The sequence below is a fragment of the Niallia sp. FSL W8-0177 genome, assembly GCF_038006285.1.
In the GTDB taxonomy this organism is placed as follows: Bacteria; Bacillota; Bacilli; order Bacillales; family Cytobacillaceae; genus Niallia; species Niallia circulans_A.
The window spans coordinates 1,153,429-1,211,099 of the sequence record NZ_JBBOUX010000001.1; the positions used below are offsets into that span (position 1 = coordinate 1,153,429).

Here is a 57,671-nt window from a genome sequence, read left to right on the forward strand (position 1 = left end):
TGTCAATTACAGTTTTAGAAGGAAAGCGATTTGCCGAAATGGTAATCCAAGGAGCAAACCATTTGTCCTCTAATGCTAAATATGTAGATGCGTTAAATGTTTTTCCAGTGCCAGATGGAGATACAGGAACGAATATGAATTTATCGATGACTTCAGGTGCAAAGGAAGTTCAAAAGAATATTCAATCACATATCGGTAAAGTTGGAACCTCATTATCGCGAGGTTTATTAATGGGAGCCAGAGGGAATTCAGGGGTTATTCTTTCCCAATTGTTTCGAGGATTTTCCAAACATATTGAGCAAAAAGAGACAATAACTGGAAAAGAATTTGCTAATGCTTTACAATTCGGTGTGGAAACAGCATATAAAGCAGTAATGAAACCTGTAGAAGGGACGATTCTTACAGTTGCAAAAGATGCTGCAAAGAAAGCGGTTCAATCTGCCGAAAAAAATGATAATATCATTGTTATCATGGAGGATACAGTAAAAGAAGCAAAAGCTTCGTTAAACAGAACACCTGAACTACTGCCTGTGTTAAAAGAAGTAGGCGTTGTTGATAGTGGTGGGCAAGGACTAGTATTTGTATATGAAGGGTTTCTTGCGGAGCTAAAGGGTGAAAAACTTCCAGACGCCGTGCAAAATGTTGTTTCCATGAATGAATTGGTAAATGCTGAACATCATAAAAGTGTTCACAGTTATATCAATACAGAAGATATTGAATTCGGCTATTGTACAGAATTTATGGTTCGTTTAGAACAAGAAAAGTTAGGAAATAAGCCGTTTTCAGAAGATGACTTCAGACAAGCGTTAAGTAAATATGGAGATTCATTACTTGTTATTGCGGATGATGAAATTGTGAAAATTCATATTCACTCCAATCAGCCTGGTGAAGTATTAACATTTGGACAAAAATACGGTAATTTGGTAAAAATGAAGATTGAAAATATGCGTGAACAGCATAGTAGCTTAGTGGATGCAGCTGAAAAAGAGGAAGTAAACAATACTCATTCTGTGGAAGAACAAAAAGAGTATGGGGTTGTAACAGTTTCGATGGGAAGCGGAATTGCAGATCTTTTCAGAAGTATCGGTGCTCATTATGTTATTGAGGGCGGTCAAACAATGAATCCAAGCACGGAAGACATTGTTAATGCTGTGAGACGTATCAATGCGAAAAAGGTCTTTATTTTACCAAATAATAAAAATATTATTATGGCAGCAGAACAAGCAGCTGACGTATTAGAACAAGACGTTGTGGTTATCTCTTCTAAAACTGTTCCACAAGGAATGTCAGCATTACTCGCTTTTAATCCTTCTAGTGATTTAGAAACAAATGAGAAGAATATGAAAGCAGCGCTTGAACATGTGAAAACCGGCCAGATTACGTATGCAGTCAGAGATACGAGTATTGATGGCCTAGCGATTGAAACAGGCGACTTTATGGGACTTGCAGAAGGAAAAATTATTGTAAAAAGTAAAGATAAAAGAGAATCTGCAATGGAACTTTTAAAGTCAATGATCGATGAGGATACAGAAATTGTGACGATAATTAAGGGAGAAGAAGCGACAGAAGAAGAGGTTGAAACGCTTGTATCTTTTATTGAAGACAATTTTGAAGATGTGGAAGTAGAAGTCCATGACGGTAAACAACCACTGTATTCCTTTATTTTTTCTATTGAATAATAGTACTTTTAAAAGGGTGTGCCTGTATATATGGAGGCATGCCTTTTTTATTTTATAGAGAGTCGAAGGAATGGGGCGGTCCGTCTGTTATTTGTTCCCTTTTTCGGGAGGAGAAGAGAAAAAAGGGAACAGAGAGACGTCCTCTGAACCCGTATAGCGTCAATGACTATATATGTCAAAGAAAAAAGGAACGGATATACCGTAACAAAAGTTATGCAGGAAGGAAACTTTCGACATAATTCCCTTCAAATTTTCATACTTCCCTAATCAAAATTAGCTATTTTCTATCGAACAATAAGAATTAGAACCATATATTAATATAGTATGATATTATATAGTGTAATCATTTTAAACACAGTATTATGTTAAAGAAATATCAATTCCATTTTTGGCCATTAAGGAGAGACAAATCCATGAAATTTAAAAGCGTTTTTGATATTATTGGTCCAGTCATGATTGGTCCATCCAGTTCTCATACAGCTGGTGCTGCAAGGATTGGCAGAGTGGCGCGTAATCTTTTTGAAAGAGAACCAAAATGGATAAACATTCATTTTTATGGTTCATTTGCCGAAACATATAAAGGCCATGGAACAGATGTAGCGATAATTGGAGGGATTCTTGATTTTGATACCTTTGATGAGCGAATTAAAGAATCCTTAGAAATTGCAGAACAGCATGGAATCCAAGTTAAATTTCATATAGAAGAAGCGATCCCGGAACATCCTAATACAGCAAAAATTCATTTAGGGGACGACGACGGAGAAATGGAGCTTGTTGGTATTTCTATTGGCGGCGGGAAAATAGAAATTATCGAGTTAAATGGCTTTCAATTAAAGCTTTCTGGTCATCATCCTGCAATATTAGTTGTTCATAATGACCGATTTGGTGCCATTGCGAAAGTGGCTAATGTATTGGCTAAACACGAAATTAATATTGGTCATATGGAAGTTAGTCGTAAAGAAAAAGGAAAACTGGCTTTAATGACAATTGAGGTCGATCAAAATATAGAAGAAGCGATTTTAAAAGAGCTTGAACAGTTAGATTCAATTGAAAAAGTTACAACAATCGTGGAATAAAGGGAGGGGTAAATATGTTTCGTAATGTAGCAGAATTGGTAGAAATAGCAACAACTAGAAGTTTACCGATTTCCGAAATAATGATAGAACAAGAAATGCAAGTAACAGGAAAAACAAGACAAGAAATTATCGGTCAAATGGAAACGAATCTTCAAGTAATGGAGCAAGCGGTTGAAAGAGGGTTAAAGGGAGTTGTATCCCATTCTGGATTAACTGGTGGAGATGCGGTGCTTCTCCAAAACTATATTAAGAAAGGTCAATTTCTTTCCGGAGAGATTATTCTAGATGCGGTAAGTAAAGCTGTTGCAACAAATGAAGTAAATGCCGCTATGGGAATGATATGTGCAACACCGACAGCAGGGTCAGCAGGAGTGGTGCCTGGTACGTTATTTGCTGTACAAAATAAACTGAATCCTACAAGAAAGCAAATGATTGCATTTCTTTTCACATCTGGTGCATTTGGATTTGTTGTGGCAAATAATGCTTCCATCTCAGGTGCGGCAGGGGGATGTCAAGCAGAAGTTGGCTCGGCTGCCGGCATGGCTGCAGCAGCAATTGTAGAAATGGCAGGAGGAACACCAGAACAATCAGCACATGCTATGGCCATCACGTTAAAGAATATGCTCGGTCTTGTTTGTGATCCAGTTGCTGGATTAGTGGAAGTTCCTTGTGTAAAACGAAATGCAATGGGTGCAGCGAATGCGATGATTGCTGCTGATATGGCTTTGGCTGGTATTAAAAGTCGTATCCCCTGTGATGAAGTAATTGATAGTATGTATCGCATTGGTCAGGCAATGCCTACAGCGCTTAAAGAAACAGCACGGGGAGGGTTGGCAGCAACACCGACAGGTCGCAGGTTAGAAGCTGAAATCTTTGGTAGTGCAGCTGCCGCAAACAAGTGAGTGAGTCTTTACAACTATCCGTTGAACATATAAAAGGGGTTGGACCCGAAACAAAAAAACAGTTAGAAGAAATGAATATTCATAAGATTAATGATTTGCTAGAATATTTTCCTTATCGCTATGAGGATTATCGTCTGAAAAACCTCGAAGAAATAAAGCATGAAGAAAAAGTGACGGTAGAAGGGAAGGTTCATAGTGAACCATCCCTTATTTTTTATGGAAGAAAGAAATCTAGATTAACTATAAAGCTATTAGTCGAACAGTACTTAATTACGGTTGTGTTTTTTAATCAGCCCTATTTAAAAAGTAAATTAGCTGTGCAAGAATTGATTACGGTAACAGGGAAATGGGATCAGCACCGGCAGACCATAACAGCAAACCATTTGCAAATTGGCAGTAATCAAAAGGGGCATGTATTCGAACCAGTCTATGCTGTAAAAGGGAATATGACCGTAAAAAGTTTACGTAAATATATATCCTCTGCTTTAAATCAATATGGAGAATTAATCGAAGAGAATTTTCCCCCTTCGATGTTAACGAAGTATCGTTTGCTGCCTCGAAAGGAAGCACTCAAGATTATCCATTTTCCTGAAAAGAGAGAGGATCTAACGCAAGCTAGAAGACGTTTTGTGTATGAAGAATTTCTTTTGTTTCAATTAAAAATGAGCGCCTTAAGAAAATACGAAAGAGAACATTCTGGTGGCAAAAGCCAGCAATATTCCCTTGAAAAACTAACCACTTTCATTAAGGAGCTTCCTTTTCCGTTGACAAATGCTCAAAAAAGGGTAGTAAACGAAATTCTCACAGATATGAAAGCAGATGTGCGAATGAATCGTTTACTGCAAGGGGATGTAGGATCAGGGAAAACAATTGTTGCTGCGATTGTGTTATATGCTTCGATCCTTTCAGGCAACCAAGGTGCGCTAATGGCACCGACAGAAATCCTGGCAGAGCAGCACGCAGATTCGCTGCATCATATTTTTTCAGAATTTGGCGTAACATGTGGTTTGTTAACAAGCTCTGTTAAAGGTAAAAAAAGAAAAGAATTACTAGCCCAACTAAAAGAAGGGAAAATCGATATTTTAATAGGGACACATGCATTAATCCAAGATGATGTAGTATTCAAATCATTAGGATTAGTCATTACAGATGAACAGCACCGCTTTGGTGTGGAACAAAGAAGAGTACTGCGGGAGAAGGGGGAAAATCCAGATGTTCTGTTTATGACTGCGACCCCAATTCCACGAACGCTTGCCATCACGGTATTTGGTGAGATGGATGTCAGTATTATCGATGAAATGCCAGCAGGGCGAAAAAACATCGAAACATATTGGGTAAAGCATGATATGTTAACAAGAATCCTGCAGTTTATGGAAAAAGAACTCCAGCAAGGAAGACAAGCTTATGTAATTTGTCCGTTAATCGAGGAGTCCGAAAAACTGGATGTTCAAAATGCGATCGACGTGCATGCGATGTTATCTACCTTTTTCCAAGGCAGATACAATGTAGGGCTTATGCATGGAAAACTGCATCCAGAAGAGAAAGATAATATGATGAAACAGTTCAGTCAGAATGAGATCCAAGTGCTTGTAAGTACAACGGTTGTTGAAGTTGGAGTTAATGTACCAAATGCGACATTTATGCTCGTATATGATGCAGAACGATTTGGGTTATCACAGCTTCATCAGCTAAGAGGGAGAGTAGGGCGAGGGGATGCCCAGTCTTACTGTGTATTAATCGCAGATCCGAAAACAGATGTTGGCAAAGAACGAATGAAAATTATGACGGAAACAAGCGATGGGTTCGTGTTAAGTGAGAAGGATCTAGAATTAAGAGGACCAGGAGATTTCTTTGGGAAAAAACAAAGTGGTCTACCTGAATTCAAAATGGGTGATATGATACACGATTATCGCATCTTGGAAACAGCAAGAAATGACGCTGCTATCCTAATCGAGTCAACTGCATTCTGGCAAAATGACGACTACAAAGCGCTAAGAGATTCTCTCGAAGAAACAGGAGTCCTTAACGGAGAAAAGCTAGATTAATCACAATATATTTTCTAGTAAATAACAAGTTTAAGTATGTTGACATCTTTTTTATAGAGAGAGTTTAGGAATCATAAAGTAGCTTGAATAACCGCAGATAACATAAGAATAGTATAGCCCCTTATCGTACAGCTGGAAAAGATAGGGTAGGGAATTCAGGCTGAGGTTTATGTTTTTATTCACTAGCGGAGAACAAAACTTCGGCTTGCAATCCCATTGTATAAATTATATACTACTATTAGTACCTAGTCTTAATAGTGCGGTGGTGTGAATAAATGAAGAGGAACAAAAGAGAACGTCAAGAGCTTTTAGTGGAGACAATCAAGGAAACTCCATTTATTACAGACGAGGAATTGGCGGAAAAATTCTCTGTTAGTGTACAGACGATAAGACTAGATCGGTTAGAACTATCCATTCCAGAGCTTAGAGAGCGCATTAAAAATGTCGCCAAACAATCACTTGAAGACGAAGTGAAAGCATTGCCTATCGAAGAAGTCATTGGTGAAATAATCGATATGGAATTAGATAGTTCAGCTATATCTATCTTTGAAGTGAAAGAAGAGCATGTTTTTAAAAGAAATGGTATTGCAAGGGGTCATCATCTCTTTGCACAAGCGAATTCTCTTGCGGTAGCCCTAATTAACGATGAACTAGCACTAACGGCAAAAGCCAGTATTCATTTTACGAGATCGGTTAAATTAGGTGAACGAATTATTGCTAAAGCAAAAGTAAAGCATATAGATAGTATAACTGGCAGAACAACAGTAGAAGTGAATAGTTATGTGAACACAGAATTAGTTTTTAAAGGTGAATTTGACATGTACCGTGCCAAAAGATAAAGGAGTAATCAATATGATGAAAATTGCAATGGATGCAATGGGGGGAGACAATGCCCCAAAGGAAATAGTTATTGGTGCCCAAAAAGCAATTGAAACTTTTTCAGACCTAGAGATACTTCTTGTTGGGGACGAAAAACAGATTCAAGCTTCTCTAACCAATAAAGAACGAATCAACATTTTACATACAGAAGAGCAAATTTTAGCAACAGATGAACCAGTAAGAGCAGTACGCAGGAAAAAAACAGCTAGTATGGTCCTTGGTGCTACAGAAGTAAAAGAGGGAAGAGCAGATGCGTTCATATCAGCAGGAAATACAGGTGCCTTAATGGCAACTGGATTATTCGTTGTTGGTAGAATGGAGGGGATTGACCGCCCAGCATTAGCACCAACCTTGCCGACGATTGGTGGAGAAGGATTCCTTTTACTTGATGTTGGTGCAAATGTAGACGCTAAGCCAGAAAACTTAGTTCAATATGCCATGATGGGGAGCATCTATTCTGAAAAAGTAAGAGGAGTTGCTAAACCAAGAGTCGGCTTATTGAACATTGGAACAGAAGAGAAAAAGGGAAATGAGTTAACAAAGAAAACCTTTGAACTTCTCCAAAATACCAATATTCATTTTATCGGAAATGTGGAAGCACGTGATTTGCTTGAAGGAGTATGTGATGTTGCTGTGACAGACGGTTTTACAGGAAATATGATTTTAAAAACGGTTGAGGGAACAGCAATGTCGATGTTTAAAATGATTAAGGCCGAGTTAATGAGCAGCTTTACTTCTAAAATGGCTGCTGCTGTCTTGAAGCCTAATCTAAAGCAGATTAAAAATAAGTTAGATTATTCAGAGTATGGCGGAGCTGCCTTATTCGGTTTAAATGCCCCTGTAATTAAGGCCCATGGTTCGTCTGATAGTCAGGCGGTTTTTAGTGCAATCAGACAAACAAGAGAATTTGTGCAATCAGGGGTAGTCGCTCAAATTAAGGATGCAATGGAGAATAAATAGAGACAGATATAGTGAATTCCACTTCTAATGGGAAGAAAAGGAGAGTAAAAATAAATGAGTAAAATCGCTTTTGTTTTTCCAGGTCAAGGCTCACAAGTAGTTGGAATGGGAAAAGATTTATTTGAACAATTTGAACAGGCAGCAAATGTATTTAAAAAAGCGGATCAAAAATTAAACTTTTCTTTGACGGACTTAATTTTTGATGGACCAAAGGAAGAGCTTACGCTTACCCATAATACACAGCCAGCTTTACTTACAACAAGCATCGCCATTTTAGAACATTTTAAGCAGTTTAATATACAGCCAGATTTTGTTGCTGGTCATAGCTTAGGTGAGTATTCAGCGTTAGTAGCAGCAGGTGTGCTATCTTTTGAAGAGGCTGTATATGCGGTTCGCAAACGTGGAGAATATATGCAAGAAGCTGTTCCAGCAGGCGAAGGAGCAATGGCCGCTGTGCTTGGATTAGAAAGAGAGAAATTAACTGCGGTCACACACGAGATTTCAGATGCAGGTAATTCTGTACAGTTGGCTAATCTTAATTGTCCTGGACAAATTGTAATCTCAGGAACAACAAAGGGTGTTGAATTAGCGGGAGAAAGAGCGAAGGAAGCAGGTGCAAAGCGTGTAATTCCTCTGGAAGTAAGTGGTCCCTTCCATTCTGAGTTAATGAAACCAGCAGCGGAAAAATTTGCATCTATATTAGATGGATTGCAATTAACAGATGCAAAAATTCCTGTCATTGCTAATGTAACGGCAGCTCCAATTCAAGATCACGCAGAAATAAAAACAAAGCTGGTGGAGCAATTGTATTCATCTGTCCTTTGGGAAGATTCCGTTCGCAACATGCTTGATTTAGGGGTAGATACATTTATTGAAATTGGACCTGGTAAAGTTCTTTCCGGTTTAATCAAGAAAATTGATCGAAAAGCAAAAGTATATGCTGTAAATGATATAGAAACAAGTAGTAAAGTTGCAGAAGAATTAAAGGGGGATATGTAAGTGAAATTAGCTGGTAAAGTTGCTGTTGTCACTGGAGCATCTCGAGGAATTGGCAAATCGATTGCGCTTGAGTTAGCAAAGCAAGGTGCAGACGTTGTTGTTAACTATGCAGGAAGTGTAGAGCGTGCCAATGAAGTAGTGAAGGAGATCGAAGCTTTAGGAAGAAAAGCAATAAGCATTCAATGTGATGTATCAGATAGTGATGCTGTAAATGCGATGATGAAAGAAGTGTTAGAAGCGTTTGGCAGTCTGGATATTTTGGTGAATAATGCTGGAATTACAAGAGATAATTTGCTAATGCGTATGAAAGATTCAGAGTGGGACGATGTTATTAATACCAATCTTAAAGGTGTGTTCCTCTGCACGAAAGCAGTCACAAGACCAATGATGAAGCAAAGAAAAGGCAGAATAATTAACATCACCTCCATTGTTGGTGTGACAGGAAACCCTGGGCAAGCCAATTATGTTGCAGCAAAAGCAGGTGTGATTGGTTTAACAAAAACAACTGCGAAAGAACTTGCTCAGCGTAATATTACGGTAAATGCGATTGCTCCTGGATTTATTACAACAGATATGACGGATAAATTGACAGAAGAAGTGAAAAATGGCATGCTTACGCAAATTCCGTTAGGTCAATTTGGTAAACCAGAAGATATTGCTAATGCTGTTGTCTTTTTAGCTTCTGATGAGAGCAGCTATATCACAGGGCAAACATTGCATATTGATGGTGGAATGTATATGTAATCTTTCCTAAACAAAGGGAAAAATGCGAATAGTAAGAGAATAAACATCAGATAAAGTTCTCATTTATTATTTCGTTAAAATACTCTATAATGCATTTGAGGGGAGGTGAAATAAATGGCAGATGTATTAGAGCGTGTAACAAAAATCGTTGTAGATCGTCTTGGCGTAGAAGAATCAGAAGTAACTTTAGAGGCTTCTTTCAAAGATGATTTAGGGGCTGACTCTCTTGATGTAGTTGAACTTGTTATGGAATTAGAAGATGAGTTTGATATGGAAATTTCTGACGATGATGCTGAAAAGATTTCTACAGTTGGTGATGCTGTGAACTACATAAGTAATCGCTAATCAATGTTTAAAAGCTCCGTTATAACGGGGCTTTTAATTTTGTATGTTAGCGGTGATTTATGTATATTCTATGATTGTAGAAATATCAGGGAAATCCATTATGAAAATGGCTCTAAGAATAGATGACAATATCTGTTTGTTTGATGTATACTAATAACTAAATACCTATTATTATAGGCAAAATATTAGTTGTTGGACGGATAGATAGCGATTCGTGCAAATGAATAACAAATACAGCGTTTATTGACGCATAAAAGGATAGAAATAGTTTTTCTTATGTGAAGTGGGGTTAGCCCCCTAGTGGTAGCCCGATTTCTGTAATAGAAAAGGCTTGGAGAGAAAAAACTTTCCAAGTTTCTTTGCGTTTTTTATCTTTTTTACTTAAACTTGAAATGAATTGTAAACTTAGTGCTAAGGTGGATGCAAAATGCGAGGCAATCGAAAAGACAAAAGAACTGTTCGACCAAATGAGAAAAAAATGAAAGAACTCCAAGATAAATTGGGGATTCATTTTACGAATGAAAAACTATTAAAGCAAGCTTTTACCCATTCATCATATGTGAATGAGCATCGAAGAAAACCACATGAAGATAACGAAAGATTAGAATTTCTTGGGGATGCTGTTCTGGAATTAACGGTTTCTAAATTTCTTTTCAATAAATTCCCGATGATGAGCGAAGGTGAGCTGACTAAATTGCGAGCTGCAATCGTTTGTGAACCATCGCTTGTTTCCTTTGCTAATGAACTTTCCTTTGGTAAGTATGTGCTCTTAGGTAAAGGAGAGGAAATGACTGGGGGAAGAACTAGACCAGCGCTGCTTGCTGATGTATTTGAAGCGTTTATTGGTGCTTTATATTTAGACCAAGGATTAGACTCAGTGGTAGCATTTTTAGAGGAAGTTGTATTCCCGAAAATTAATAACGGTGCTTTTTCTCATGTGATGGATTTTAAAAGTCAACTACAAGAATATGTACAAAGAGATGCTGTTGGAACAATCGAGTATAAAATATTACTTGAAAAAGGACCTGCACACAATAGAGAGTTTATTTCACAAGTCTTTTTAAATAATCGAGAACTTGGAACAGGTATGGGGCGTTCCAAGAAAGAAGCAGAGCAGCAAGCTGCCCAAAAATCATTATTAATGCTAAAGGCGGAAAGTGAAAACTAAATGCTCAAGAAAACAAACGAAGAAAAACAACTAGAGGAAAACAAGGAAGAATCGGGGTGAGGTCATGTTCTTAAAACGGTTAGATGTTATCGGTTTTAAGTCATTTGCAGATCGGATTTCTGTCGATTTTGTGCCAGGTGTGACAGCAGTAGTAGGACCAAACGGAAGTGGGAAGAGTAATATTACGGATGCAATTCGTTGGGTACTTGGAGAACAATCTGCAAAGTCCTTGCGTGGAAGTAAGATGGAGGATGTTATCTTTTCAGGTAGTGACTCAAGAAAAGCGGTTAACTTTGCAGAAGTAACGTTAACTTTAGAAAATGAAGATCATTTCCTGCCATTGGATTTCCATGAAGTAAGTGTGACGAGGCGTGTATATCGATCAGGAGATAGTGAATTTTTAATTAATAAACAATCTTGTCGTCTAAAAGATATTATTGATTTATTTATGGACTCGGGGCTTGGGCGCGAGGCATTTTCGATTATCAGTCAGGGAAAAGTCGAAGAAATTTTAAATAGTAAGGCAGAAGATCGCCGGTCTATCTTTGAAGAAGCAGCAGGTGTATTGAAATATAAAACTCGTAAGAAAAAAGCAGAAGGCAAGCTTGTAGAAACACAAGATAATCTGAATCGTGTAAATGACATATTACATGAATTAGAAAGTCAGGTTGAGCCACTAAAGATTCAAAGCTCAATGGCTAAAGAATATCTACATCATCGTGAAAATCTTGAATCGATTGAAGTAGCCTTAATGGTTCATGATATCGAAGAAGCGCATGAGCGATTTGAAGCTATTTCAAAGCAATTAGAAACATATAAACAGGAAGAACTAAAACTATCCTCCATGCTGCAAAATAAGGAAGCGAAAATGGAGGAAGTGAAAAATGAAGTCGCCGCTTTAGATGAATCGATTGATGATCTTCAACAAGTACTTCTTTTAGTGAGTGAAGAATTAGAAAAATTAGAAGGTCGAAAAGAAGTATTAAAAGAGCGAAAAAAGAATGCAACACAAAATCGAGATCAGCTTGAAAAGAGCAAGGTGGAGCTACAAGAAAGAGTAGAAACCCTTGTGTTGCAAAAAGAAAAGCAACAAAAGCTTGTTCATGAATTGCAAGCAGAGTCGAAAGCGATTGAAGAAACTTTAAAAGCTAATGAAAAAAATCTTGCTCTTTTTAATGAAAACCTAGAAGAAAAAATTGAGATGCTAAAAAGCGACTATATTGAGATAGTGAGTAATCAAGCAGCGGCAAAAAATGAATTGAATTCGGTTATTCAGCAACTAGAAAATCATGAAAAAAGAACGTCGCAGCTTGATGAAGAAAATGCTAATTTTACAAATGAACGTATGCATATTCAAGAAAAAAAGACTAAGTTTATGGAGAAATTAAAGGAACTTTCTGATGAACTGGAGAAATGGTCTAAACAATGGCAGGAAAAGCAAAGTCATTTTCAAGGAATAGAAGCAAAGGTTCAACAAGTCGAGAAGGCACTATATCAATCATACCAATATGCACAGCAGGCGAAATCACGTAAAGAAATGCTTGAGGAATTAGAAGATGACTATTCTGGATTTTTCCACGGAGTAAAGGAAGTACTTAAAGCTAGAGGGAAATCCTTACAAGGGATCAGAGGTGCAGTTGCGGAATTAATGCAAGTGCCAAAAGAATATAGTGTGAGCTTAGAGATTGCATTAGGTGGATCGATGCAGCATATTGTGGTGGAAACAGAACAAAATGGACGGGAAGCAATCGCTTTTTTAAAGAAGAATGGGTTTGGACGAGCTACGTTTTTACCAATGAATGTGATTAAGGGAAAAACGCTTGCTGATTCCCAGCTCCGATTAATTCAAGAGCATCCATCCTTTATGGGGGTTGCGGCAGATTTGATTAATTATGACAGTCAATATCGGGAAATTATCCGCAGTTTATTAGGAAATGTTGTGATTACGAAGGATTTAAAGGGCGCCAATGAGATGGCAAAAATTCTTCAATATCGTTCCCGTTTTGTAACGTTAGAAGGGGAGATAGTTAATCCTGGTGGGTCGATGACTGGTGGAGCGATGAAGCAGAAACAAGCTTCGATCATCACTAGAAAAGGAGAATTAGAAGAGCTTAAGAAAAAGATTTTTGAAATGGATAAAACATCTTTAAAGCTTGAGGAACAGCTGAAAAAAGGAAAAGCAGCATTGCAAGCAGAAGAATCATCGATAGAAGAAGCGCGCTTAAAGGTGGAAGATCTTCGTTTCCAAATTCAAACATGGAAAGATGACTTAAAAGAGGTGGAATTCGAAGAAAGAGCAATGAATGATAAATTGTCTCTATATGACCGCAATAAGGCCGATTCGCATCAAGAGCAAGAGCTTCTGCAGCAAAGAAGAACTGCTTTGCAAGAAAAACTGGAACAGCAAAGTAAAAAGTTATCTGAATTGGATAAAGAGATTGCTTTAGTTACCGAGCAAAAAAATAAACAAACAGTTTCAAAAGAATCAGTCGTAAATACAATTAGTGATTTACGAATTCAATCGGCAGCTAAAAAGGAACAGCTCCGCCATGAAAAGGATAAGTTAGCAGCTATCATTCAAGAACATGAATCAACTGAAGAAAAGTGGGAGCTTGTCAAAGAGGACTTACGCTTGCTTTCTTCTGAAATGAGTAATTCTCATTCAGGGGAAGCGACATTAGAAGAAGCAGCAGAACAAAAATTGCAAGAAAAACAAGAAACGATCCAGCTTATTTCTTTACGCAGAGAGGAAAGATTGCAAAAACAAATGCGCTTAGAAGAGCTGGAGCTGGAAACAAAGGAGCAGCGCAGGCTTCATAGAGGGATTGTTCAGGCACTAAAGGATGAAGAAGTTAAATTAAACCGTGTAGACGTGGAATTGGATACACGATTAACGAATCTACGCGAGGAATACTTATTAACGTATGAAGGGGCTAAGCTTGATTATCCTTTAACATTAGAAGTCGAAGAAGCCCGAAAAAAGGTAAAGCTCATTAAATTAGCTATGGAAGAACTAGGAACTGTAAATCTTGGGGCCATAGAGGAATACGAGCGAATCTCGGAAAGATACGAATTCCTTCTCGAACAAAAAACAGATTTAGAAGAAGCGAAGGATACTCTTTATCAAGTAATCGATGAAATGGATGAGGAAATGAAAAATCGATTTGAGCAGACTTTCGAAGGGATTAAAGCTCATTTTGAAACGGTATTCCAAAGCTTATTTGGCGGAGGAAGTGCCGATTTAGTCTTAACAAATCCAGAAGATCTTTTAAATACAGGAGTAGAGATCGTAGCCCAGCCGCCAGGGAAAAAACTTCAAAATCTAAGTCTTTTATCTGGTGGAGAAAGAGCACTAACAGCAATTGCTTTATTATTCTCTATTCTAAAAGTAAGACCAGTTCCTTTCTGTATTTTGGATGAGGTGGAAGCGGCATTGGATGAAGCAAATGTATTCCGATTTAGTTCCTATTTAAAACGCTACAGCCATGAAACACAATTTATTGTCATTACTCATCGCAAAGGGACAATGGAAGAAGCAGATGTTCTTTATGGGGTAACTATGCAAGAGTCAGGTGTTTCAAAGCTAGTTTCCGTTCGATTGAGCGAAACAAAGGAATTAGTTGCAAATGGATAATTCTTTTATAGTTAGTTAGAAGCCTAATACGTTTTAAAAAACACTATTTCTTATTTCAATTCCGAGGCCTATTACTCTGTAAAGTTAAGGCCTTGGAAACTTTTAATGTTTACTTATAAATAGTTTTTACATGTACATAACCATATTTTGTAACGAAAGAAGGGATAATAATGAGCTTTTTTAAAAAGTTAAAAGAAAAAATGTCTCAGCAGACTACAACTGTAACGGAGAAGTTTAAAGAAGGCTTATCGAAAACGAGAAATAACTTTTCCGAAAAAGTGAATGAACTTGTGTCACGTTATCGAAAAGTAGATGAAGATTTTTTTGAAGAGCTGGAAGAAATTTTAATTGGAGCAGATGTTGGTTTCGAAACAGTCATGGAATTAATTGATGAGCTAAAAAAAGAAGTAAAAAGAAAAAACATCCAAGATCCAAAAGAAGTACAAGATGTAATTTCCGAAAAGCTAGTTGCTATTTATCAGAACGGGGAAGATCAATCCTCTACGATTAATATGCAAGCAGAAGGATTAACTGTGATCTTGTTTGTTGGCGTAAATGGAGTAGGGAAAACAACGACCATCGGTAAGCTTGCTCATAAGTATAAAGAAGAAGGAAAAAAAGTTTTGCTTGCTGCAGGCGATACCTTCCGTGCTGGAGCAATCGAACAGCTGGAGGTATGGGGAGAGCGCGTCGGTGTGGATGTCATTAAACATACAGAAGGCTCTGATCCAGCAGCAGTTATGTTTGATGCTGTACAGGCTGCTAAGTCTCGTCAAGCAGATATTCTTCTTTGTGATACAGCTGGAAGATTGCAGAATAAAGTCAATTTAATGAAGGAATTAGAAAAAGTAAAGCGAGTAATTGAACGAGAGGTCCCAGGTGCTCCGCACGAAGTTTTACTCGTGCTAGATGCAACTACTGGACAAAATGCATTAGTGCAAGCTAAAACATTTAAAGAAACAACAAATGTAAGTGGCATTGTGCTAACAAAATTAGACGGAACAGCAAAGGGTGGAATTGTATTAGCAATCCGAAACGAATTACATATTCCAGTTAAATTTGTTGGTTTAGGTGAGAAAATGGACGATCTCCAAAGCTTCGATCCAGAAAAATATGTCTATGGTTTATTTTCAAACTTAGTAGAGCAAAGCGAAGAGTAACAGTGAGTAGCTTGGAAAGATGTCGTTAAGGAAGCTTTACGACATCTTTTTTTGTAAATGAATGTTAAATTATTGCAAAGACGTAATAAAAATAAGGATAAGAAGAATAATAAAAGTAATATCTTTTTTTTCGGAGGGAAAACGTTTGATTATTCAAAGCGTTGTTTTGCTTATTCTTATTGGAGGCGTTGTCTTAACAGTAAAAGGCCATCTTGTTCAGCATCATGCTTATGCTCGACTAGGTGATTCCTTGCCAGCAAAAAAATTCAAAGAAGCAGAAGGAGAAAATCTGCTCACGATAGAAGAAGAAAACCTATTTTTAAGCAGCTTATCAGGCCTGCGCATGAAAATAATTGGTGCAATTTTAATAGCGATTCCATCCAGTATCCTTATCCTTTTTCATTTAAACTAGCATATGTTCAAAGTTAGTTGAATTGCCTTTAAAGATTGAATGAAAGCGAAATGAATATTTTACAAAAAAATACTACAGGTTGTCGACAATTCTAAAATACATGAGTTTATCTACACTTTGGACTATTTTACAAAAATACTAACACTGATAATTATAAAACAATATTAAACTCAAACTTCTGTTCAAAGGTTAACAGAAGTTTTTTTATGCTTCCAAAAATAGCTTCCAATACATAAAACATTTCTAACAGTCTCTTCGTCTAATGAAGGAGAGGCAAGTATTAAGTAATATCCAAAAAACATATGTATAAAATGCTCTAAATAGTGTAAAATTACATTATGATATTTTTGGTATTTACTGTAGGGTGGAAACCACTGCCAATCGTTAATTAATTAGAACCAAAAAATAGAAAATGGGGGAAACAAAGTTTGCGAAAAGTAAAAAAAGTGATAATTATATGTTTTATCTTGTTATTGGCCACTACTTTTATTGTCAAAGAAGCAAATGCCGCTTCTACTGACACCATAAAAATCACAACAGAGGCTGGATTTGCTGGTAAGGTAATGGATGGAAAAGGATTTCAATTAAAAATTATACTGGAAAATAGTGGAGAAGACTTTAAAGGAGATTTATTAATTCCCTATTCTCCAAGCTATGAAGCGGGAGGACAAACATTAGTATCTGTCGATATACCGGCAAATAGTAAGAAGACCTATATGGTCACAATCCCTGGGATTTCTTCTGATACAGACTATGCTAACAAAAAGATGAAATTATATCGCGGAAGTTGGCAGAATGGCGATGAAGTAACTTTTACTGGAGTAAAAGAAGTGAGGGTAAATCTTATCCCTGAACAGGCTTTAGGTATACTTACTGATCAATATGATAAATTTAAAGATTTAAGAAAGCTGCCTAGTAATTCCATTTATACAACGGAAATGATCAAAGAAGAAATACCTGATCAGGCATTAGCGCTTGAAACAATAAGCTATCTGCTGGTTGATCAATTTTCACTGAGTGAATTAACGGATGAGCAGCAGCAAGCAATAAAAAAATGGATTGAAAATGGAGGTATTTTGATTACTGGTGCACAACCAAATGGAAAGCAAGCATACGGTCAGTTAGAAACATCGATGCCGCTAGCACTTGGCAAAAAAGAAGCTTTTTCCTTGGCGGTTCTAGACACAAAAAATAAACAGCAAGCGAAAATAGATGGTTATCAATCTACCTTAATAGAAGGCGCAGAAGCAATTGTTTTACATAATGACCAGCCGATTATTGCGAAAAAGGAGCTCGGTGAAGGAAAAATTATACAAGCTTCCTTTTCACTTAGTGATCCCAGTTTTCTTGGCTGGTCCGGATTTAATAGTTGGGTAGAAAAAATACTATTAGCTGAAAGTTCGCAGCATGCCAATAATTCTCAATATAACAGTAACCCGATTGGTGATCTTTATAATAGTTTTGTGCAGGCAAATGAATATTTCGAGAGCTCTACTATATCCACAAGTATCTTATTAATTATTTTGGCAGGTTATTTGCTCGTTATTGTGCCGATTTTATACGTCGTGTTAAAAAGAATCGACAAACGAGAGCATGCTTGGTGGATTATTCCGAGCTTATCGATTCTTTTATCGATTGCAGTGTTCCTAACGGGTGCAAAGGATAAAATAAGAAATCCGCAATTTAATGAAATGGGTGTCTATCAATATAGCAATAACTATTTATCTGGATATCAAGCTACAACTCTTTTATCGAATAAATCTGGTGATTTTACGTTAATGTATGATAAAAATTTGTATACTCCTATTCCTTTTGCAGGATATGGAGAATTACAGATGAAGGCCGTTACCAAGGAAAAAATAAAAAAGAATGAAATGATTTTTCCGGATGTAGAGTATTGGTCCAGTCGTACTATGTACGGCAAGTCCAGTATCCCGGTAGAAGGTGGATTCAGTCATAAGTTTGAAACAACAGAAAAAGAGATTACTGGTTCCATAACCAATCATTTTCCATATGATTTCTCCAACCTATTTATATGGTCGGGAACGGAAAAAATCGAATTAGGTTCGCTTGCTGCTGGAGAAACAAAAAAAATTAAGGTTTCTCGTAAGCATAAGTATTTTTCTAAACCATCTGATTCGAATCAAGGTTCCTATGTTTATGATTACAATGGAAATGATTTAAATGAATATAGAGAATTAGTTGCTTCAGGATTGGTGTTGAATACGGAGTATTTTAAGACTGTGACAACTGGAGATCCATTATTAATTGGAATTACAAATGAGGATATCATCAAGGTTGGTTTAACAAGTGGAAAGGTAACAAAGAACAGCACTAATTTAATAATGGAGCCTTTTACAATAGCCAATAATTTTCCTGGGCCTTTTACCTTGAATGAAGGAGATATGTACCAGAAACTAGCAGTAATTAAAGGAACTGTCTATAATCAGAATTTCCAAGAAAATGATTTTACGTTAGAAGATGGGGAGTATCTCTATACACTTGGAATTCCGAAATCTTATGAAGATAGCTCGATTGCTTTTGAATCTATTACGATACAAGCAAGCGGAACTCCAGGTGTGAAGTACAGTATTTATAATAAACGCACAGGAAATTATGAAGAAGTAAAAAATCTTTTCAAATTGGAGAAACAAAAGATTGCAGACTATTTGGATGAAAATAGAAAAATTACGCTGAAGGTGAATAAAGCAACAAATGGTGACCCATACATGCAATTGCCATCTGTTAAGGTGAAAGGAGAGATAAAAGAATGATAGAAATTAAAGGTCTTTCCAAGAAGTATGGAAAGTTTACAGCACTTGAACCATTAGATTTACAGATTGAAGCAGGATGTGTGTTTGGGTTTGTCGGCCAGAACGGAGCTGGTAAATCTACGACCTTCTCTATTCTTGCTACTTTATTAGCACCTACTTCTGGAACAGCAACGATAAATGGGGCTGATATTATTAAACAGCCGAAAGAGGTTAGAAAACAGTTAGGATATATGCCTGATTTCTTTGGTGTTTATGATCAGTTAAAAGCAGAAGAATACTTAGATTTTTATGGTGCTAGCTATGGGATTTCAGCTGCGCAAAGAGAAAAGTTAATTCCGCAGCTGTTAGAGCTAGTAAATCTTTCTCATAAGCGGAAAGAATATGTTGATCTTTTGTCGCGAGGAATGAAACAAAGACTTTGTCTTGCGAGAAGCTTAATCCATGATCCAGCAGTTCTTATTCTAGACGAGCCAGCATCTGGATTGGATCCACGGGCACGCATTGAAATGCGGGAGATTTTAAAAGAATTAAAGAATATGGGAAAGACTATTCTTATCTCTTCACATATCTTGCCAGAACTAGCAGAAATGTGTGATGTCATTGGAATTCTGGATCAAGGAAAATTAGTGGCACAAGGAACGGTTTCAGCTATTCAACAGCAATTACAGAGTGAAAAAATCATTAGTGTAAAAACATTTGATATACAAAAAACGATTGAATTTTTGGAGGAAAGTCCACGAATTTCAAAGATAGAAGTGCTGGAAGATGGCAAAGTAATTCAGTTCCTCTTTAAAGGTGGAGATAAAGCGCAGCAAGAATTATTAAAAACAGCGATTCAAAAAGAAATTCCGATTATTAGTTTTTCAGAAATGGAGAGCAATTTAGAGGATGTCTTTATGGAGATTACAAAGGAGGTTGAATTCTTTTGAAAGCTTATTTCATGAATCCAGTATTAAATAAAGAGTTAAAGCTACGTTTTCGTTCAGGAAAAACGTTTGTCGGAATTCTGTTTTATCTACTTGCGCTTACCTTGCTGATGGTTGCTTTAATGTATGTACTCAGAACCTCGAGCCCAAATGGATTTTTTAAGCCGCAGGAGAGCCGCTTGATGTTTATGTTTTTGGCGTTTGTTCAATTAGGATTAGTTTTATTTATTACACCAGGACTGACAGGTGGGGTGATTAGTAGTGAAAGGGAAAGACAAACCTTAAGTATTCTTTTAACAACCACTCAAAGCAGCTTTACAATTATTCTCGGCAAATTGCTTTCGTCCATTTCGTACTTAGTACTATTAATTTTAGCAAGTCTTCCGATATACAGTTTTGTGTTTTTATATGGGGGGATTTCGCCAACGCAGTTAACACAAGTATTTTTCTTCAGTTTATTTACAATGCTTGTCATTGGCAGTTTCGGGGTTTTATTTTCAACCCTCATACGCAAAACAATTGTTAGTATGGTGACAACCTATAGTGTTGCGTTATTTATTGTGGCTGGAACGGCAGTTATTTCTCTTATTCTTTTTCAAATAGCGAATATTCATGCTGCTTCGACTCCTGCAAAAGTACCTTCTGTATACTTTAGTGCCATGTTTAATCCTGGTATTGTGCTAGCAGATATATTTGAACCAACTGTTTCTGAACAAATTAAAGAATTGACAGGCATTAAGTTTCCGATTTGGGCTGCCCATCTTATTACTTATTGTATTGTGATTGCATTGTCATTAACAATTAGTGTTCGTAATTTACGTGCTAATATGAAAAAGGGAAGTTGATAAGTTTATGGAAAATCTTCAGCAGTATAAGGAATTGCTCAAACCAGTAAGAAAATCTATTGCTAGAGAGTTGCTTGCAAAAGAGCTATGCCTATTACTAGCACTTTTAGGAGGAGGATTTCTCCTCCTTTCCATAATGGCGTATCTTTTTATTCTGCCTTTTTTGTTGTACTATCTCTTCGCGGTGTTTTGTGTTGGTGTTTCCATCTTTCTCATTCGCTTATGGAGAAAATGGCCAACAGAAAAACAAGCGGTAAAACTATATAATCAATTTGTTGCCGATGATTATGCAACGACGGCCTTTTCCTATCTACATAGTGAAGGTGCGGTCGAACAAGTAGTTGTAAAACAAGCGATAGCGCAAATGACAGAGAAACAATTAGCTGTATTAAGCCGAAAGAAAAGATATATTTATCCGAAATTTATTCTTTCAGGAATGGTATGTTTCATCATTTGTCTGCTGTTACAGTTTTTTCCATCAGCTAATATGGAAGCTGCCAAGAAAAAAGAGAATGAGATAAAAACGATCGCTAAAGCGGAAAAGGAATTAGAAAAAGCGATAAAAAAAGAAACAGATAAACAGGTGAGAAAAGAGCTAAAACAAATCCAAAAGCAATTAGAAAAGAAGGACACGGTAGAAAAAACCTTTGCAGAATTGGAAAAACAAGCGAAAGAGCTTCAGTTGCAAAAGAGAAAGATCCAAGAGAAGAGCAAGGAACGCCAACAGATAGAATCGATGCTGAATGAGACTGGTTTGAAGTCTCTCTCTAAGGCTATCTCAGAGAAAGATAAGGAAGCAGTACAGAAGGAATTACAAAAAGCAAACGAACAATATAAACGATTAACAGATCAACAAAAAGATGCTCTCAATCAATTGACAGGTGCAAATAAGCAATTATCAGAAGAACAGTTTCAACAGCTATTAAAGCAAATGGATGAATTGCTGAGTAATGAGGAATTGCTGCAACAATTAGAAACTGTGCAAACAGAACTTGCTCAGGTTGGGAAGAAGCTGGAGGATGAAAGTCTAGCAAATGGAATAACGATCCCTAAGTCTCGTACGGTTGCCAAAGGCTCCAGTAATAATGATACAACTTCCTCAGGAGAGACAACTACCAGTGGTCAGCAAGGGAAGAATGATAAGGGCAATTCAACAAATGGAAATAATGATTCTTCCAGCTCGGGTACTGGTTCAGGCAATAGTAATGGATCAGGATCAGGCTCTGGAAATGGCTCTGATTCCAGTTCAGGTTCGGGTTCAGGTTCAGGCAATGGTGCTGGTGGATCAGGGAATGGGAATGGCTCAGGAGCTGGATTCGGAAGCGGTAGCAGAGAGTTATTAACAGTACCGGAAAAAGTGGTTGGAAAAGATAATGTCGAAGTGGATTCAGGTAAATTAGGCAATGGCAAGCAAGGTCAGATGACAGAAGGGGAGGGTCCAGTTTTAAAAGGGAATATTCGTCCGTATGAACAGGTATTTTCAGAATATGAAGCTTCTTACAGGGAAAGTACTTCAAGATATAAATTGCCAAATGACTTAGAAAATATTGTAAAGAACTATTTTACTGATATCAAACCAAATGAAAAGTAGGGGAAAAGATGGAAAAAGAACTAGTGGAACAGGATTTTATCCAAGCAGAGGCTTTGCTTAAAAAGGTGAAAGAGGAGATTGGCAAATTCATTGTCGGACAGGAAAAAATTACTGATGAGGTACTTTGGTGTATGCTGGCAGGTGGACATGTACTTTTAGAAGGACTTCCAGGTCTTGGAAAGACGATGATGATTCGAACTATTTCGGAAGTCTTGGACTTATCCTTCGCGCGAATTCAGTTTACGCCAGATTTAATGCCGGCAGATATTACTGGTACGATGGTGCTGCAGCCTGATAATAAAGGAAAACAACAATTTCATTTTCATGAAGGACCTTTATTTAAGCATATTGTTCTTGCAGATGAAATTAACCGTGCAACACCGAAAACGCAAAGTGCTTTATTGGAAGCGATGGGGGAGAAAACAGTCACCATTATGGGGGAAACGAAAAAATTAGCAGCGCCATTTTTTGTTTTGGCAACACAAAATCCCCTTGATATGGAGGGAACTTATCCATTGCCGGAAGCTCAGTTAGATCGGTTTCTATGTAAATTGCATGTTACTTATCCGTCAAAAGAAGAACTAAAAGCCATTATTAAAAAGACTACTGGAACGGAGTCAACTGTATTAACGCGTGTTGCCTCTGTAGAGGATATTCTTCATTTACAAAGTCTTGTCAAACAAATTCTCGTTGCGGATGATATTTTAGATATTGCTGTCAATATTGTTTCTGCCACTCATCCTGGTTCGGAGGATGCGACAGAATTAGGAAATAAGTATATTCAGGCAGGAAGTGGTCCGAGGGGACTGCAGTCCTTAGTAACCATGGCAAAAGCAAGAGCATTAGCTTCTGGAAGACTGCATGTCTCCATGGCAGATTTGCGTTATGCGGCACTACCAGTGTTTAGACATCGAATTTTGCTTAATTTTGAAGGGGAAATTGCGGGCGTTACGACTGATCAAATTATGGAAGATATTTTGGAAAAAACATTACGCATTGAAGCAGGGAAGGGACGATGAAGAACTATCATTCCTTATTAGCAAGAATGAATCGAAAAAGACTGCAAGTTTCGACGAAGGGTGCAGGAATGCAGAATGGTCGAAGAAAATCTCATATTCACGGAACCTCCTTGGATTTTGCTGATTATAAAATCTATCATCCTGGTGATGATATTCGCCAAATCGATTGGAATGTCTTTGGCCGAACAAATAAGCCATATATTAAAAGATTTCAAGATGAAAAGGAGATATCAGTTAGTATCTTCCTTGATGGGACTGCCTCAATGAAACAAATACCTTCCAAGTGGGAGCTAGCAAGAGAATTAGCGGCAAGCTTAGCTTATATCACATTATCCCATGAAGATAGACTGAGTTTTTCTGTTGTTTCTACAAATCATTCCTTTCATCGCAAAGGTTCAGTTCATAATAAACGAACCTTTTATGAGATTGTTGATGTAAAGGAGCAGACGATTAATGAAAGCTTCACACAATCATTAAGCAGTTCTATAAAAGCGCCGACACAAATGATTATTTTGATAACAGACGGTTTAGAAGCTTTGCCATTATTTGAGGAAAGTTTTAAACGATTAAAATACCGCAATCAGCAAATATGGCTGATTCAATTACTAAGTGAGAGCGAGATTCATCCGAATCTATCTGGTGACATACAATTAGTCGATAGTGAAAATGGAAAAACAGTGGATGTAAGTCTAAATAGCTCGATTAAAACACTTTATAAAAAAAGACTCGATCAGCATAATCAAGAGCTAGAAGTTCTTTGTGCCACAAATGGAATCCGTTATTGCCAAATCAGCGATAAACTAGATATCCAAACGATTATCTTACGTGAACTGGCGTTTGCTGGATTGGTTCAATAATTCTTTTTCATTACGAGCCAAAAGGAGAGACAAAATGCATTTAGCACAACCTTATTATTTTTTGCTGCTAATTTTTATTGGATTATTCATCCTAATATATTTTTTTCGCAAAAAATATACAAAACAAACTATCCCCTCCAATTTACTTTGGGAGGAAGTTCTTAAGGAAATGAGGGCATCCTCCTGGTTTCATAAATGGCAAAATAATGTTCTATTCTGGCTGCAGCTTCTATGCTTGCTATTCTTGATGTTTGCATTAGTAGGACCATATTTTGCTAAAGAAACGATGAAAGGGGAGCAAATTATATTCTTATTTGATACCTCGGCTTCGATGGCCGCGAATGGTAGTAGCTCTAACCGTTTAGAAGATAGTAAAAAAGAAGCACTCGAAATGATGAAAGGTCTTCAGAAAAATCAAGCCGTTACGATTTTAGAGGTAAATGATCGTCCTCAAATACTTCTGCATAATGAGTCAGAGCGCGATAAAATAAGTGCTGCAATTAAAGGGTTAGAACTTTCCTATACACATGAAGACTGGCAAAGTGCAACAGAGCTGACGGCAAGTCTAGCGAAAGAGGGTAAAACGGCCATTCATATTTTTTCGGATGGGCTGGAGAAGGAAAGGATAAAAAATATCGATTCTTTTTATGTAAAAGTACATAATCAAGAGCAGGAAAAAGCAGAAAATATTTCGATTTTATCTTTTGGTGTATCAAAAAATGCCGATAAAGTAGCGGGTGTTGCAATGGTGGAAAATCAAACTGATTCCCATAAAACCATACCTTTTCAAGTTGAAAGTGAAAAAACAGTACTTTATCAACAAGATATTGAATTAAAGCCAAAGGAAAGAAAAGTAATTGCGATAAACGAGCTTCCTGAGAAATCTTATTACGATGCTAAACTTAATACTTCAGATGATTTTGCAGTTGATAATATGCAAACCGCTGTATTAAATAAACAGGCAACAACTATTTATACTGATAATGAAATGAATCCTTTTTTGGTAAAAGGATTTGAGGCGATTGGGCTTCAAGTTATCCAAATGGAGAATAAAGAAGATTTTCTCACCAAAAAGGATAGTATTTTCCTATTATCTGGGTCTGCGTTACCCGAACACATCGAAGGTCCATTTGTTTTCTTCTTTACAGGAGGAAAAAAAGAAGAAGTGCAAACAGTGATAGAACCAAGTGAGGATGAACTACTTTTACATGTCGATATGAAGGATGTTTTTATCGCAAGTGCAATGAAGCAGACAATGAAAACGATGAAACCTATTGTTAAAAGTGGAGAACTGCCGTTAATTCAAAAAGGCGAATGGAATAATCAGCCCGCTATAGCTATTCAATTTGACTTAAAAGATAGTGATTGGCCATTACATCCAAGTTTTCCGATCTTTTTATATAATATGTATCAATGGCTTTCTTCTCAATCCAATTATGTAGGTGATTTTCAGCCATTAGAATCGCGGACCATTCATTTAACAAGCAAAGAAACAGAGTGGGATATTTATAATGAAAGCGACCAATTAGTGAGAACCTTCTCGTTGGATGATGGTTTTCAAGCACCTAAGCTGCCTGGTGTTTATCAATTGACAAATGGCTCTGAAATTCTATATTTTTCCGTAAATCTCGATGATCGAGAGAAGACGACTGCTACGCAAAAGTCGTTTGTTCTAAATGAAGATAAACTAATAGGCAATGAAATGACAAAAACGCAGAATGATTGGTTCTGGTATATTTTATGCTTGCTTGCGCTGATCATTTTATGTATGGAATGGGAGGTGTACCGACGTGCAGATAGAGTTTAAATACCCATTCATTCTATTAATCTTTCTACCTATTATCTTTCTTCTTTATCGATATTGGAAACAGTCAAGGACGATGTCAAATAGAAAAGAAAGACAAGTTATTCTCTTTTTAAGAAGCTTGATTTTTGCTTTATTAATCCTTGCGCTTGCCATTCCACAAATAGTTCTGCCGCAAAAAGAAAACCAAGTTGTTTTTCTGATGGATCGCAGTGCAAGTGTACAAGATGCAGGAGAGCAGCAGCTTGAATGGCTGGAAAAAAGCTTGCGATATAAAAAGGAAAAAGATCTCTATAGTGTACTTTCCTTCGGAGAAAAAACAACTATAGAGCAAATGATGGGCAAAGAGGAACTTCGTTTTTCTAAATGGAATGAGGAGTTAGGCAAAGACCACACAAATATTGAAGGGGCGCTTAACCTTGCCAGCAGTGTTTTTTCCAATAATAGCGGCGGTAGGATTATACTGTTTACCGACGGGAACGAGACGATGGGGAATCTTACCGAAGCGGCAAAATTATTAAAAAACCGCTCCATTGAATTAGACACTGTGCTGCTTGAACCCTCTTTATATGAAGATACTGCTGTTACAGATGTAGAAGTGCCGTCTACTTTATTTGAAGGGGAACAAGCAAATGTTTCTGTAACCATTGAAAGTAATAAGGCGAAAACGGGCTTACTTCATTTTTATGAAAATAATCATAAAATTGTTTCAAAGTCTATCAAAGTGAAAGAAGGTACAAATGTAATCCCTATTCAGTTTCCTGTAAAACAGACTGGCTTGGTAACATATAAAGCAGAAGTTGATCTAATGAATGATGCCTATGCTGAAAATAATAAGCTTCAGGTTGTCAATATGGTTAAAACCATTCCGAAAATTTTAGTAGTGCAAAATAGCCCCAATGAATCATTTGTTCAAGCATTAGAAGCTGCTGGATATAAAGTAGAGGTTCGTTCCTCTATTCAGCTTCCTACTGTGCTTTCTGGCTATTTGAATTATCAGTCGATTATTTTTAATAATATTGCAGCAACAGATATTACGGAAAAGCAAATGAGTCTTATTGAAAAAAGCGTGAAAGACTTTGGCGTCGGTTTTCTCATGACAGGTGGAGAAAATAGCTTTGGATTAGGAGGATATTTCCAAACCCCTATCGAAAAACTATTGCCTGTTGATATGGATATAAAAGGGAAAAAGGAAATGCCCTCACTAGCATTAATGATTGTTTTAGACCGCTCTGGAAGTATGGACGGATCGAAATTTTCGTTAGCAAAAGAAGCAGCAGCACGGACTGTTGAATTGCTTCAAGAGACAGATACATTAGGATTTATAGCTTTTGATGATAAGCCATGGGTGATCGTAGAACCTGAACCTTTGAATAATAAAGAGGAAGTTGTAGATAAGATTCGTTCTGTCCCAGTTGGCGGCGGAACCGAAATTTATGGATCATTACTGGAAGCCTATGAGCAAATCAGTGATTTAGATGTAAAAAGAAAACATATTATTTTGCTAACAGATGGACAATCCGCAACGAATAATAATTATGAGGAGTTAATTAATAATGGCAGTAAGAAAAATGTTACAATTTCGACGGTGGCTTTGGGGGCGGATGCAGATCGGAATTTATTAGAAAAATTAGCGGAAATGGGAGCTGGACGTTTTTATGATGTACAGGATTCTTCGGTAATTCCTTCGATTCTATCAAGAGAAACCGTTATGGCGACAAAAACTTATATTGAGGATAATCCGTTTTATCCCCAAATAAAGTCTGGTTATGGGTGGGATTCCCTGTTTAGTAAAGGGGTACCAGAAATGAATGCCTATATCGCCACAACGCCAAAATCAGAAAGCATCGTTCCAATTGAGAGTACAAAAAAAGATCCTATTCTAGCGGAATGGCAATACGGTCTAGGAAAGGCAATAGCTTTCACTTCTGACGTAAATGGCATGTGGGCAGGAGATTGGGCGCGTTGGAACCAATGGAGTAGTTTTATGACAAAAATGGTCGCAAAAACCTTGCCACAGTACGATTCGGAGGCATATTCTTTATCTGTTGAAAAAGCGAAGGACAGAACCTATCTATCGATAACAGCGGATCACTTATCAATGCTTCCGATTGAAACAACCATTATCTCCGAAAGAGGAGAAACGGTGGAAGGAAATACTAAAATGCTCGCTCCTGGAAAATATGAAGTGGATGTTGGCAATGATCCTGGTCTTTATTTTATTCATGTCAAACAAACAGATGAGGACGGAAACGTTACTGTTTACCAATCAGGATTTACCGTTCCCTATTCAGACGAATATTTAATTACCGGAGCAAATAAAGAAAAGCTTGCTGAGCTTCTGGCGATAACTAACGGATCTCAGCTGGAGAAAGAATCACAAGCGTTTCGTCCGTTGAAGGAACCAGTTAAACAAAAGCAGGAGATTACCGAAATCTTGCTGTTAATTAGCTTCCTGCTTCTATTTTTCGAAATTGCTATTCGAAGACTTGGATTACCAGTGAAATTTTTCCCTGTCTTTGAAAAGAGAAAAAGAGGTAAGCGTCAAAAGAGTCGAATACCTTCTATCGAGAAGAAAGGTGCAGCACCTAAAGAAAGACCAGTTACTTTCAAAAAAGATGTTTCAAGCAGAGAACCGAAACAAAAGCAAGAAAAACCGCGAGAGAAGATAAAGACGGAAAAGGTAGACAGCGAAAATCATTTGGAACAATTATTAGAAATGAAGCGGAAGAAAAAGCGATGAATCAGATTGTTATAAGACTGCAGACAAACTTTATTGGTTGTCTGCAGTTAGTTTTTTGAGGTGGAAAGGGTAATAAAGAAGAGTTCTCTGTGACCGAAAGAAGGGGAAATAAGAGAAAAAGGTAATAGAGAAGTACCCTCTGTGACCAAAAACGGTGTGAAGCGGAGAAAAAGGTAATAGAGAAGAGCTCTCTGTGACCGAAAACGGTGTGAAGCAGAGAAAAGGGTAATAGAGAAGAGCTCTCTGTGACCGAAAACGGTGTGAAGCGGAGAAAAGGGTAATAGAGAAGAGCTCTCTGTGACCGAAAACGGTATGAAGCGGAGAAAAGGGTAATAGAGAAGAGCTTTCTGTGACCGAAAACGGGATGACGCGGAGGAAAAGGTAATAGAGAAATCTAATGAAAACCAAAATCTATTTTATGTTATATGAAAAAATCTAAGACAGAGTCAAAAAAACTAATTCATTTATAGAATTTCCGTCCAGTTTGTACAACGATAACCGAGGCGCTTCCGCATTTCGGTTTGTCCAGCTCCGGGGGTCTAGGGGCTGATGGGCTTCCCGCCGCTTCCCTACGATAATTCAACATCAGTTCACTGTCGTTCACTGTGTTTCCTATATCTCAGGAAACGCCACTCCACCCCACACGCCACTAAACGGACCCCCGCCGCTTTTTGATTTGTCCAGCTGCAACGCCTATCGTTTAGCAAACTTCCAGGTGTCTTCCCTACGATAAGTCAACATCGCTTCCCTACCGTTCACCGTGTTTCCTTTATCTCAGTCAGAAACCTTCCAGTTTGTACAACGATAATCAAGGCGCTTCCGCATTTCGATTTGTAAAGATATTTTCTTGACATCTTTTTTTCTGGTGTGTAAAATAGTTGATGTAAAGGCTTTTGACTTAACACGGGGGTATTATTCGATGCTTGAGAAAACAACGAGAATGAATTATTTATTTGATTTCTATCAGTCGTTGTTAACACCGAAGCAACGAAGCTATATGTCTCTTTACTATTTGGATGATTACTCTCTTGGGGAGATTGCTGCTGAGTACAATGTAAGCCGTCAAGCGGTGTATGACAACATTAAACGTACGGAAGCAATGCTAGAAGAATATGAGAATAAGTTAGGGTTACTTCAGAAATTTCAGGAACGTCAAGTTCTTTTTGAAAAGATGAAAAAAATGCTAGAACATGATACCTTATCTATATCTGCGTTGCGAGAAGCAGTAGAGGAACTAGAGAAATTAGATTAAGGAGGCTGACGTATGGCATTTGAAGGTTTAGCTGACCGACTGCAGAACACGATGCAAAAAATCCGTGGAAAAGGGAAAGTAAATGAAGCGGATGTTAAAGAAATGATGCGTGAAGTTCGTCTTGCACTCCTTGAAGCGGACGTTAACTTTAAAGTGGTAAAAGACTTTGTTAAAAAAGTAAGTGAACGTGCAGTTGGACAGGAAGTGCTAAAAAGCTTAACTCCTGGACAACAAGTTATTAAAGTAGTAAAAGAAGAACTTACTGAATTAATGGGTGGAGAAGAAAGTAAAATTGGTGTTAGTAAGCGCCCGCCAACTGTTGTTATGATGGTCGGATTACAAGGGGCAGGTAAAACAACAACTACTGGTAAGCTTGCGAATTTATTGCGTAAAAAACATAATCGTAATCCGTTATTGGTTGCTGCTGATATTTATCGTCCTGCTGCAATTAAGCAATTACAAACTTTAGGCAAGCAGCTTGATTTTCCGGTATTTTCACTAGGAGATCAAGTTAGTCCAGTTGAAATTGCAAAACAAGCAATTGAAAAAGCAAAAGAAGATCATCATGATTATGTTTTAATTGATACAGCTGGTCGCCTTCATGTAGACGAAGCACTAATGGATGAATTAAAGCAGATCAAAGAACTTGCAAACCCAGAAGAAATATTACTCGTTGTCGATGCAATGACAGGGCAGGATGCTGTTAACGTAGCTGGCAGTTTTAACGAGCAGTTAGGATTAACGGGAGTTGTTTTAACAAAGCTTGATGGGGATACACGCGGGGGAGCAGCACTTTCGATTCGTTCTGTAACAAATACACCAATTAAATTTGTTGGTTTGGGAGAAAAAATGGATGCGCTTGAAGCGTTTCATCCTGAGAGAATGGCTTCCAGAATCTTGGGAATGGGCGATGTCCTTAGCTTAATCGAAAAAGCACAAATTAATGTAGATGAAGAAAAAGCAAGAGAGTTAGAAAAGAAAATGAAGTCTGATTCATTTACCTTTGATGATTTTCTTGATTCCTTAAGCCAAGTTAGAAGTATGGGACCACTTGACGAATTATTAAAAATGATGCCAGGTGCGAACAAAATCAAAGGCCTAAACAATATGAAAGTGGATGAAAAGCAAATTGCCCATGTTGAGGCAATCATTAAGTCCATGACAAAGCAAGAAAAAGAACATCCTGAAATTATCAATTCTGGCAGAAGAAAGCGTATTGCGAAAGGAAGCGGAAGAACGGTTCCAGAAGTAAATCGACTTTTAAAGCAGTTTGATGATATGAAAAAAATGATGAAGCAAATGACCAATATGGGTCAAAAAGGCAAGAAAAAAGGTAAATTTAAATTACCATTTAACCCTTTTTAACAGCGGTTTTTTTAAAAAAAAAGGATCTGTTTGTCTATTGAAATGGCGCGGAGACTGTCTGTGAGAGGGCGTAAATAAAGATTTTTAACACTGACAAGAAAAAACACTTTACAAAGTGTTGGAGTATCTGATAATATACTATCTTGTGTGAAACTATTCGGAGGTGCAATATTAAATGGCAGTAAAAATTCGTTTAAAAAGAATGGGAGCAAAAAAATCTCCTTTTTATCGTATCGTAGTAGCAGATTCTCGTTCACCACGTGATGGACGTTTCATTGAAACAGTAGGAACTTACAATCCAGTAGCAAACCCTGCTATCGTGGAAATCAACGAAGATAAAGCTCTACAATGGTTACAAAATGGTGCAAAACCATCTGATACAGTACGTAACCTATTCTCTAACCAAGGTATTATGGAGAAATTCCACAATATCAAAAACGGTAAATAATATTTGATGCAATGAAAGAGCTTATAGAAACGATTGTTAAGCCCCTTGTTGATTTTCCAGAGGAAGTTGCTGTCACTGTAACAGAAGAGGATAATCGTATCACTTACTTGCTTTCTGTCAACGAGAATGACATTGGAAAGGTAATAGGGAAGCAAGGGCGAGTTGCTAGAGCAATTCGAACGATTGTTTATGCAGCAGGATCATTACAACAAAAGAAAATTATTGTTGATATTAGAGATTAAATGAAAAGGAAGGAGGGGGAACCCTCCTTCCTTTGTTTTTTAGGGAAAATAGTAGCCTTTGGCTGATAAAATGGAAATTTAGCTGAAAAAGGAGCAATCTAGGCTGATAATCGCGCTATTTAGCTATTATTATCAAAATTTAAGCTAATATATACTTCATTACCCTAAAAGGATGAAACAAACGCTAGCTTTTCTGAAAAATAGCTGTAATTTCATTCGGTACATGAATTTTCCCCTTTGCTTTTAGACGAAAAGAGTAATCTGTGTTACTTTGTTAGTAGTAAGGACTAAAGTTGTCATCTGTTAGGAGGAAGTAAATGAAGATTCTTCAGTCTGTAACAGTAAAACAAGTATTAACCGAAACTACCAAAAAGTCGATTTCCGATCGATATAAGCAAGAAATACAGCAGCTAGAAAAAGAAATACAGCAGCTTCAATTTGAAGAAAGAAAACAATTGAAAAATAATCCTTCTATTTCGGAAATAAAAACTTTTTTTCGTAAGGAAGTTACAAATAAATTAGAGAAACAAAAAACGATAGAGTTTCAATTAAAGCAATTACATATACTACCACTAGGGACAGAGATTAAAGAACAGGAAGTAATGGGACTTGTTGATGTTCAAGTAGGACAGGTTTGGGAAAGTGCTAATAAGACGATTGTTCTCAAAGATGGAATAGTGGTTGATATTCGATAGAGGTGAAGGTAATGGAAAAATGGTTTAATGTTGGAAAAGTTGTGAACACCCATGGGATAAGAGGAGAAATTCGCGTTATTTCTCGTACTGATTTTCCAGAAGAACGATATAAGATTGGAAACACCATTTATTTTTTTCAAAATGATAAAGCAAATCCCCTAGAACTGATAATTAAAAGCCATCGTGAGCATAAGAACTTTAATCTACTTACATTTGAAGGCTATGATAATGTGAATGATGTAGAATTTATGAAGGGAGGTCTCCTGAAGGTTCCAGAAAGTTTTTTAGGAGAGCTCGCGGAGAATGAATACTACTTCCATGAAATTATTGGCTGTAAAGTAGTGACAGTTGAAGGAGAAGAACTTGGAGAAATCACAGAAATATTAACACCAGGTGCAAATGATGTTTGGGTGGTAAAGGGGAAAGATAAAAGTGAAATTTTGATTCCTTACATTGAAGAGGTAGTCATGAAAGTAGATGTAGAAGAAAAAGTAGTTGTCATAGAGCCGATGGAAGGGCTGTTGTCTTAATGAAAATAGATGTATTGACGTTATTTCCTGAGATGTTTGAAGGAGTCCTTCATAGCTCCATTTTAAAAAAAGCACAAGAAGCAGAAAAAGTAGCTTATAATATCGTCAATTTTCGCGATTACTCCGATAATAAACATCAAACCGTTGATGATTATCCATATGGAGGAGGTGCTGGGATGGTGTTGAAGCCACAGCCTATATTTGACGCTGTGGATGCTCTAAAACCAAAAGATAACAGAAAGCCTCGTGTCATCTTAATGTGCCCGCAAGGCGAAAGATATAGTCAAGCAAAAGCGGAGGAATTAGCACAAGAAGAGCATTTGATTTTCATTTGCGGACATTATGAAGGCTATGATGAGAGAATTAGAGAACATTTAGTGACAGATGAAATCTCCATTGGTGATTATGTCCTTACAGGCGGCGAATTAGGGGCTATGGTCGTTATTGATAGTGTAGTACGTTTATTACCAGGCGTGCTTGGAAAAGAAGCATCCCATGTTAATGACTCTTTTAGCACTGGTTTGTTGGAGCATCCTCATTATACTCGTCCGGCCGATTTCCGAGGAATGAAGGTACCAGACACGCTGCTTTCTGGAAATCATGCACATATTGATGAATGGAGAGAAAGGGAATCCTTCCGAAGAACGATTGAAAGGCGCCCGGATTTACTAGAAAATTATCCGCTGACTGAGAAGCAGAAAAAGTTGGTAAAAGAGTTGACAAATCAGCATCATCCAAGCTAATTGGATACGGTATGGTGATGATTAGATGAATGAATCTATTAAGGAGCAAGGTAATACTATTATTTTTAGAAAAAATATTGCTGTTATTCTCCTTTTATGTTAAGATAACACTTGTGACTTAAACAGATGAATTTCTGTGAAGGGTCTTATAACGATGTTCCGCTGCAAGAGGTCTCAAACTATGAGTGCAAGAGCGTCTGTTGGAAGGAGTTGAAAACGATGCAAAAATTAATAGAAGAGATTACAAAAGAACAACTTCGTTCTGATCTTCCTGCGTTCCGTCCTGGTGACACTGTACGTGTACACGTGAAAGTTGTTGAGGGTACTCGTGAACGTATTCAGTTATTTGAAGGTGTTGTAATTAAGCGTCGTGGTGGTGGAATCAGCGAAACTTTTACAGTACGTAAAGTTTCTTACGGAGTTGGCGTTGAGCGTACATTCCCTGTTCACACACCTAAAATTGCGAAGCTAGAAGTTATCCGCCGCGGTAAAGTACGCCGTGCGAAACTTTACTACCTACGTAACCTACGTGGTAAAAAAGCTCGTATTAAAGAAATTCGATAATTGTTACCAAAAAAGAGCCTGTTCTTGTAACAAGCTCTTTTTTATATCTTTAAATGCTGCTTATAGAAAACTCGTATATTAGAAAGAATAGTTCTGTAATTCATCCAAAAATGAGAGAGATGCAGAGAGGAAAGGAAACTGAAGTGATCTTTTAATGGAATCACTACTTTGCAAATCGATCTCTAATCTTTATATTAACGATTTTAAGTAATAGGAAGCAAAAGTCCAACTGCAATCTTTCCAATTTTACTTCACTCGGAAATTCCGCTAAAATATTATCATGATGGATAAGTTTTTTTATCTTACATAAAAAATACCTATATTGTTCAGTTAAGGATTGGTGAAAGGTATGGCAACTGAAAAGAAGAAGAAAAATGAAGTATGGGAATGGAGTAAAGCATTAATAATTGCTGTTTTACTTGCTGTTGTTATTCGCTATTTTTTATTTGCTCCAATTGTAGTTGATGGTGAATCCATGCAGTCTACATTGCTCGATCAAGATCGAATGATTGTCAATAAGATAAATTACAAAGTAAGTGAACCAAAGCGCTTTGATATTGTTGTGTTCCACGCTCCAGAAGGTAAGGACTATATAAAAAGAGTAATTGGTCTACCAGGAGACACAATTGAATATCGCGATGATGTATTATATGTGAACGGACAAGCTTATGAAGAACCTTATTTAGAACATAATAAAGAAGGCGTAATGGGCCCTCTAACAGAAGATTTTACAGCAACTGTGCCAAAAGGAGAATTGTTTGTGATGGGAGATAACCGTCGCAATAGTAAAGATAGTCGCCATATTGGTACGATTGGTTTTGATAAAATTATTGGCACCACAAGTGTTATATATTGGCCAATAGCTGATTGGAAAATAGTAGAATAATGTTAGTGGAAGAAATAGAGGTGCATGCATGACTATACAATGGTTTCCAGGCCATATGGCCAAAGCCAGAAGGCAAGTAACGGAAAAATTAAAGCTAGTTGATATTATTTTTGAATTAGTGGATGCGAGAATTCCACAATCTTCACGAAATCCAATGATTGATGAAATTATTCAGCATAAGCCAAGAATTGTTTTATTAAATAAAGCAGATATGGCAGATAAAGAACGAACAAAAGAATGGATTCACTATTTTCAAAGTAAAGGCATAAGAGCACTTGCGATTAACTCTCAAGCAGGTGTTGGAATGAAAGAAATTACTGCTTTAGCAAAAGAAGTACTAGCAGAAAAATTTGATCGGATGAAAGCGAAAGGGATTAGACCGCGAGCGATTCGAGCGATGATTGTCGGCATTCCAAATGCAGGTAAATCCACTTTAATCAATCGGTTGGCAAAGAAAAACATTGCCAAAACAGGGAATACACCTGGTGTAACCAAAGCACAGCAATGGATTAAAGTAGGGAAAGAGCTGGAGTTATTAGATACACCAGGAATACTATGGCCGAAATTTGAAGATCAAGAAGTAGGCTTAAAGCTTGCGTTAACAGGAGCAATAAAGGATACAATTTTGAATTTGCAGGACATTGCCATATTCGGGCTTCGTTTTTTGGAAAAGGAATATCCGCAACGCTTAAAAGAAAGATATCAATTAGAAACGATTCCAGAAGATACAGTAGAGTTGTTTGATCGTATTGGTGAGATTAGAGGAGCTCTGTCAGGGGGAGGTATCGTTAACTATGATAAAGTAACGGAACTAATTATTCGTGACATTAGAGGTGAAAAGTTTGGTCCGCTAACGTTCGAAAAAGCAGACGAAATGTAAGGATGAAAACTGCAAAGAGAAGTGGCTAAAAACAGACACTTCTCTTTTTTGTGTAATATAAATGATTAGGTTTATTGCATTTGTGTAGACGCTTTGAATTTTATGGGAGAAAAGAAATAAAGCATCCAACAAGAACGATAGGACGATTTATAGGCCTGATATGTATATTGGAAGGCAAAGTGACCAGGGCTGTAAAAAAGGAAGCGATTAAACCGATATAACTACTGAGGTGTAAACAATGAAATTAGCAACAATGAAAGATATTAAAGAGGGGCTAGAAGCAATAAGGGAAGTAAATGACCCATTTATCCTCGAATTAGAAAAGGACGAGAGGAAAGGGGCTCAGAAGCTCTTAGAGGCTTGGAAGAAGAGGATAGAGAAAGAAGAAAAGCTTCATCAGCATTTTCTATCGATGAACTACTATGAACAAATGATTAGAAAGCAGGGATATACATATATTGCAGGAATCGATGAGGTTGGCAGAGGGCCGCTTGCAGGTCCTGTTGTTACAGCAGCTGTCATCCTGCCAGAAGATTTCTATTTACCAGGTATCGATGACTCAAAGAAATTATCTGAGAAAAAAAGAGAACTATTTTACGAGGTAATCCAAAAAGAAGCAATCGCCATCGGAGTGGGAATTATTTCACCTGCTGAAATTGATCGCATAAATATTTATCAAGCAACAAAAAAGGGGATGCTTCTAGCAATAAATGAACTTTCACAAACACCAGAATACTTACTAATTGACGCAATGAAATTAACGACACCTTATCCAAGTCAATCTCTTATTAAAGGAGACAGTAAAAGTGTTTCTATTGCTGCAGCAAGCATAATAGCAAAAGTGACAAGAGATCGTATGATGAAAGAGCTGCATCAAGAATATCCAGATTATCATTTTGCAACAAACATGGGCTATGGGACACAGGAACATGTGGCTGCCCTAAAAGAATACGGAATTACCATTCATCATCGTAAAAGTTTTTCTCCTGTGAAAGAGATGGTAGAAACTAACTAATTTGGTCAATCTGTATGGAAGGAAGGAGGAAGAGAAAGATGAATGTTAACCATATTGTCCAAACTTTATTTCAAGAAAACGTGATGAGTAATAAAAGTCTTGAATTACGAGATGGACAACTAGTTTATGGGAAATTGACGAAGCTTTTTCCTCAACAAATGGCAGAGGTGCAAATAGGCTCACAAAAAATGCTTGCAAACCTAACGATTCCGTTAACGCTTGATAGAAGTTATTGGTTTCAAGTTTCCATTACAGATAATAAACCAGTCCTAAAAGTATTGCCGCAGTCATCAGAAGTTCCAGCTGAAAAGGGAAATATCAATGGTCTGCTTCAGCAGCTACATCTAACCGAGACGAAAGAAAATAAATTGCTCCTTCATTTTCTACTATCTAATAATCTACCAATTTCGAAAGAAGCGATAAGATCTATAGGTGAATGGCTGCCAAAATCAATAGGGAAGCAAGAGCTTGCTACTATCGGTCTTATGATGGAAAGACAGCTCCCTCTAACGAAGGAAGTATTTACAAGTATTTCGGCCTTGCAATCCAATAAAGGTGTTAGTGTGCTGTTAAATGAACTCCAGCAGCAGTTGTCTACCTATCATATTCTAGAGCCAAAAGTAGCGGATGTCCTATCGGAGATTAGTCAAGGGGGGAAGCTTGTTCAAGATAATGTGCTTGCTGCACTAAAAGCTGTCCTGCATAAAATTGGCTATTCATTTGAAGCGGGACTGTTACAGCATGCACAAATAGAGGAGCAAACATCACAAGAAATATTAAAACCGCTACTGCTAGGATTAATGGGAAAAGACATCCCTGATGCGGTAAAAGAAACTGCAGGTCAACTAATTGATAAAGTGACAGGTTATCAGCTTATCAGTCAGCAAACAGGTCCAATGATGCAAATGGTAACGGAAATTCCTCTGCGTTTTTTTAATCAACAAGTGGATGTGACAATGCAATATAATGGCAGAAAAACAGCAGATGGAAAAGTCGATAGTAATTATTGTCGAATTCTTTTTTACTTAGAACTGGCTAATTTAAAGGATACAGTTATTGATATCCATATTCAAAATAGAATCATGAACATGATTGTATTAAATGATCGGTCAACAGAAATAATGCCTTTAATTAAACAGGCAGAGGAGCTCTTAAAAGAAAAACTACGGGAATTAGATTATACTTTACTGTCTATACATGTAAAAGACTTGTCAAAAGAACATAAGCCAGTATGGAGTTCCCAACAAGCAGTGAAAGGAAATGCCTATAAAGGGGTGGATATAAAAATATGAATAAACACCATTCTTTAAAAAGGAAAGAAGCAATAGCATTAACTTATGAACAGCAAAAACACGCTGCACCTACCGTTATTGCAAAAGGCAAGGGTATGATTGCGGAACAAATTCTGGAACGTGCCAAAAAAGAGAATATTCCAATTCAAGAAGATCCCTCTCTTGTAGAGCTTTTAAGTAAATTAAATATAAATGAACAAATTCCTGAAGATTTATATATGGCTGTGGCAGAAGTGTTTGCGTTTATTTATTCTTTAGAGAAGGAAGCGACGGAAAAAGAGGGGGAAAAAGCAAACTAAGAAAGAAAAAATATTTTTAATTGTAAAATATTTAAAGATAAAAGCCTTTTTTATAGACAAAGAAAGGTTTTTTCCTTTAAAATGAAAGCGTGAACATATTTTTGTCTTTTCTAAATACATAAAATAATCGTAATTTGCTCTCGAAAAGAATATTAATACAGTGATAACGATACTTATGTTTTGGAAAAAACAAATAAATGGATGAGAAAAAGTTATTCATTCACGAAAGTCATCATGCAGTTGTCTCCAATTTTACACAAAAAGGGAAATTAAGGGGTGTGGAAGCTTGAATATTCATGAATATCAGGGGAAAGAGATTTTAGAATTAAATGGCGTCGCAGTACCAAAAGGAAAAGTAGCTTTTACAGTAGAAGAGGCAGTGCGAGCTGCGGAAACATTAAATAGTGATGTATGGGTAGTGAAAGCGCAAATCCATGCAGGTGGTCGCGGTAAGGCTGGAGGAGTAAAAGTTGCCAAAAGCTTAGATGAAGTACAAACATATGCTTCAGATATTCTAGGGAGCACATTAGTAACTCATCAAACAGGTCCCGAAGGAAAAGTTGTGAAACGATTATTAATTGAAGAAGGTTGTCGAATCAAGAAGGAATATTACATAGGATTTGTCGTGGATCGAGCAACATCTAGAATCGTATTGATGGCCTCTGAAGAAGGCGGCACAGAAATTGAGGAAATTGCAGAAAAGTACCCAGAGAAGATCGTAAAAGAAGTTATTGATCCAGTGACTGGTCTAACTCCATTTCAAGCACGTCGAGTTGCTTTCTCTATTAACATTCCGAGCAAGCAAGTTAATAAAGCAGTTGCCTTTATGACTGGATTATATAAAGTATTTGTTGAAAAAGACTGCTCTATCGCCGAAATTAATCCCTTAGTTTTAACGGAAGATGGGAATATTATCGCACTGGATGCAAAATTAAATTTTGATTCAAATGCATTGTATAGACATAAAGATATTGTTGCATATAGGGATTTAGATGAAGAAAATGAAAAAGAATTAGAAGCTTCTAAATATGATTTAAGCTATATTGCGTTAAATGGAAATATCGGCTGTATGGTAAATGGTGCTGGACTTGCTATGGCAACAATGGATATTGTTAAGCATTATGGCGGAGAACCGGCCAACTTCTTAGATGTTGGGGGCGGCGCGACAGCAGAAAAAGTAACGGAAGCATTTAAAATCATTCTATCTGATTCTAACGTGAAGGGGATTTTTGTCAATATTTTTGGTGGCATCATGAAATGTGATGTTATTGCGACCGGAATTGTGGAAGCTGCAAAGCAAGTTAGTCTTCATGTGCCATTAGTTGTTCGCTTAGAAGGAACAAATGTGGAACTTGGCAAAAAAATTCTTCGAGAATCTGGAGTAGATATTGTTGCAGCAGAATCGATGGCTGATGGTGCTGAGAAAATTGTAACCCTAGTAGAACAAGGAGGGAATGCATAATGAGTGTTTTTATTAATAAAGATACAAAAGTCCTTGTCCAAGGAATCACAGGTGCAACAGCACTATTTCATACTAAGCAAATGCTTGAATATGGGACGAAAATAGTTGGCGGGGTAACACCAGGGAAAGGTGGTACAACGGTAGAGGGAGTGCCTGTATTTAATACCGTTAAAGATGCAGTAGATGTAACCGAAGCAAATGCATCTGTTATTTATGTACCAGCTCCATTTGCAGCAGACGCTATTTTAGAAGCGGTTGATGCTGAACTAGACTTAGTAATCTGTATTACCGAACATATTCCTGTTCTGGACATGGTGAAAGTTAAGCGCTACTTGGAAGGGAAAAAGACTAGATTAATAGGACCAAACTGTCCAGGAGTGATTACCCCAGAAGAATGTAAAATTGGCATTATGCCAGGATATATTCATAAGAAAGGGCATGTAGGGGTTGTCTCTCGTTCTGGTACTTTAACATATGAGGCTGTTCATCAACTATCTCAAGCAGGGATTGGTCAGTCAACAGCTGTTGGAATTGGTGGAGATCCAGTCAATGGAACAGATTTTATTGATACGTTAAAAGCATTTAATGAAGATGAAGATACGTATGCAGTTATCATGATAGGGGAAATCGGCGGGACGGCTGAAGAAGAAGCAGCCCGCTGGGTGAAAGAAAATATGACGAAGCCAGTTGTTGGATTTATCGGCGGTCGTACAGCTCCTCCAGGAAAGCGTATGGGTCATGCGGGGGCAATAATCTCTGGTGGTAAAGGAACAGCAGATGAAAAAATTAGTGTTCTAACGGAATGCGGCATTAAAGTAGCCCCAACACCATCTGATATGGGAGCAACGCTAATTGAGGTGTTAAAAGAGCAGTCGATATACGAAAAATGTAAGACGCATGAAGTAGTAGCAAAATAGAGAAAAGCTTAATCTAGCCTTATTCTACTAAATAAGGCTAGGTTTTTTCTTGATTTTTTTCAAGAGGATGGCATATGTAGCTAATCTACTAATTTACTAGGGAAACAGTATAACAATGCTAGGAATTTTCAGGAAAACTCATTATAATGAAGGAAGATAATTCCTTACTTAATTTATGTTTCTCTTTCTTTTGTATTTTTAGCTAATTTCTTTGTGAAAAGGAGAAAGCGAAAGGAAGAAAAGATGGAAATAATAAATAAATTATTAGTGAAATTACATCATTGTCAAGGAATCAGCTGGAAAATGATCGATCGTCTTCTAAAAGAAGATCCCACTCTTCAGTTGGAGAAAATCCCTTCCTTTATATCCTCTATTTCACCTACTATGGAAAAGGAAATAGTAAAGACAATCCATTCTCATCATGTAGAAGAACAATTAATCCAGTATCGTTATAATCAAATTCATCCAATTACATTTTTTGATCCGTTATATCCGCCGTTTTTAAAAGAAATATATCAGCCACCTTGGGTTCTTTATGCAAAAGGAGATCTTGAGCTGCTACAATCGAAGAGAAAGCTTGCAATTGTAGGTTCGCGCTTAGCTACCAGTTATAGTACTAAAGTAATAAAGAGGTTGATGAAAGAACTAGTAGAGGAGAAAATCACCATTGTAAGTGGACTTGCGCATGGGGTTGATTCGATTGCCCATAAACTGGCAATTGAAAATGGCGGCAAAACCATCGGTGTTATTGCTGGAGGTATTTTTCATATCTATCCAAAAGAAAGCATACAGTTAGCAGGAGATATGATGAAACATCATTTAGTCATCTCCGAATATCCTCCGCTAACTAAGCCGCTAAAATGGCAATTTCCCATGAGAAATCGAATTATAAGCGGTTTAAGCAATGGAACACTTGTAGTAGAAGCGAAGAAAAAAAGTGGATCGTTAATAACTGCTAATTTCGCAGTAAATGAAGGACGGGATGTATTTGCTGTTCCAGGAAATATATTTAGTCCCTATTCAGATGGTCCAAATGAATTAATACAACAAGGCGCAAAGCCAGTGCTTGAAGCAAAAGATATACTAGAAGAATGGAAGCATATATCGGAGTAAAAAAAAGTAAAACTAGAGTAGCTTAGCATACAAATATATTAAGTAAAATAATCATTTTCACAGATAGTAAAATGAAAATAGTTTGCAATACAAAAGGAAAGTGATACGCTATAAGCAGCAAATTATATAAGGGATTATCTTTTTTTGTAAGGTCAGTATGACTAATACCTCTTCTAATGAGAATTTAACGGAGGGGATTTAGCGGCAGTTAAGAAAGTAAAAACGTTACTCCAAACCAAAGCGTAAGAAATTCCATAAATTTGGAGTTTTTCATGAAACTTCAAAAAAAGTGTTGCTATTTTTATCATTTTGTTATACATTTTGCAACGTATAGATATTTAAAAGATAAAATGATGTAAATAAAGAGAGTGAAAACGTTTGCTAGTTATCGGAATGTTTGACAAATCAAAACATAGTATACAATAATAGTGAATATTTAAATCCCTCTTAAGGAGGACAGTTAATGTCAGATTTTTTAGTAATCGTTGAGTCACCAGCTAAAGCAAAGACAATAGAACGATATTTAGGAAAAAAATATAAAGTGAAAGCATCAATGGGGCACATTAGGGATTTGCCTAAAAGCCAAATGGGTGTTGATATAGAAAAACAATTTGAGCCGAAGTACATAACTATCCGTGGAAAAGGCCCTGTATTAAAAGAACTGAAAACAGCAGCAAAAAAAGCCAAAAAGATTTATTTAGCAGCTGACCCGGATCGTGAAGGAGAGGCAATTGCTTGGCATTTAGCAAATAGCTTAAATGTGGATATCGAATCAGATTGCCGCGTTGTTTTCAATGAGATAACAAAAGATGCCATCAAAGAATCATTTAAGCATCCTCGTGCAATAAATATGGATTTAGTAGATTCTCAGCAGGCTAGAAGAGTTTTAGACCGCTTAGTGGGTTATAATATCAGTCCATTATTATGGAAAAAAGTAAAAAAAGGGCTTAGTGCGGGAAGAGTACAATCAGTTGCAGTACGTCTCATTATTGAAAGAGAACAAGAAATTAAAGAATTTGTACCAGAAGAATACTGGTCCATTGAAGGAAGCTTTATAAAAGGAAAAAATAATTTTGAAGCATCTTTTTATGGTATCAATGGAAAAAAAGTCGAGTTGCATTCAGAAGATGAAGTGAAAAAAATTACTAGTCAGTTAAAAGATAATAAGTTTACTGTCGATAAAGTGAGTAAAAAAGAGCGGAAGAGAAACCCTGCCGTTCCATTTACAACTTCTTCTTTACAGCAGGAAGCTGCCCGCAAATTGAATTTCCGAGCAAAGAAAACAATGATGTTAGCACAGCAATTATATGAAGGTATAGATCTTGGTAAAGAAGGAACAGTGGGTTTGATAACCTATATGAGAACGGATTCCACTAGAATATCAGAGGTTGCACAAAGTGAAGCATATGACTATATAAATAGTCATTATGGCAAAGAGTATACACGTGAAGAGAAGAAACAAGAGAAGAAAAATCCAAAGGTCCAAGATGCCCATGAAGCAGTCCGTCCAACTAGCATTGGTCGTGAGCCGAGTAAGATGAAGGAATATTTATCTCGAGATCAATTTCGATTGTATAAGCTAGTGTGGGAAAGATTTATTGCCAGCCAAATGGCTCCGGCAGTTATGGATACAATGAGTGTGGATTTATCAAATGGTAACGTACTTTTTCGTGCTAATGGTTCAAAAATTAAGTTCCCAGGTTTTATGAAGGTATATGTGGAGGGTACAGATGACAACGTTGATGAGAAAGATCGACAACTCCCAGATTTAAAAGAAGGAGATGTTGTCTTAAATAAGGATATTGATACAAAGCAGCATTTCACTCAGCCACCTCCACGTTATACAGAAGCAAGATTAGTTAGAACACTAGAGGAATTGGGAATAGGAAGACCATCTACATTCGCACCAACCTTAGATACGATTCAAAAACGAGGTTATGTGGCCCTTGATAACAAACGATTTATTCCAACGGAGCTTGGGGAAATTGTTTTAGAGTTAATTTTAGAATTTTTCCCGGAAATATTAAATATTGAGTTTACAGCCAATATGGAACAAGACTTGGATAATATTGAGGCGGGCAAGGTCAATTGGGTAAAGGTTATCGACGATTTTTATAAAACGTTCGAGAAAAGACTGGAAGTTGCAGAACAAGAGATGCAAACCATTGAAATCAAAGATGAGCCAGCTGGAGAGGATTGCGAAGAATGTGGCCACCCGATGGTATTTAAAATGGGCCGTTATGGGAAATTTATGGCATGTAGTAATTTTCCAGAGTGTAGAAATACGAAAGCAATCGTGAAGGATATTGGAGTGAAATGTCCGAAGTGCCATGAAGGAAATATAATTGAAAGAAAAAGTAAAAAACGTAGAATTTTTTATGGTTGTGATCGATTCCCAGAATGTGACTTCATTTCATGGGATAAACCACTACAAAGACCATGTCCAAAATGTGAAAATATGTTAGTGGAGAAAAAATTAAAAAAAGGTGTTCAAGTACAGTGCGTAAACTGTGACTACAAAGAAGAACCACAAAGCTAAAAATAGCTAGAATAAATAAATTTATATGAGGGTGAGCAAATGCTCACTCTCTTGTCACGTTACTGTCGAAGTTTTCTCTCCTAAATTAGATATATAATGGAAGAAAAATAGATGTTTGCGAAAAAAATATTAATTCACTTGAAGTAGAAACTTTTCATTCTTTCAATCGTATAGTAAAATGCTATGAGTGAACATCATCCATACTTTTTAACAGAATAAAAAATGACAATTTATTTACATTTGTAGTATTATTCTAATTCCTTTGTGCTTAAAGCGATATACTCTAAAAAGAAAGTGCCATAAACATTTAGGGTTAGTCCTAATCTCAAAAGGGAAGAATGTAGAAACAATAGGACATGAAAGAATTATTGCGAACAATTCGGAACTTTGTGAAAAATATGTAAATTAATTGATTGTAGCTAAAAAGTATGATAATATGATGAAGCCATTGTGAGGTGAGGTTATGAAACAGGAATTAAACAATCATGTTCAAGCATTTATTGCCTATTTGCAGATTGAAAAAAATTACTCACCATATACAATAGAATTTTATACACAAGATATTAACCAATTCTTTCACTTTATGAAAGATCAAGTAATAGACAAGTTAGAAGACGTGAGTCCATCTGATGTAAGAATATACTTAACAGAGCTTTTTTCAATGCAATTAGCAAGAAAAACAATTGCGCGAAAAATCTCTAGTTTGAGAAGTTTTTATCGTTTTTTGCTTAGGGAAAAAATAGTGGAAAATAACCCGTTTTCTGCTGTATCAATCCCAAAGCTAGAAAAGAGATTACCTGATTTTTTCTACGAGGAAGAATTGCAGCAACTCTTTTTATCATGTGATACGAACACGCCCCTTGGACTAAGAAATAAAGCATTGCTTGAATTATTGTATGCAACCGGCATCCGTGTTGGTGAATGCACAAAAATTCAGTTGAGTGATATTGATTTCAGTGTCTCAACTGTGTTGGTTAGGGGAAAGGGCCAAAAGGAAAGATATGTTCCGTTTGGTAGTTTTGCTCATAATGCTCTGGAAGCGTACATAAAAGCGGGTAGGAATCAGTTGATGAAAAACTCAACAGATCATTCTTATCTGTTTGTTAATTATCGCGGAGGAATTTTAACAGATAACGGAGTTCGTGATATCTTAAATAAAATGATGAATACTTCATCCTCACAAGGGAAAATTCATCCCCATAAATTGAGACATTCATTTGCCACACATTTACTGGCGAATGGTGCAGATATGAGAACCGTTCAGGAATTATTAGGTCATGCATTTTTAACGTCAACACAAATATATACGCATGTCACAAATGAGTATCTAAAAAAGACGTATATGTCTTATCATCCTAGGGCATAGTCAATTGGTAGAAGGAGGAAGTAACATGTCTGAAATGCCACAATTTCATGCAACAACAATTTTTGCAGTTAAACATAAAGGGAAATCAGCAATGTCTGGTGATGGTCAAGTCACGCTTGGAAATGCTGTTGTGATGAAACATACAGCCCGTAAGGTAAGAAAGCTTTTTAATGGGAAAGTAATTGCAGGATTTGCGGGATCAGTTGCGGATGCCTTTACTCTTTTTGAACTATTTGAAGGAAAATTAGATGAGTATAATGGGAACCTACAACGTGCTTCAGTAGAGCTTGCGAAGCTCTGGCGCAGTGATAAAGTTCTTAGAAAACTTGAAGCGATGCTGATCGTAATGAATGAAACGGATCTATTATTGGTATCTGGAACAGGAGAAGTAATAGAACCAGATGATGGTATACTTGCAATTGGATCTGGCGGAAACTATGCTTTAGCAGCTGGCAGAGCACTAAAAACTTACTCAGGAGATAATCTTTCTGCATATGATATCGCTAAAGCAGCTCTAGAGATTGCTGGTGAGATTTGTGTCTATACAAATAATAATATCATCGTGGAAGAATTATAGGGGAGGATTTTTAATATGCAAAAAAGCGCTAGTTTAACACCTCGGCAAATTGTAGAACGACTTGATCAATATATTGTCGGACAAAAAGATGCAAAAAAAGCGGTGGCTGTCGCTTTAAGAAACCGTTTTCGCAGAAGTCTTCTTGATGAAAAGTTAAGAGATGAGATTAGTCCGAAAAATATTTTGATGATTGGACCTACTGGTGTCGGAAAAACGGAAATTGCCAGAAGAATTGCAAAAATTGTTAATGCACCATTTGTTAAGGTAGAAGCTACTAAATTTACAGAGGTGGGATATGTTGGCCGTGATGTAGAATCAATGGTCCGTGATCTTGTCGAAACATCTGTACGCTTGGTAAAGGAAGAGAAGATGTTTCAAGTAAGAGAAAGAGCGGAAGTTGCGGCAAATAATCGTCTCGTTGAATTATTAGTTCCGTCTGCTGCAAAGAAAACATCCAGTTATAAAAACCCTCTGGAAATGCTTTTCGGCGGCGGTGGGGCAGACACAGAGGAAGAAGAGCCTACTGTAGAAGAAACTAGTAAATCAGAAAAGAGAAAAATAGTAAAAGAAAAGCTTGCTCTAGGTGAACTGGAAGATGAAGTGGTTTCTGTAGAAGTGGAAGAACAACAGCCTTCTATGTTTGATATGCTCCAAGGTTCTGGTATGGAACAAATGGGGATGAATATGCAGGACGCTTTAAGTAGTTTTATGCCGAAAAAGAAGAAAAAGCGAAAACTAACAGTTAGGGAAGCACGTACAATATTAACAAACGAGGAAGCTCAAAAATTAATCGATATGGATGAGGTTACCCAAGAAGCAGTCGTTCGTGCTGAGCAAATGGGAATGATATTTATCGATGAAATTGATAAAATTGCCAGCAAATCAAACAGTAGTTCTTCAGCTGATGTTTCCAGAGAAGGTGTGCAGCGAGATATTTTACCTGTAGTAGAAGGATCAACGGTTGTGACAAAATATGGATCAGTTAAAACAGACCATGTATTGTTTATTGCTGCTGGAGCATTTCATATGTCAAAGCCTTCTGATTTAATTCCAGAGCTACAAGGAAGATTTCCGATTCGTGTAGAACTTACTAAATTAACAGTGGATGATTTTTATCGTATTCTTGTGGAACCAGATAATGCGTTGATTAAGCAATACCAAGCATTATTGTATACAGAAGGTATAGAAATTGAATTTTCTGACGAATCTATTCGTAAGATAGCTGAAGTGGCTTATGAAGTCAATCAAAATACAGACAATATCGGTGCGCGAAGACTGCATACTATTCTCGAAAAATTATTGGAAGATCTGTCTTTCGAAGCACCAGAAATAACAATGGAAAAAATAACGATTACTCCAAAGTATGTGGAGGAGAAGTTAGGAGCCATCTCAAGAAATAAGGATTTAAGTCAATTTATACTCTAATGAAAGCCAATTGGAATTTAAACTCCTGAATTGTTAAAGGTATAAGTAGACATAGATTTATTTCAAGTGTTGGTTTTAGTTAACAGGAGGAATAAAAAATGGATTTATTAACAAAAACGAGAAAAATTAATGCAATGTTACAAAGAGCTGCTGGAAAACCAGTTAATTTCAAAGAAATGTCTGAAACATTAAGTGATGTTATCGAAGCAAATATCTTTGTTGTTAGCAGAAGAGGAAAATTATTAGGTTTTGCAGTTCATCAGCAAATCGAAAATGATCGTATGAAAAAAATGTTTGAAGATCGTCAATTCCCTGAGGAATACACAAATAGCTTGTTTAATATTCAATCAACTTCTAGTAATTTAGAAATTGAAAGTGAATATACTGCTTTCCCAGTTGAAAATAAAGAATTATTTGCTAAAGGGTTAACAACTATTGTACCAATTATTGGTGGAGGAGAAAGATTAGGAACATTAATTCTTGCAAGATTACAAGAACAATTCCAAGACGATGATTTGATTCTTGCTGAATACGGTGCTACTGTTGTTGGTATGGAAATTCTTCGTGAAAAAGCAGAAGAAATTGAAGAAGAAGCAAGAAGTAAAGCGGTTGTTCAAATGGCAATCAGTTCACTATCCTATAGTGAATTAGAAGCTATTGAGCATATTTTTGAAGAATTAAACGGAAGTGAAGGCTTATTAGTAGCTTCTAAAATCGCAGACCGTGTAGGAATTACAAGATCTGTAATTGTCAACGCATTGCGTAAATTAGAAAGTGCTGGTGTTATTGAGTCTCGTTCATTAGGAATGAAAGGTACTTATATAAAAGTGCTTAACGATAAATTCTTATTAGAACTTGAAAAGTTAAAAACAAATAAATAAGGATAAAATATTATTCATTATAAAAAAAACCTTTTTCTTTAATAGAAAAGGTTTCAGACTGTCGACAAACTCCTAATTCGGTAATTAGGAGTTTGTCTTAGTTTATAAATATACATTATTTTAAATAAGAGTTAATTTCCGTTGCAGGGGTTCGCTTTCCGTGGGGCTCGCGCTGAGCCGCTTCCGCCTAAAGGCCTGCAGGGTCTCAGACTGTCTCGCAGATCCCACAGGAGTCTCACCCCTTTCACTCCAATCAATGCATAATAATTCCATTTGCATTTCCTAAATTCCTTTTGTCAACAAGTTGAAACCTTTTTCTTTAATAGAAAAGGTTTTTTTATGTGACAAAAATAGAGAGGATTTTTTGAAATCATCAATCGAATAGCTAATAAGCTATGTACATATTATTCGACAAAAACCGCGTATTTTCCATTTATTTTTCATTTACATTACAGTATGGCAAAAGGTATATTAAATCTCATAGCAGAAAAAGGGAAGCGATTAGTAAGTTATAACTATGATAATAGTAACATCGGCATAGTGAAAAAACATTTTTTACCCTGATTTAAGATAATTTAAACCAAATATTAACTAAAATAGGAAAAAAGAATCACTAAAATATTCCTCTTTTCCATGGACATATTATTACAAATTAATTAAAATTAAAACTATCATGTAAAAATCGTCATCAAAAAACAAAAATCAACATTTTTTTCAAAATGACTGCTCGAGGTGTGATGAAGTGAAACTTTTCTCAAATACAATAACTACCTTAGAAAATGCAATAAATTATTCGAATCAAAAGCAAAAAGTAATCTCGCAAAATATTGCAAATGTTGACACGCCGAATTATAAAGCAAAGACAGTGACTTTTAAAGATTCGTTATCTAGTGCAATGGAAGCTAATGTAACGAATAGTAAGCATATTCCGTTTTCAGCTCCTAATACTGCTTCAACATCTGTCATTACAAAGAATAGAGTTACTTACAATAACAGCGGAAATAGTGTCGATATGGAAAAAGAGATGACAGACCTTGCGACAAACCAAATCTATTACAATGCATTAGTAGATCGAATTAGCGGAAAATTTAGTTCCCTTGAAAATGTAATTAGGGGAGGTAAGTAATAAAAATGACCATTTTTACTAGTATGAATACTACTGCTTCTGCTTTAACAGCACAACGGCTAAGAATGGATGTAATTTCATCTAATATGGCAAATGTTGATACAACAAGAGGTAGATTAGTAAATGGTGAGTGGGAGCCATACAAAAGAAAACAAGTAGTGTTTCAAGAACAAGAAGGATCATTTGCCTCTCATTTAAATGCTGCAAGAGGGAATAGCGCGAATATTGCAGGTGGAGTGAAGGTGTCACGCATTGTAGAAGATGATACACCGTTTGAAATGGTGTACGATCCGGAGAACCCAGAAGCGGACGAAACAGGATATGTTCGTATGCCCAATGTGGACCCTTTACGAGAGACGGTTGATTTAATGAGTGCATCAAGATCATATGAAGCAAATGTGACTGTTTTAAATGCATCAAAAAGTATGTTAATGAAAACATTAGAAATCGGTAAATAAAACAAAAAAAGGAGTACTTAAATGGAACCAATTAATTTTTCATCCGTATCATCTGCATTACCGTTAACAAATTCGGCAACGAGTAATAAGACAGCTGTAGCAGATACGCAAAAAAAATTTGCTTCGTTTTTAAAAGAATCAATTAACAATGTAAATCAAGCGCAAAACGAATCAGATATGCTAACAAATAAGTTAGCAAGAGGAGAAAACGTTGATTTATCTCAGGTGATGATTGCCTCGCAAAAAGCAAGCATTACCATGCAAGCTACGTTAGAAATTCGCAATAAGGCAGTAGAAGCTTATCAAGAAATGATGCGAATGTCAGTTTAATGTAAGACTGTTTTCTATAAAGATTACACTTTTAGTAAGAAAACGAAGTTGCTTCTACTATAGACAAGTAAGTGTCCATGCCATTTAAGTAGAAGACAGTCAATATAAAAGATGGGCGGTTTATACCTATACAAATTACGGTAGCCGGGGGAAGAGAATGAAAGAGAATCTAAATAAAATATTTAATCCTTTAAAAGAGTTTTGGCAAAGTCGTTCTAAAAAGCAAAAGACTGTGATAACAGGTAGCGGACTTTTGCTTATTCTAATTGCTGTGTTTGCGACTTATTTTTTTACAAGAGTAACGTTAGTGCCATTATACAGCAATTTAACACCTTCTGAAACGGGAGCTATTAAGGAGAATCTAGATAGTAAAGGGATAACTTCTGAAATATCAGGTGGAGGTACCGTGATTAGTGTTCCAGAGGAAGTAGTCGATACATTAAAAGTACAACTTGCGGCAGAAGGGATACCTAAGTCTGGTAGTATTGATTATTCCTTTTTTAGTGAGAATGCAAGCTTTGGAATGACAGATAACGAATTTAATGTATTAAAATTAGATGCCCTGCAGACGGAAATTGCTAATTTAATAAAGGGTGTTGATGGAATTAATGATGCCAATGTTGTTATCACATTACCAGAAGAAAGTGTATTTGTTTCAGATCAAGGGGGAGAAGCTACAGCTTCGATTGTATTAAATACAAAGCCGGGCTATAACTTCTCTGAAAATCAAATAGAAGGGTTATATACACTCGTGTCCAAAAGTGTACCAAACCTTCCTACAGATAATATCGTCATTACGAATCAAAACTTTGAGTATTTTGATTTAAATTCTTCAGATAATTCTGCGACAGATACTTTTACTGCGCAAAATAATGTGAAAAAGCAAATTGAACGTGATATTCAAAGACAAGTCCAAACAATGCTAGGGACGTTGATGGGCCAAGATAAAGTTGTAGTGTCTGTTACTGCTGATATAGACTTTACCCAAGAAAACAGAGAAGAAAACCTAGTTACGCCAGTTGATGAAGAAAATATGGCGGGAATTGAAATAAGTGCACAGAATATTACAGAAACATATACAGGTGAAAATGCTGCCGGTGGAGTTGTGCAGGCAGAAGACGATGCAGATGTAACTACTTATAATTCAGAAACAGGATCCGGAAATGGCAACTATGAAAAAGTCGATCAAACCGTTAATAGGGAAGTAAATCGGATAAAAAAACAAATTGTGGAGAGTCCTTATAAAGTTCGTGATTTAGGTATTCAAGTAATGGTAGAGCCACCTGATGCAAATGATTCTACTTCCTTACCACAGGAAAGTATCGATGATATTTCTAATATATTAGGGACAATTGTTAGAACTTCAATTGATAAAACATCAACAGGTGGAGAATTAACAGATGAGGATATCCAAAGTAAGATTGCTGTGTCTGTACAACCGTTTAACGGTAAAAAACAAGCAGCAGACGTTGTTCAAGCATCAATCCCATGGTGGATTTACGCTGTTGGAGGAGGCTTGCTTGCAGTTATTATTCTATTAATCTTCTTCGTTATGAAAGCAAGAAAGAAAAAACAGGAAGAAGAAATAGAAGAAATTATTCAGCCGGTTGCTCCTGTAGCAGATATTAATGAGGAACAACAAGAATCAGAAGGAACAATAAGACGAAAACAGCTTGAAAAAATGGCGAAAGAAAAACCAGAGGAATTTGCAAAATTACTTCGTACATGGATTACGGAAGATTAAGGGGTGGTGTAGATGGCAAGAAAAGAATCAAATGAGTTATCTGGGAAACAGAAAGCGGCCATTCTCCTTATATCGCTAGGTCCTGATGTTGCAGCTTCGGTTTATAAGCATTTGAGTGAGGAAGAAATTGAGAAACTATCTTTAGAAATATCAGGAGTTAGAAAGGTCGAGAATACTTCTAAAGAAAGTGTTTTAGAAGAATTTCATAATATTGCGCTTGCTCAAGATTATATTTCACAAGGTGGTATTGGGTATGCAAAAACGGTGTTAGAAAAGGCTCTTGGGACAGAACAAGCGTCGATTATTTTAAATAGGCTTACTTCTTCTCTGCAAGTAAGACCTTTTGATTTTGCGAGAAAAGCAGATCCAAACCAAATATTAAATTTTATTCAAAATGAACATCCGCAGACGATTGCGTTAATTTTATCTTACTTGGATCCCACTCAGGCAGGTCTAATCCTGTCTGAGCTTCCACAGGAAGTTCAAGCTGATATTGCGAAGAGAATTGCTGTAATGGATAGTACTTCACCTGAAATTATTAACGAAGTCGAGCAAATATTAGAAAGAAAATTATCGAGCACTGTTACGCAAGATTATACTCAAACTGGTGGTATTGAAGCGGTTGTTGAAGTACTAAATGGAGTCGATAGAGCAACAGAGCGGACTATTTTAGACGCACTCGAAATCCAAGATCCAGAATTAGCAGAAGAAATTAAAAAGAGAATGTTTGTCTTTGAAGATATCGTTACATTGGATAATAGAGCAATTCAAAGAATTATTCGTGATTGTGAAAATGAAGATCTTATGCTTGCACTTAAGGTATCTGGCGATGAAGTGAAAGAAATTGTTTATGGCAACATGTCTACTAGAATGGCTGAGTCCTTTAAAGAAGAGATGGAATTTATGGGACCTGTACGCTTGAAGGATGTAGAAGAAGCACAATCAAGAATTGTTGGTATTATCAGACGTCTTGAGGATGCTGGCGAAATCGTAGTTGCCCGAGGCGGAGGAGATGATATCATTGTCTAGATTAATAAAGTCAAGATATTCAAAGCCAGATGACGCTAATGAGAAAGTTATTTCGATTAAGTATATAGATACCTTCAATGCTGAGGTGGATCTTTCTAGGGAAGTTACACAAACGGAATATAACAGAATAGTAGAGTCGGCTCGGAAAGAAGCAGATGAAATGAAAGCCCAAGCTTTGGAAGAAGCCGAACTTATACGAGCACAGCTTATGGAAGAAAGACAAAACTGGGATATAGAAAAAGGGAATTTAATTGAAGAAGCGAGGAAAAATGGTTTTCAAGCAGGTTACGAAGAAGGTCAAAATGTAGGATATAATGAAATGTTAAGTTTTATTCAACAAGCGAAAGACACAGTAACTGCATCAAAAGAGGATTACGAAAAATACTTACAATCTGCTGAAACTACTATATTGGAGCTTGCAATTGAAGTTGCCGAAAAAATTATGAATAACAAGATAAAAGAAGAGGAAGAAAACTTCCTCTATCTTGTACAAAATGCTCTTAAAGAAGTAAGGAAACAGAAGGAAATACAGTTACATGTCAGTCCTATCCATTATGAAATGGTAATAGCAGAAAAAGAAGAATTGTTACAACTATTTCCGATTAAGCCAAATCTTTTCATTTTCCCTGATGAAACGATTGATGAAAATGCTTGTATTATCGAAACGGCAAACGGGCGTTTAGATGCAAGTGTTGATACGCAATTGCTTATGATTAAAAATAAGTTACTTGAAATATTGGAGAGTGAAGAAGGGTGAAAGCACTTGAGTTACTAAGCTCGATTTCGTCCATTGACACTTATAAGCAATATGGCCGTGTGAATAAAGTTGTAGGGTTAATGATTGAATCACAGGGACCGGAAAGTTCTATTGGTGATGTGTGTAATATCCACATTGGTACAAAGCATAAACGAATTATCAAGGCAGAAGTTGTAGGGTTTAATGAGGGGAATATCATTTTAATGCCATATACAACTGTCCAAGACATTTCACCAGGCTGTTTAGTAGAAGCCTCTTCTGAGCCATTAGAAATTAAGGTTGGACCAGGATTAATAGGTACTGCGGTTGATGCTTTAGGAATGCCTTTAGACGGATCGATGTTACCAAAAGGGTTGAAGTCTGTTCCAATTGATCAAGAGCCTCCTAATCCAATGACAAGACCACCTATTTCCCAATCGATGGAAGTAGGAGTTCGGTTAATTGATGGACTTTTAACGGTTGGCACTGGACAAAGACTTGGGATTTTTGCAGGTAGTGGTGTTGGGAAAAGTACATTGCTAGGAATGATTGCCAGAAATACAAAAGCAGATTTAAATGTGATCGCCTTGATAGGGGAACGCGGTAGAGAAGTACGAGAATTTATTGAACGTGACTTAGGGCCAGAGGGGCTGAAGCGATCGATTGTTGTTGTTGCAACATCTGATCAACCAGCTTTAATGCGAATTAAGGGTGCGTATACTGCTACTGCTATTGCCGAATATTTTCGCGATAAAGGATTAAATGTCATGTTAATGATGGATTCTGTTACTCGGGTTGCAATGGCGCAAAGAGAAGTGGGACTTGCTATTGGTGAACCGCCGACCACAAAAGGATATACACCTTCTGTATTTGCTATCTTGCCAAAACTCTTAGAAAGAACGGGAACAAACGAATTTGGAAGTATAACAGCCTTTTATACCGTATTGGTTGATGGGGATGATATGAATGAACCGATCGCAGATACCGTACGCGGTATTTTAGATGGCCATTATGTATTAGACCGTGAGCTTGCTAATAAAGGGCAATATCCTGCTGTGAATGTCTTAAAAAGTGTAAGCCGCGTGATGAATCATGTTGTCTCAAAAGAGCATGTAAAAGCGGCCGAGCGATTACGAGATCTTTTGAGTACTTATATGAATTCGGAAGATTTAATCAACATAGGTGCCTATAAAAAAGGTTCTTCTAAAGAGATTGATACAGCAATTAGGTTATATCCTAGCATCCTATCTTATATAAAGCAGGAAACAGATGAAAAGGTTTCAATTGAGGAGAGCCTTCATTCCTTATTAACTTTAGTTGGAACAGAGGGATAAAAAGATGAGCTATCAATTTAAATTCGAAAAAATTTTAACGATTCGCGAAAGAGAAAAAGAGGAAGCAAGCTCTGCTTACAATCAATCGGTAAACAGATTTGAAGAAGCGGCTGAAAATCTCTATGAGCTGTTGAAAAGAAAAGAAGATCTGGAAGCATATCAAGCAGAAAAAATGATGTCCGGATTATCGGTTCAAGAAATTAGACACCATCAGCAATTCGTGGGCAATTTAGCAAAAACAATTGAACATGCCCAAAAAATGGTGCAAAATGCACGGAATTCAATGGTTTATTTTCAAGAGAAAATGCTTGAAAAAAACCTTGAAGTAAAAAAGTTTGTGAAAATAAAAGAAAAAGACCATTCGAATTATTTAGCAATAGCAAGAGCGGAAGAGGCCAAGCAAATGGATGATATTTCTCTTCAACAATACATGCAACATGAAAAGGTAGGTGGCTAAATGGAAAATTCATGGGAAGAAAAAAAGAAGCCATTTAATATTTTTCAACGATTTCTTATGGTTGCAGTCATTCCGACAATATTTGCAATCATCGTTCTCGTCCTTTTGCTTATGTATTCAGGAGCAGATGTTGCAGAGAAAGGAAAAGAGTTATTAAATGCAATTCCTTTTCTGAGTGAAGAAAAAAAATCTACCGATAAATTACTGGAAAATAATAAAAATACAATTAGCTCTTTACAAACAAAGCTAAAAGAACGAGATAAAGAAATAAAGTCACTAGAATCACAATTAGAAAATAGTGAAAATAGATTTCAATCTGCTAATTCGGAAAAAGAGAAGCTGCAGAGTGAGTTACAATCTCTCCAGTCAGCCCAAGAGGAAACAAAGAAAGCTATGAATGAGATTGTTAAAACATATGAAACAATGTCTCCGAAAAATGCAGCGGCTATTTTATCAGAAATGAGCGAAAAGGAAGCAATGAAAATTTTGGGAGAGCTTAAACCAGCAAAACTTGCTTCGGTATTAGAGAAAATGGAGCCACCTGTTGCATCCAAATATACAGAGCTGCTATCAAAATCAGCAAAAGCAAGTCAATAAAACTTAAATTGGCTAGAAAGGGGGTGAAAAATTGCAATTAGAACTGATAAATTCATTGCGAAAAGTGGAAGTAGCTAGTGGAAACAAAGGGATGCTAAACGAAAAACTTGGCGGAAAGTTTTTATTGCTGATAAATTCTTTACAAACAACTAATCAACAAGAAAAATCAAGTCCAAAAGTTGCTCAAGATCAACAGAAAGAAGGCTTAAATCAGCTTTTAGCATTATTGTCTAGTTCATCAAAAGAAATTCCCAATGAAGAAATTTCTATGAGTCTAGAAAAGCTATGGAATACTTACTATGATATTTCAGATCAAAGTGGTATCAATGATTTAGAAGCGACCGATATGGAAGGTATCATAGCTGCAACATTTATTAAGATTGAAAACAAGATTACTCAAGTATTAATAGAAGGACAAAATTCGAGGATAACTCCAGAAATGTTTAATCATACAGAGTTACCAGATTTATTTTCTGATTTAAAGCTGCTTGAGAAAACAGTAAAAAGTTTACCTGATCTTACTATCAATGAAAAAATTGCTGAAACCGTCGAAGATTTACAAGGATTTATTCTTTCCTTAAACAATTTTTTTGAACAAAATGTGTACTCGAATGAAAGCATAGCAGGTACGGTGCAAAGCGCTGAACAGAACGTGGAACCTTTTGTAGAGGGTGAGAGTGAACTAAAGAAAGTAGCTTTCAGTCAAAATAAAGCTAATCCTGCCTATACTATGATTACAAGTGATGCTAATTCTGGTAAGGAAAACTTGGTATCTGGAGGTTTTTTTGCTTCTGTTGTCAAAGAGAT

52 protein-coding genes (2 of these 52 only partly in view) are annotated in these 57,671 nt (G+C 36.7%); all 52 read left to right on the forward strand.

The window, feature by feature from the left end:
* On the forward strand, positions 1-1,679 hold the 3' portion of the coding sequence (locus tag NST77_RS05480; RefSeq protein WP_341122775.1) for a DAK2 domain-containing protein. It extends 1 nt beyond the left edge of the window; 1,679 of the gene's 1,680 nt are visible here — the last part of the coding sequence; only part of the start codon is in view: it crosses the left edge, with 2 bases visible at positions 1-2; its stop codon occupies positions 1,677-1,679.
* A gap of 413 nt (positions 1,680-2,092) precedes the next feature.
* On the forward strand, positions 2,093-2,755 hold the full coding sequence (sdaAB, locus tag NST77_RS05485) for an L-serine ammonia-lyase, iron-sulfur-dependent subunit beta (RefSeq protein ID WP_095329142.1): 663 nt from the start codon (positions 2,093-2,095) through the stop codon (positions 2,753-2,755).
* Positions 2,756-2,769: 14 nt separating this feature from the next.
* Positions 2,770-3,657, forward strand: coding sequence for an L-serine ammonia-lyase, iron-sulfur-dependent, subunit alpha (sdaAA, locus tag NST77_RS05490; RefSeq protein ID WP_095329143.1), 888 nt, complete (start codon positions 2,770-2,772; stop codon positions 3,655-3,657).
* The gene (gene recG / locus NST77_RS05495) at positions 3,654-5,702 is read left to right on the forward strand and encodes an ATP-dependent DNA helicase RecG (protein WP_123257440.1); all 2,049 of its coding nucleotides are present in this window, start codon (positions 3,654-3,656) and stop codon (positions 5,700-5,702) included. Before sdaAA ends, recG begins: the two co-directional genes overlap by 4 nt.
* Before the next feature lie 275 nt (positions 5,703-5,977).
* Positions 5,978-6,541 (forward strand): transcription factor FapR, encoded by a 564-nt coding sequence (gene fapR / locus NST77_RS05500; protein WP_095329145.1) that lies wholly within the window; start codon positions 5,978-5,980, stop codon positions 6,539-6,541.
* A gap of 16 nt (positions 6,542-6,557) precedes the next feature.
* Positions 6,558-7,541: a phosphate acyltransferase PlsX gene (gene plsX / locus NST77_RS05505; protein WP_095329178.1), complete on the forward strand. Its 984-nt coding sequence runs from the start codon at positions 6,558-6,560 to the stop codon at positions 7,539-7,541.
* Positions 7,542-7,595: 54 nt separating this feature from the next.
* Complete coding sequence (gene fabD / locus NST77_RS05510; RefSeq protein WP_341122776.1) at positions 7,596-8,540, forward strand: ACP S-malonyltransferase; 945 nt, start codon at positions 7,596-7,598, stop codon at positions 8,538-8,540.
* Positions 8,541-9,284, forward strand: coding sequence for a 3-oxoacyl-[acyl-carrier-protein] reductase (gene fabG / locus NST77_RS05515; protein WP_341122777.1), 744 nt, complete (start codon positions 8,541-8,543; stop codon positions 9,282-9,284).
* Positions 9,285-9,398: 114 nt separating this feature from the next.
* Positions 9,399-9,629: an acyl carrier protein gene (locus NST77_RS05520; protein ID WP_016201082.1), complete on the forward strand. Its 231-nt coding sequence runs from the start codon at positions 9,399-9,401 to the stop codon at positions 9,627-9,629.
* Positions 9,630-10,056: 427 nt separating this feature from the next.
* Positions 10,057-10,797: a ribonuclease III gene (rnc, locus tag NST77_RS05525; protein WP_163184960.1), complete on the forward strand. Its 741-nt coding sequence runs from the start codon at positions 10,057-10,059 to the stop codon at positions 10,795-10,797.
* Positions 10,798-10,861: 64 nt separating this feature from the next.
* On the forward strand, positions 10,862-14,431 hold the full coding sequence (smc, locus tag NST77_RS05530) for a chromosome segregation protein SMC (protein ID WP_163184963.1): 3,570 nt from the start codon (positions 10,862-10,864) through the stop codon (positions 14,429-14,431).
* Positions 14,432-14,601: 170 nt separating this feature from the next.
* Positions 14,602-15,591 carry a signal recognition particle-docking protein FtsY gene (ftsY, locus tag NST77_RS05535; protein ID WP_047939970.1) on the forward strand — a complete coding sequence of 330 codons (990 nt, stop codon included), beginning with the start codon at positions 14,602-14,604 and terminating at the stop codon, positions 15,589-15,591.
* Positions 15,592-15,736: 145 nt separating this feature from the next.
* Complete coding sequence (locus NST77_RS05540; protein ID WP_095329150.1) at positions 15,737-16,003, forward strand: hypothetical protein; 267 nt, start codon at positions 15,737-15,739, stop codon at positions 16,001-16,003.
* A 446-nt stretch (positions 16,004-16,449) separates the two neighbouring features.
* Positions 16,450-18,777, forward strand: a complete 2,328-nt coding sequence (locus NST77_RS05545) for a hypothetical protein (RefSeq protein WP_341122778.1) — start codon at positions 16,450-16,452, stop codon at positions 18,775-18,777.
* Positions 18,774-19,706, forward strand: a complete 933-nt coding sequence (locus NST77_RS05550) for an ABC transporter ATP-binding protein (RefSeq protein ID WP_341122779.1) — start codon at positions 18,774-18,776, stop codon at positions 19,704-19,706. Before NST77_RS05545 ends, NST77_RS05550 begins: the two co-directional genes overlap by 4 nt.
* On the forward strand, positions 19,703-20,548 hold the full coding sequence (locus NST77_RS05555; RefSeq protein ID WP_095329153.1) for an ABC transporter permease: 846 nt from the start codon (positions 19,703-19,705) through the stop codon (positions 20,546-20,548). The genes NST77_RS05550 and NST77_RS05555 overlap by 4 nt, the downstream gene beginning before the upstream one ends.
* Positions 20,549-20,555: 7 nt before the next feature.
* Positions 20,556-22,139: a hypothetical protein gene (locus tag NST77_RS05560; protein WP_095329154.1), complete on the forward strand. Its 1,584-nt coding sequence runs from the start codon at positions 20,556-20,558 to the stop codon at positions 22,137-22,139.
* An 8-nt stretch (positions 22,140-22,147) separates the two neighbouring features.
* The gene (locus NST77_RS05565; protein ID WP_095329155.1) at positions 22,148-23,158 is read left to right on the forward strand and encodes an AAA family ATPase; all 1,011 of its coding nucleotides are present in this window, start codon (positions 22,148-22,150) and stop codon (positions 23,156-23,158) included.
* Entirely contained in the window at positions 23,155-24,015 is an 861-nt protein-coding gene (locus NST77_RS05570; RefSeq protein WP_095329156.1) for a DUF58 domain-containing protein, read from the forward strand. Before NST77_RS05565 ends, NST77_RS05570 begins: the two co-directional genes overlap by 4 nt.
* Positions 24,016-24,049: 34 nt before the next feature.
* The gene (locus tag NST77_RS05575; RefSeq protein WP_341122780.1) at positions 24,050-25,822 is read left to right on the forward strand and encodes a vWA domain-containing protein; all 1,773 of its coding nucleotides are present in this window, start codon (positions 24,050-24,052) and stop codon (positions 25,820-25,822) included.
* Between the two features lie 73 nt (positions 25,823-25,895).
* Entirely contained in the window at positions 25,896-28,562 is a 2,667-nt protein-coding gene (locus NST77_RS05580; RefSeq protein WP_341122781.1) for a VWA domain-containing protein, read from the forward strand.
* A gap of 919 nt (positions 28,563-29,481) precedes the next feature.
* Positions 29,482-29,814, forward strand: coding sequence for a putative DNA-binding protein (locus tag NST77_RS05585; protein ID WP_095329158.1), 333 nt, complete (start codon positions 29,482-29,484; stop codon positions 29,812-29,814).
* A 12-nt stretch (positions 29,815-29,826) separates the two neighbouring features.
* Entirely contained in the window at positions 29,827-31,179 is a 1,353-nt protein-coding gene (ffh, locus tag NST77_RS05590; RefSeq protein ID WP_047939980.1) for a signal recognition particle protein, read from the forward strand.
* 175 nt (positions 31,180-31,354) lie between these two features.
* A complete protein-coding gene (gene rpsP / locus NST77_RS05595) occupies positions 31,355-31,627 on the forward strand; it encodes a 30S ribosomal protein S16 (protein ID WP_016201097.1) in 273 nt (90 codons plus the stop codon).
* Positions 31,628-31,638: 11 nt separating this feature from the next.
* A complete protein-coding gene (locus NST77_RS05600; protein WP_031534442.1) occupies positions 31,639-31,869 on the forward strand; it encodes a KH domain-containing protein in 231 nt (76 codons plus the stop codon).
* Positions 31,870-32,186: 317 nt separating this feature from the next.
* A complete protein-coding gene (locus tag NST77_RS05605; protein WP_095329160.1) occupies positions 32,187-32,564 on the forward strand; it encodes a YlqD family protein in 378 nt (125 codons plus the stop codon).
* Between the two features lie 11 nt (positions 32,565-32,575).
* A complete protein-coding gene (rimM, locus tag NST77_RS05610) occupies positions 32,576-33,094 on the forward strand; it encodes a ribosome maturation factor RimM (protein WP_095329161.1) in 519 nt (172 codons plus the stop codon).
* Positions 33,094-33,837, forward strand: a complete 744-nt coding sequence (gene trmD, locus NST77_RS05615; protein ID WP_095329162.1) for a tRNA (guanosine(37)-N1)-methyltransferase TrmD — start codon at positions 33,094-33,096, stop codon at positions 33,835-33,837. The genes rimM and trmD overlap by 1 nt, the downstream gene beginning before the upstream one ends.
* 219 nt (positions 33,838-34,056) lie before the next feature.
* Complete coding sequence (rplS, locus tag NST77_RS05620; RefSeq protein WP_047939984.1) at positions 34,057-34,401, forward strand: 50S ribosomal protein L19; 345 nt, start codon at positions 34,057-34,059, stop codon at positions 34,399-34,401.
* A gap of 349 nt (positions 34,402-34,750) precedes the next feature.
* Positions 34,751-35,287, forward strand: coding sequence for a signal peptidase I (gene lepB / locus NST77_RS05625; RefSeq protein ID WP_095329163.1), 537 nt, complete (start codon positions 34,751-34,753; stop codon positions 35,285-35,287).
* A gap of 28 nt (positions 35,288-35,315) precedes the next feature.
* Positions 35,316-36,167 (forward strand): ribosome biogenesis GTPase YlqF, encoded by an 852-nt coding sequence (gene ylqF, locus NST77_RS05630; RefSeq protein WP_095329164.1) that lies wholly within the window; start codon positions 35,316-35,318, stop codon positions 36,165-36,167.
* 238 nt (positions 36,168-36,405) lie between these two features.
* Positions 36,406-37,182 (forward strand): ribonuclease HII, encoded by a 777-nt coding sequence (locus NST77_RS05635; RefSeq protein ID WP_341122782.1) that lies wholly within the window; start codon positions 36,406-36,408, stop codon positions 37,180-37,182.
* A 38-nt stretch (positions 37,183-37,220) separates the two neighbouring features.
* A complete protein-coding gene (locus NST77_RS05640) occupies positions 37,221-38,474 on the forward strand; it encodes a hypothetical protein (RefSeq protein WP_341122783.1) in 1,254 nt (417 codons plus the stop codon).
* Positions 38,471-38,773, forward strand: coding sequence for an EscU/YscU/HrcU family type III secretion system export apparatus switch protein (locus tag NST77_RS05645; protein WP_095329167.1), 303 nt, complete (start codon positions 38,471-38,473; stop codon positions 38,771-38,773). Before NST77_RS05640 ends, NST77_RS05645 begins: the two co-directional genes overlap by 4 nt.
* 286 nt (positions 38,774-39,059) lie before the next feature.
* Entirely contained in the window at positions 39,060-40,235 is a 1,176-nt protein-coding gene (sucC, locus tag NST77_RS05650; protein WP_047939991.1) for an ADP-forming succinate--CoA ligase subunit beta, read from the forward strand.
* Entirely contained in the window at positions 40,235-41,152 is a 918-nt protein-coding gene (gene sucD, locus NST77_RS05655; RefSeq protein ID WP_095329168.1) for a succinate--CoA ligase subunit alpha, read from the forward strand. Before sucC ends, sucD begins: the two co-directional genes overlap by 1 nt.
* A gap of 243 nt (positions 41,153-41,395) precedes the next feature.
* Entirely contained in the window at positions 41,396-42,265 is an 870-nt protein-coding gene (gene dprA / locus NST77_RS05660; protein ID WP_095329169.1) for a DNA-processing protein DprA, read from the forward strand.
* Positions 42,266-42,728: 463 nt separating this feature from the next.
* The gene (gene topA / locus NST77_RS05665) at positions 42,729-44,804 is read left to right on the forward strand and encodes a type I DNA topoisomerase (protein WP_095329170.1); all 2,076 of its coding nucleotides are present in this window, start codon (positions 42,729-42,731) and stop codon (positions 44,802-44,804) included.
* A gap of 463 nt (positions 44,805-45,267) precedes the next feature.
* Positions 45,268-46,170 carry a tyrosine recombinase XerC gene (gene xerC, locus NST77_RS05670; protein WP_123257451.1) on the forward strand — a complete coding sequence of 301 codons (903 nt, stop codon included), beginning with the start codon at positions 45,268-45,270 and terminating at the stop codon, positions 46,168-46,170.
* Between the two features lie 34 nt (positions 46,171-46,204).
* Positions 46,205-46,747, forward strand: a complete 543-nt coding sequence (gene hslV, locus NST77_RS05675) for an ATP-dependent protease subunit HslV (protein WP_016201113.1) — start codon at positions 46,205-46,207, stop codon at positions 46,745-46,747.
* Between the two features lie 15 nt (positions 46,748-46,762).
* On the forward strand, positions 46,763-48,172 hold the full coding sequence (gene hslU, locus NST77_RS05680; protein ID WP_341122784.1) for an HslU--HslV peptidase ATPase subunit: 1,410 nt from the start codon (positions 46,763-46,765) through the stop codon (positions 48,170-48,172).
* Positions 48,173-48,270: 98 nt separating this feature from the next.
* Positions 48,271-49,053: a GTP-sensing pleiotropic transcriptional regulator CodY gene (gene codY, locus NST77_RS05685; RefSeq protein ID WP_095329173.1), complete on the forward strand. Its 783-nt coding sequence runs from the start codon at positions 48,271-48,273 to the stop codon at positions 49,051-49,053.
* Between the two features lie 742 nt (positions 49,054-49,795).
* Positions 49,796-50,179 carry a flagellar basal body rod protein FlgB gene (gene flgB / locus NST77_RS05690; protein ID WP_095329180.1) on the forward strand — a complete coding sequence of 128 codons (384 nt, stop codon included), beginning with the start codon at positions 49,796-49,798 and terminating at the stop codon, positions 50,177-50,179.
* 5 nt (positions 50,180-50,184) lie between these two features.
* Positions 50,185-50,637, forward strand: coding sequence for a flagellar basal body rod protein FlgC (gene flgC / locus NST77_RS05695; protein ID WP_341122786.1), 453 nt, complete (start codon positions 50,185-50,187; stop codon positions 50,635-50,637).
* Positions 50,638-50,658: 21 nt separating this feature from the next.
* Complete coding sequence (gene fliE / locus NST77_RS05700) at positions 50,659-50,967, forward strand: flagellar hook-basal body complex protein FliE (protein WP_095329182.1); 309 nt, start codon at positions 50,659-50,661, stop codon at positions 50,965-50,967.
* Positions 50,968-51,124: 157 nt separating this feature from the next.
* Positions 51,125-52,711, forward strand: coding sequence for a flagellar basal-body MS-ring/collar protein FliF (gene fliF, locus NST77_RS05705; RefSeq protein WP_095329183.1), 1,587 nt, complete (start codon positions 51,125-51,127; stop codon positions 52,709-52,711).
* Between the two features lie 12 nt (positions 52,712-52,723).
* Positions 52,724-53,740 (forward strand): flagellar motor switch protein FliG, encoded by a 1,017-nt coding sequence (gene fliG / locus NST77_RS05710; protein ID WP_095329184.1) that lies wholly within the window; start codon positions 52,724-52,726, stop codon positions 53,738-53,740.
* A complete protein-coding gene (fliH, locus tag NST77_RS05715; protein WP_341122787.1) occupies positions 53,733-54,497 on the forward strand; it encodes a flagellar assembly protein FliH in 765 nt (254 codons plus the stop codon). The genes fliG and fliH overlap by 8 nt, the downstream gene beginning before the upstream one ends.
* Entirely contained in the window at positions 54,494-55,810 is a 1,317-nt protein-coding gene (gene fliI, locus NST77_RS05720; protein WP_095329186.1) for a flagellar protein export ATPase FliI, read from the forward strand. The genes fliH and fliI overlap by 4 nt, the downstream gene beginning before the upstream one ends.
* A gap of 4 nt (positions 55,811-55,814) precedes the next feature.
* On the forward strand, positions 55,815-56,267 hold the full coding sequence (gene fliJ / locus NST77_RS05725) for a flagellar export protein FliJ (RefSeq protein ID WP_095329187.1): 453 nt from the start codon (positions 55,815-55,817) through the stop codon (positions 56,265-56,267).
* Complete coding sequence (locus NST77_RS05730; protein ID WP_095329188.1) at positions 56,268-56,864, forward strand: MotE family protein; 597 nt, start codon at positions 56,268-56,270, stop codon at positions 56,862-56,864.
* Between the two features lie 31 nt (positions 56,865-56,895).
* Positions 56,896-57,671: the start of a flagellar hook-length control protein FliK gene (locus NST77_RS05735; RefSeq protein WP_171509519.1), read on the forward strand. Its footprint extends 976 nt past the window's final position; only the first 776 of its 1,752 coding nucleotides appear in the window; it begins with the start codon at positions 56,896-56,898; the stop codon falls past the right edge of the window.

Coding starts and splice junctions, on each gene's coding strand:
- rpsP (WP_016201097.1), top strand. CDS start 31,355: ATGGCAGTAAAAATTCGTTTAAAAAGAATGGGAGCAAAAAAATCTCCT.
- fliE (WP_095329182.1), top strand. CDS start 50,659: ATGGAACCAATTAATTTTTCATCCGTATCATCTGCATTACCGTTAACA.
- rplS (WP_047939984.1), top strand. CDS start 34,057: ATGCAAAAATTAATAGAAGAGATTACAAAAGAACAACTTCGTTCTGAT.
- fliG (WP_095329184.1), top strand. CDS start 52,724: ATGGCAAGAAAAGAATCAAATGAGTTATCTGGGAAACAGAAAGCGGCC.
- fliF (WP_095329183.1), top strand. CDS start 51,125: ATGAAAGAGAATCTAAATAAAATATTTAATCCTTTAAAAGAGTTTTGG.
- codY (WP_095329173.1), top strand. CDS start 48,271: ATGGATTTATTAACAAAAACGAGAAAAATTAATGCAATGTTACAAAGA.
- NST77_RS05585 (WP_095329158.1), top strand. CDS start 29,482: ATGCTTGAGAAAACAACGAGAATGAATTATTTATTTGATTTCTATCAG.
- rnc (WP_163184960.1), top strand. CDS start 10,057: ATGCGAGGCAATCGAAAAGACAAAAGAACTGTTCGACCAAATGAGAAA.
- NST77_RS05635 (WP_341122782.1), top strand. CDS start 36,406: ATGAAATTAGCAACAATGAAAGATATTAAAGAGGGGCTAGAAGCAATA.
- hslV (WP_016201113.1), top strand. CDS start 46,205: ATGCCACAATTTCATGCAACAACAATTTTTGCAGTTAAACATAAAGGG.
- trmD (WP_095329162.1), top strand. CDS start 33,094: ATGAAAATAGATGTATTGACGTTATTTCCTGAGATGTTTGAAGGAGTC.
- NST77_RS05550 (WP_341122779.1), top strand. CDS start 18,774: ATGATAGAAATTAAAGGTCTTTCCAAGAAGTATGGAAAGTTTACAGCA.
- NST77_RS05565 (WP_095329155.1), top strand. CDS start 22,148: ATGGAAAAAGAACTAGTGGAACAGGATTTTATCCAAGCAGAGGCTTTG.
- NST77_RS05575 (WP_341122780.1), top strand. CDS start 24,050: ATGCATTTAGCACAACCTTATTATTTTTTGCTGCTAATTTTTATTGGA.
- ylqF (WP_095329164.1), top strand. CDS start 35,316: ATGACTATACAATGGTTTCCAGGCCATATGGCCAAAGCCAGAAGGCAA.
- fabD (WP_341122776.1), top strand. CDS start 7,596: ATGAGTAAAATCGCTTTTGTTTTTCCAGGTCAAGGCTCACAAGTAGTT.
- topA (WP_095329170.1), top strand. CDS start 42,729: ATGTCAGATTTTTTAGTAATCGTTGAGTCACCAGCTAAAGCAAAGACA.
- xerC (WP_123257451.1), top strand. CDS start 45,268: ATGAAACAGGAATTAAACAATCATGTTCAAGCATTTATTGCCTATTTG.
- NST77_RS05730 (WP_095329188.1), top strand. CDS start 56,268: ATGGAAAATTCATGGGAAGAAAAAAAGAAGCCATTTAATATTTTTCAA.
- NST77_RS05560 (WP_095329154.1), top strand. CDS start 20,556: ATGGAAAATCTTCAGCAGTATAAGGAATTGCTCAAACCAGTAAGAAAA.
- NST77_RS05520 (WP_016201082.1), top strand. CDS start 9,399: ATGGCAGATGTATTAGAGCGTGTAACAAAAATCGTTGTAGATCGTCTT.
- ffh (WP_047939980.1), top strand. CDS start 29,827: ATGGCATTTGAAGGTTTAGCTGACCGACTGCAGAACACGATGCAAAAA.
- NST77_RS05600 (WP_031534442.1), top strand. CDS start 31,639: ATGAAAGAGCTTATAGAAACGATTGTTAAGCCCCTTGTTGATTTTCCA.
- NST77_RS05640 (WP_341122783.1), top strand. CDS start 37,221: ATGAATGTTAACCATATTGTCCAAACTTTATTTCAAGAAAACGTGATG.
- dprA (WP_095329169.1), top strand. CDS start 41,396: ATGGAAATAATAAATAAATTATTAGTGAAATTACATCATTGTCAAGGA.
- fapR (WP_095329145.1), top strand. CDS start 5,978: ATGAAGAGGAACAAAAGAGAACGTCAAGAGCTTTTAGTGGAGACAATC.
- hslU (WP_341122784.1), top strand. CDS start 46,763: ATGCAAAAAAGCGCTAGTTTAACACCTCGGCAAATTGTAGAACGACTT.
- sdaAB (WP_095329142.1), top strand. CDS start 2,093: ATGAAATTTAAAAGCGTTTTTGATATTATTGGTCCAGTCATGATTGGT.
- rimM (WP_095329161.1), top strand. CDS start 32,576: ATGGAAAAATGGTTTAATGTTGGAAAAGTTGTGAACACCCATGGGATA.
- flgC (WP_341122786.1), top strand. CDS start 50,185: ATGACCATTTTTACTAGTATGAATACTACTGCTTCTGCTTTAACAGCA.
- ftsY (WP_047939970.1), top strand. CDS start 14,602: ATGAGCTTTTTTAAAAAGTTAAAAGAAAAAATGTCTCAGCAGACTACA.
- sucD (WP_095329168.1), top strand. CDS start 40,235: ATGAGTGTTTTTATTAATAAAGATACAAAAGTCCTTGTCCAAGGAATC.
- smc (WP_163184963.1), top strand. CDS start 10,862: ATGTTCTTAAAACGGTTAGATGTTATCGGTTTTAAGTCATTTGCAGAT.
- sdaAA (WP_095329143.1), top strand. CDS start 2,770: ATGTTTCGTAATGTAGCAGAATTGGTAGAAATAGCAACAACTAGAAGT.
- NST77_RS05605 (WP_095329160.1), top strand. CDS start 32,187: ATGAAGATTCTTCAGTCTGTAACAGTAAAACAAGTATTAACCGAAACT.
- NST77_RS05580 (WP_341122781.1), top strand. CDS start 25,896: ATGTCAAATAGAAAAGAAAGACAAGTTATTCTCTTTTTAAGAAGCTTG.
- lepB (WP_095329163.1), top strand. CDS start 34,751: ATGGCAACTGAAAAGAAGAAGAAAAATGAAGTATGGGAATGGAGTAAA.
- NST77_RS05645 (WP_095329167.1), top strand. CDS start 38,471: ATGAATAAACACCATTCTTTAAAAAGGAAAGAAGCAATAGCATTAACT.
- fliJ (WP_095329187.1), top strand. CDS start 55,815: ATGAGCTATCAATTTAAATTCGAAAAAATTTTAACGATTCGCGAAAGA.
- plsX (WP_095329178.1), top strand. CDS start 6,558: ATGAAAATTGCAATGGATGCAATGGGGGGAGACAATGCCCCAAAGGAA.
- NST77_RS05570 (WP_095329156.1), top strand. CDS start 23,155: ATGAAGAACTATCATTCCTTATTAGCAAGAATGAATCGAAAAAGACTG.